Origin of the sequence: Cupriavidus sp. 30B13 (assembly GCF_049059565.2) — a bacterium.
GTDB lineage: Bacteria > Pseudomonadota > Gammaproteobacteria > Burkholderiales > Burkholderiaceae > Cupriavidus.
Window position 1 is genome coordinate 394,202 of record NZ_CP188223.1, and the last position, 53,182, is coordinate 447,383.

At 67.1% G+C, this 53,182-nt stretch carries 65 protein-coding genes and 1 tRNA gene (2 of these 66 cut by a window edge); 44 read left to right on the top strand and 22 right to left on the bottom strand.

Translation table 11 applies throughout. From position 1 onward, the window contains the following. Positions 1 to 492 carry the 5' portion of an aldehyde dehydrogenase (NADP(+)) gene (locus tag ACKI2N_RS01760; protein WP_420994074.1) on the bottom strand. Its footprint begins 1,101 nt before the window's first position, so only the first 492 of its 1,593 coding nucleotides appear in the window; its start codon is at positions 490 to 492; its stop codon lies beyond the left edge, outside the window. Between the two features lie 276 nt (positions 493 to 768). Between ACKI2N_RS01760 and ACKI2N_RS01765 the strand changes: the two genes are divergently transcribed. Next, positions 769 to 1,725, top strand: a complete 957-nt coding sequence (locus tag ACKI2N_RS01765; RefSeq protein WP_420994075.1) for a LysR family transcriptional regulator — start codon at positions 769 to 771, stop codon at positions 1,723 to 1,725. Here the strand turns inward: ACKI2N_RS01765 and ACKI2N_RS01770 are convergent. From ACKI2N_RS01770 to ACKI2N_RS01780, 3 genes are all read right to left on the bottom strand, one after another. Beyond that, a complete protein-coding gene (locus ACKI2N_RS01770; protein ID WP_420994076.1) occupies positions 1,718 to 2,686 on the bottom strand; it encodes a cyclase family protein in 969 nt (322 codons plus the stop codon). The genes ACKI2N_RS01765 and ACKI2N_RS01770 overlap by 8 nt on opposite strands. Before the next feature lie 72 nt (positions 2,687 to 2,758). Next, entirely contained in the window at positions 2,759 to 3,073 is a 315-nt protein-coding gene (locus tag ACKI2N_RS01775) for an NIPSNAP family protein (protein WP_420994077.1), read from the bottom strand. 62 nt (positions 3,074 to 3,135) lie between these two features. Further along, positions 3,136 to 4,299: an iron-containing alcohol dehydrogenase gene (locus ACKI2N_RS01780; RefSeq protein WP_420994078.1), complete on the bottom strand. Its 1,164-nt coding sequence runs from the start codon at positions 4,297 to 4,299 to the stop codon at positions 3,136 to 3,138. 515 nt (positions 4,300 to 4,814) lie between these two features. Between ACKI2N_RS01780 and ACKI2N_RS01785 the strand changes: the two genes are divergently transcribed. The 3 genes from ACKI2N_RS01785 (at position 4,815) to ACKI2N_RS01795 (ending at position 7,646) form a co-directional block, all read left to right on the top strand. Next, on the top strand, positions 4,815 to 6,095 hold the full coding sequence (locus tag ACKI2N_RS01785) for an MFS transporter (RefSeq protein ID WP_420994136.1): 1,281 nt from the start codon (positions 4,815 to 4,817) through the stop codon (positions 6,093 to 6,095). Positions 6,096 to 6,243: 148 nt separating this feature from the next. Continuing rightward, positions 6,244 to 6,319, top strand: a tRNA-Cys gene (locus tag ACKI2N_RS01790). A 208-nt stretch (positions 6,320 to 6,527) separates the two neighbouring features. After that, the gene (locus ACKI2N_RS01795; protein ID WP_420994079.1) at positions 6,528 to 7,646 is read left to right on the top strand and encodes a site-specific integrase; all 1,119 of its coding nucleotides are present in this window, start codon (positions 6,528 to 6,530) and stop codon (positions 7,644 to 7,646) included. A gap of 12 nt (positions 7,647 to 7,658) precedes the next feature. Here ACKI2N_RS01795 and ACKI2N_RS01800 read toward each other — a convergent pair whose 3' ends face one another. From ACKI2N_RS01800 to ACKI2N_RS01880, 17 genes are all read right to left on the bottom strand, one after another. Further along, positions 7,659 to 7,970, bottom strand: a complete 312-nt coding sequence (locus tag ACKI2N_RS01800) for a helix-turn-helix domain-containing protein (protein ID WP_420994080.1) — start codon at positions 7,968 to 7,970, stop codon at positions 7,659 to 7,661. Continuing rightward, complete coding sequence (locus ACKI2N_RS01805) at positions 7,958 to 8,386, bottom strand: hypothetical protein (RefSeq protein ID WP_420994081.1); 429 nt, start codon at positions 8,384 to 8,386, stop codon at positions 7,958 to 7,960. Before ACKI2N_RS01805 ends, ACKI2N_RS01800 begins: the two co-directional genes overlap by 13 nt. Then, positions 8,383 to 8,979, bottom strand: coding sequence for a hypothetical protein (locus tag ACKI2N_RS01810; protein WP_420994082.1), 597 nt, complete (start codon positions 8,977 to 8,979; stop codon positions 8,383 to 8,385). The genes ACKI2N_RS01805 and ACKI2N_RS01810 overlap by 4 nt, the downstream gene beginning before the upstream one ends. 2 nt (positions 8,980 to 8,981) lie before the next feature. Next, on the bottom strand, positions 8,982 to 10,007 hold the full coding sequence (locus tag ACKI2N_RS01815; RefSeq protein WP_420994083.1) for a phage Gp37/Gp68 family protein: 1,026 nt from the start codon (positions 10,005 to 10,007) through the stop codon (positions 8,982 to 8,984). After that, complete coding sequence (locus ACKI2N_RS01820; protein ID WP_420994084.1) at positions 10,004 to 11,458, bottom strand: hypothetical protein; 1,455 nt, start codon at positions 11,456 to 11,458, stop codon at positions 10,004 to 10,006. The genes ACKI2N_RS01815 and ACKI2N_RS01820 overlap by 4 nt, the downstream gene beginning before the upstream one ends. Continuing rightward, on the bottom strand, positions 11,455 to 12,033 hold the full coding sequence (locus ACKI2N_RS01825; RefSeq protein WP_420994085.1) for a hypothetical protein: 579 nt from the start codon (positions 12,031 to 12,033) through the stop codon (positions 11,455 to 11,457). Before ACKI2N_RS01825 ends, ACKI2N_RS01820 begins: the two co-directional genes overlap by 4 nt. Beyond that, positions 12,026 to 12,895, bottom strand: a complete 870-nt coding sequence (locus ACKI2N_RS01830) for a hypothetical protein (RefSeq protein ID WP_420994086.1) — start codon at positions 12,893 to 12,895, stop codon at positions 12,026 to 12,028. Before ACKI2N_RS01830 ends, ACKI2N_RS01825 begins: the two co-directional genes overlap by 8 nt. A gap of 1 nt (position 12,896) precedes the next feature. Then, complete coding sequence (locus ACKI2N_RS01835) at positions 12,897 to 15,035, bottom strand: H-NS family nucleoid-associated regulatory protein (RefSeq protein ID WP_420994087.1); 2,139 nt, start codon at positions 15,033 to 15,035, stop codon at positions 12,897 to 12,899. Positions 15,036 to 15,050: 15 nt separating this feature from the next. Continuing rightward, positions 15,051 to 15,470: a hypothetical protein gene (locus ACKI2N_RS01840; protein WP_420994088.1), complete on the bottom strand. Its 420-nt coding sequence runs from the start codon at positions 15,468 to 15,470 to the stop codon at positions 15,051 to 15,053. Then, positions 15,467 to 16,009, bottom strand: coding sequence for a deoxynucleotide monophosphate kinase (locus tag ACKI2N_RS01845; RefSeq protein ID WP_420994089.1), 543 nt, complete (start codon positions 16,007 to 16,009; stop codon positions 15,467 to 15,469). Before ACKI2N_RS01845 ends, ACKI2N_RS01840 begins: the two co-directional genes overlap by 4 nt. Before the next feature lie 9 nt (positions 16,010 to 16,018). Continuing rightward, the gene (locus ACKI2N_RS01850; protein WP_020201891.1) at positions 16,019 to 16,243 is read right to left on the bottom strand and encodes a hypothetical protein; all 225 of its coding nucleotides are present in this window, start codon (positions 16,241 to 16,243) and stop codon (positions 16,019 to 16,021) included. Continuing rightward, positions 16,240 to 16,365, bottom strand: a complete 126-nt coding sequence (locus ACKI2N_RS01855) for a hypothetical protein (protein WP_420994090.1) — start codon at positions 16,363 to 16,365, stop codon at positions 16,240 to 16,242. Before ACKI2N_RS01855 ends, ACKI2N_RS01850 begins: the two co-directional genes overlap by 4 nt. Further along, positions 16,362 to 16,583 (bottom strand): hypothetical protein, encoded by a 222-nt coding sequence (locus tag ACKI2N_RS01860; RefSeq protein ID WP_420994091.1) that lies wholly within the window; start codon positions 16,581 to 16,583, stop codon positions 16,362 to 16,364. The genes ACKI2N_RS01855 and ACKI2N_RS01860 overlap by 4 nt, the downstream gene beginning before the upstream one ends. After that, the gene (locus tag ACKI2N_RS01865) at positions 16,580 to 17,122 is read right to left on the bottom strand and encodes a hypothetical protein (protein ID WP_420994092.1); all 543 of its coding nucleotides are present in this window, start codon (positions 17,120 to 17,122) and stop codon (positions 16,580 to 16,582) included. Before ACKI2N_RS01865 ends, ACKI2N_RS01860 begins: the two co-directional genes overlap by 4 nt. An 8-nt stretch (positions 17,123 to 17,130) precedes the next feature. Further along, on the bottom strand, positions 17,131 to 17,277 hold the full coding sequence (locus ACKI2N_RS01870) for a hypothetical protein (protein WP_420994093.1): 147 nt from the start codon (positions 17,275 to 17,277) through the stop codon (positions 17,131 to 17,133). A 93-nt stretch (positions 17,278 to 17,370) separates the two neighbouring features. Then, complete coding sequence (locus ACKI2N_RS01875; RefSeq protein WP_420994094.1) at positions 17,371 to 17,604, bottom strand: hypothetical protein; 234 nt, start codon at positions 17,602 to 17,604, stop codon at positions 17,371 to 17,373. 1,395 nt (positions 17,605 to 18,999) lie between these two features. After that, positions 19,000 to 19,176 carry a hypothetical protein gene (locus ACKI2N_RS01880; protein ID WP_420994095.1) on the bottom strand — a complete coding sequence of 59 codons (177 nt, stop codon included), beginning with the start codon at positions 19,174 to 19,176 and terminating at the stop codon, positions 19,000 to 19,002. Positions 19,177 to 19,261: 85 nt separating this feature from the next. On the opposite strand from ACKI2N_RS01880, the gene ACKI2N_RS01885 reads away from it, so the two are divergent. From ACKI2N_RS01885 to ACKI2N_RS02080, 40 genes are all read left to right on the top strand, one after another. Then, positions 19,262 to 19,753: a phage regulatory CII family protein gene (locus ACKI2N_RS01885; protein WP_420994096.1), complete on the top strand. Its 492-nt coding sequence runs from the start codon at positions 19,262 to 19,264 to the stop codon at positions 19,751 to 19,753. A 242-nt stretch (positions 19,754 to 19,995) separates the two neighbouring features. Then, positions 19,996 to 20,391: a hypothetical protein gene (locus ACKI2N_RS01890; RefSeq protein ID WP_420994097.1), complete on the top strand. Its 396-nt coding sequence runs from the start codon at positions 19,996 to 19,998 to the stop codon at positions 20,389 to 20,391. Between the two features lie 59 nt (positions 20,392 to 20,450). Beyond that, positions 20,451 to 20,852 (top strand): hypothetical protein, encoded by a 402-nt coding sequence (locus ACKI2N_RS01895; RefSeq protein ID WP_426990308.1) that lies wholly within the window; start codon positions 20,451 to 20,453, stop codon positions 20,850 to 20,852. Positions 20,853 to 21,182: 330 nt separating this feature from the next. Further along, positions 21,183 to 21,539: a hypothetical protein gene (locus tag ACKI2N_RS01900; RefSeq protein ID WP_420994099.1), complete on the top strand. Its 357-nt coding sequence runs from the start codon at positions 21,183 to 21,185 to the stop codon at positions 21,537 to 21,539. Further along, positions 21,536 to 22,621 (top strand): hypothetical protein, encoded by a 1,086-nt coding sequence (locus ACKI2N_RS01905; RefSeq protein WP_420994100.1) that lies wholly within the window; start codon positions 21,536 to 21,538, stop codon positions 22,619 to 22,621. The genes ACKI2N_RS01900 and ACKI2N_RS01905 overlap by 4 nt, the downstream gene beginning before the upstream one ends. After that, entirely contained in the window at positions 22,618 to 22,926 is a 309-nt protein-coding gene (locus ACKI2N_RS01910) for a hypothetical protein (protein ID WP_420994101.1), read from the top strand. Before ACKI2N_RS01905 ends, ACKI2N_RS01910 begins: the two co-directional genes overlap by 4 nt. Positions 22,927 to 22,957: 31 nt before the next feature. Then, a complete protein-coding gene (locus tag ACKI2N_RS01915) occupies positions 22,958 to 23,710 on the top strand; it encodes a hypothetical protein (protein WP_420994102.1) in 753 nt (250 codons plus the stop codon). Between the two features lie 237 nt (positions 23,711 to 23,947). Continuing rightward, positions 23,948 to 24,268, top strand: coding sequence for a DUF7681 family protein (locus ACKI2N_RS01920; RefSeq protein ID WP_420994103.1), 321 nt, complete (start codon positions 23,948 to 23,950; stop codon positions 24,266 to 24,268). 98 nt (positions 24,269 to 24,366) lie between these two features. Further along, the gene (locus ACKI2N_RS01925) at positions 24,367 to 25,008 is read left to right on the top strand and encodes a hypothetical protein (protein ID WP_420994104.1); all 642 of its coding nucleotides are present in this window, start codon (positions 24,367 to 24,369) and stop codon (positions 25,006 to 25,008) included. 173 nt (positions 25,009 to 25,181) lie between these two features. Next, the gene (locus ACKI2N_RS01930) at positions 25,182 to 25,706 is read left to right on the top strand and encodes a terminase small subunit (RefSeq protein ID WP_420994105.1); all 525 of its coding nucleotides are present in this window, start codon (positions 25,182 to 25,184) and stop codon (positions 25,704 to 25,706) included. Further along, positions 25,636 to 27,804 (top strand): phage terminase large subunit family protein, encoded by a 2,169-nt coding sequence (locus ACKI2N_RS01935; protein ID WP_420994106.1) that lies wholly within the window; start codon positions 25,636 to 25,638, stop codon positions 27,802 to 27,804. Before ACKI2N_RS01930 ends, ACKI2N_RS01935 begins: the two co-directional genes overlap by 71 nt. A 3-nt stretch (positions 27,805 to 27,807) precedes the next feature. Further along, positions 27,808 to 28,023, top strand: coding sequence for a DUF6148 family protein (locus tag ACKI2N_RS01940; RefSeq protein WP_420994107.1), 216 nt, complete (start codon positions 27,808 to 27,810; stop codon positions 28,021 to 28,023). Further along, positions 28,020 to 29,639: a phage portal protein gene (locus tag ACKI2N_RS01945; RefSeq protein ID WP_059415588.1), complete on the top strand. Its 1,620-nt coding sequence runs from the start codon at positions 28,020 to 28,022 to the stop codon at positions 29,637 to 29,639. The genes ACKI2N_RS01940 and ACKI2N_RS01945 overlap by 4 nt, the downstream gene beginning before the upstream one ends. Positions 29,640 to 29,683: 44 nt before the next feature. Next, the gene (locus ACKI2N_RS01950; RefSeq protein ID WP_420994108.1) at positions 29,684 to 31,048 is read left to right on the top strand and encodes a S49 family peptidase; all 1,365 of its coding nucleotides are present in this window, start codon (positions 29,684 to 29,686) and stop codon (positions 31,046 to 31,048) included. Positions 31,049 to 31,085: 37 nt separating this feature from the next. Then, complete coding sequence (locus tag ACKI2N_RS01955; protein ID WP_420994109.1) at positions 31,086 to 31,460, top strand: DUF2190 domain-containing protein; 375 nt, start codon at positions 31,086 to 31,088, stop codon at positions 31,458 to 31,460. A gap of 46 nt (positions 31,461 to 31,506) precedes the next feature. Further along, positions 31,507 to 32,442, top strand: coding sequence for a hypothetical protein (locus ACKI2N_RS01960; RefSeq protein WP_420994110.1), 936 nt, complete (start codon positions 31,507 to 31,509; stop codon positions 32,440 to 32,442). 70 nt (positions 32,443 to 32,512) lie between these two features. Beyond that, positions 32,513 to 32,818 (top strand): hypothetical protein, encoded by a 306-nt coding sequence (locus tag ACKI2N_RS01965; RefSeq protein ID WP_420994111.1) that lies wholly within the window; start codon positions 32,513 to 32,515, stop codon positions 32,816 to 32,818. After that, a complete protein-coding gene (locus tag ACKI2N_RS01970) occupies positions 32,818 to 33,120 on the top strand; it encodes a hypothetical protein (protein ID WP_420994112.1) in 303 nt (100 codons plus the stop codon). The genes ACKI2N_RS01965 and ACKI2N_RS01970 overlap by 1 nt, the downstream gene beginning before the upstream one ends. After that, complete coding sequence (locus ACKI2N_RS01975; RefSeq protein WP_420994113.1) at positions 33,117 to 33,551, top strand: hypothetical protein; 435 nt, start codon at positions 33,117 to 33,119, stop codon at positions 33,549 to 33,551. Before ACKI2N_RS01970 ends, ACKI2N_RS01975 begins: the two co-directional genes overlap by 4 nt. Before the next feature lie 9 nt (positions 33,552 to 33,560). Continuing rightward, positions 33,561 to 33,764 carry a hypothetical protein gene (locus ACKI2N_RS01980; RefSeq protein WP_059415604.1) on the top strand — a complete coding sequence of 68 codons (204 nt, stop codon included), beginning with the start codon at positions 33,561 to 33,563 and terminating at the stop codon, positions 33,762 to 33,764. Continuing rightward, a complete protein-coding gene (locus ACKI2N_RS01985; protein WP_420994114.1) occupies positions 33,757 to 34,689 on the top strand; it encodes a phage tail tube protein in 933 nt (310 codons plus the stop codon). Before ACKI2N_RS01980 ends, ACKI2N_RS01985 begins: the two co-directional genes overlap by 8 nt. A gap of 80 nt (positions 34,690 to 34,769) precedes the next feature. Continuing rightward, on the top strand, positions 34,770 to 35,117 hold the full coding sequence (locus ACKI2N_RS01990; protein ID WP_059415609.1) for a hypothetical protein: 348 nt from the start codon (positions 34,770 to 34,772) through the stop codon (positions 35,115 to 35,117). 59 nt (positions 35,118 to 35,176) lie between these two features. Next, positions 35,177 to 35,500 (top strand): DUF1799 domain-containing protein, encoded by a 324-nt coding sequence (locus ACKI2N_RS01995; RefSeq protein WP_420994115.1) that lies wholly within the window; start codon positions 35,177 to 35,179, stop codon positions 35,498 to 35,500. A gap of 47 nt (positions 35,501 to 35,547) precedes the next feature. Then, the gene (locus tag ACKI2N_RS02000; protein ID WP_420994116.1) at positions 35,548 to 40,380 is read left to right on the top strand and encodes a tape measure protein; all 4,833 of its coding nucleotides are present in this window, start codon (positions 35,548 to 35,550) and stop codon (positions 40,378 to 40,380) included. Beyond that, the gene (locus ACKI2N_RS02005) at positions 40,377 to 41,861 is read left to right on the top strand and encodes a hypothetical protein (protein ID WP_156174041.1); all 1,485 of its coding nucleotides are present in this window, start codon (positions 40,377 to 40,379) and stop codon (positions 41,859 to 41,861) included. The genes ACKI2N_RS02000 and ACKI2N_RS02005 overlap by 4 nt, the downstream gene beginning before the upstream one ends. A gap of 1 nt (position 41,862) precedes the next feature. Continuing rightward, positions 41,863 to 42,792 (top strand): hypothetical protein, encoded by a 930-nt coding sequence (locus ACKI2N_RS02010; RefSeq protein ID WP_420994117.1) that lies wholly within the window; start codon positions 41,863 to 41,865, stop codon positions 42,790 to 42,792. Continuing rightward, positions 42,792 to 43,730 (top strand): tail fiber domain-containing protein, encoded by a 939-nt coding sequence (locus ACKI2N_RS02015; protein ID WP_420994118.1) that lies wholly within the window; start codon positions 42,792 to 42,794, stop codon positions 43,728 to 43,730. Before ACKI2N_RS02010 ends, ACKI2N_RS02015 begins: the two co-directional genes overlap by 1 nt. Then, positions 43,727 to 44,275, top strand: coding sequence for a hypothetical protein (locus ACKI2N_RS02020; protein ID WP_420994119.1), 549 nt, complete (start codon positions 43,727 to 43,729; stop codon positions 44,273 to 44,275). Before ACKI2N_RS02015 ends, ACKI2N_RS02020 begins: the two co-directional genes overlap by 4 nt. A gap of 67 nt (positions 44,276 to 44,342) precedes the next feature. After that, the gene (locus ACKI2N_RS02025; RefSeq protein WP_420994120.1) at positions 44,343 to 44,609 is read left to right on the top strand and encodes a spike base protein, RCAP_Rcc01079 family; all 267 of its coding nucleotides are present in this window, start codon (positions 44,343 to 44,345) and stop codon (positions 44,607 to 44,609) included. Next, a complete protein-coding gene (locus ACKI2N_RS02030) occupies positions 44,609 to 44,818 on the top strand; it encodes a hypothetical protein (RefSeq protein WP_420994121.1) in 210 nt (69 codons plus the stop codon). The genes ACKI2N_RS02025 and ACKI2N_RS02030 overlap by 1 nt, the downstream gene beginning before the upstream one ends. A 2-nt stretch (positions 44,819 to 44,820) precedes the next feature. Continuing rightward, a complete protein-coding gene (locus ACKI2N_RS02035) occupies positions 44,821 to 46,029 on the top strand; it encodes a phage head spike fiber domain-containing protein (RefSeq protein ID WP_420994122.1) in 1,209 nt (402 codons plus the stop codon). A 7-nt stretch (positions 46,030 to 46,036) separates the two neighbouring features. Then, a complete protein-coding gene (locus ACKI2N_RS02040) occupies positions 46,037 to 46,363 on the top strand; it encodes a hypothetical protein (RefSeq protein ID WP_420994123.1) in 327 nt (108 codons plus the stop codon). Beyond that, a complete protein-coding gene (locus ACKI2N_RS02045) occupies positions 46,360 to 46,710 on the top strand; it encodes a hypothetical protein (RefSeq protein ID WP_420994124.1) in 351 nt (116 codons plus the stop codon). Before ACKI2N_RS02040 ends, ACKI2N_RS02045 begins: the two co-directional genes overlap by 4 nt. A gap of 86 nt (positions 46,711 to 46,796) precedes the next feature. Continuing rightward, positions 46,797 to 47,066 (top strand): hypothetical protein, encoded by a 270-nt coding sequence (locus tag ACKI2N_RS02050; RefSeq protein WP_059415630.1) that lies wholly within the window; start codon positions 46,797 to 46,799, stop codon positions 47,064 to 47,066. A 3-nt stretch (positions 47,067 to 47,069) separates the two neighbouring features. Continuing rightward, a complete protein-coding gene (locus ACKI2N_RS02055; protein ID WP_420994125.1) occupies positions 47,070 to 47,405 on the top strand; it encodes an oligosaccharide flippase family protein in 336 nt (111 codons plus the stop codon). Beyond that, positions 47,381 to 48,094, top strand: a complete 714-nt coding sequence (locus tag ACKI2N_RS02060; protein ID WP_420994126.1) for a hypothetical protein — start codon at positions 47,381 to 47,383, stop codon at positions 48,092 to 48,094. Before ACKI2N_RS02055 ends, ACKI2N_RS02060 begins: the two co-directional genes overlap by 25 nt. After that, a complete protein-coding gene (locus ACKI2N_RS02065; RefSeq protein WP_420994127.1) occupies positions 48,091 to 48,492 on the top strand; it encodes a hypothetical protein in 402 nt (133 codons plus the stop codon). The genes ACKI2N_RS02060 and ACKI2N_RS02065 overlap by 4 nt, the downstream gene beginning before the upstream one ends. Beyond that, positions 48,489 to 48,779 (top strand): hypothetical protein, encoded by a 291-nt coding sequence (locus ACKI2N_RS02070; protein WP_420994128.1) that lies wholly within the window; start codon positions 48,489 to 48,491, stop codon positions 48,777 to 48,779. Before ACKI2N_RS02065 ends, ACKI2N_RS02070 begins: the two co-directional genes overlap by 4 nt. A 554-nt stretch (positions 48,780 to 49,333) precedes the next feature. Further along, a complete protein-coding gene (locus ACKI2N_RS02075) occupies positions 49,334 to 49,777 on the top strand; it encodes a GNAT family N-acetyltransferase (protein ID WP_420994129.1) in 444 nt (147 codons plus the stop codon). 37 nt (positions 49,778 to 49,814) lie between these two features. Then, positions 49,815 to 50,963, top strand: coding sequence for a bifunctional nicotinamide-nucleotide adenylyltransferase/Nudix hydroxylase (locus ACKI2N_RS02080; RefSeq protein ID WP_420994130.1), 1,149 nt, complete (start codon positions 49,815 to 49,817; stop codon positions 50,961 to 50,963). Here the strand turns inward: ACKI2N_RS02080 and ACKI2N_RS02085 are convergent. Beyond that, positions 50,957 to 53,182: the 3' portion of an ATP-binding cassette domain-containing protein gene (locus ACKI2N_RS02085; RefSeq protein ID WP_426990321.1), read on the bottom strand. It continues 363 nt past the right edge of the window; the window shows 2,226 of its 2,589 coding nt (coding positions 364–2,589); its start codon lies beyond the right edge, outside the window; it ends in the stop codon at positions 50,957 to 50,959. The two genes, ACKI2N_RS02080 and ACKI2N_RS02085, sit on opposite strands and share 7 nt — an antisense overlap.

Here is a 53,182-nt window from a genome sequence, read left to right on the forward strand (position 1 = left end):
CGCCAGCGGGAAGTTGCTGGCGCCGAACACCGCCACCGGGCCGATGCCGGTGCGGTACTGGCGCAGGTCCGGGCGCGGCTGGGGCTGGCGCGCGGGCTGGGCGCTGTCGATGCGCGCGCCGAGGAAGTCGCCGCGGCGCAGCACCTGCGCGAACAGGCGCATCTGGCCGCTGGTGCGGCCGCGCTCGCCGCGGATGCGCGCGGCGGGCAGCGCGGTTTCGCGGCAGACCAGCTCGACGAAATCCTCGCCGAGCGCGTCGATCTCGTCGGCGATGGCGTCGAGGAATTCGGCGCGGCGGCCCGGCGCGAGCGCGCGGAAGGCCGGGAAGGCCGCGGCCGCGGCCTGCGCGGCGGCGTCGATCTCCGCGGGCGTGGCCTCGACGAAGCGCGGCGGCAGGCGTTCGCCGCTGGCCGCGTCGACGCTGTAGAGGAAGGCCGAGCCTTCGGCGCGGCGCTCGCCGCCTATATAGTTGTAGCCCGACGTTTCCGGCATGGCGATGGTCTCCTGAGGGTGGGGGGATGGATCTGCGATCCGCGGCAAGGCGCGCGGCAGGGGCGAGCCGGCCGCGCGCCCCCGGCGGTCGACTGTAGCGGCCGCGGCCGCGCGCGGCCAATGACGTTTGGGCGTGGGGCGATAAGCAGCCGTTATCGGCCGGCTGCCGCCGGCGGGCCGATTCCTGCGCCCGGCGCAAGACTGTCTGGACGCCCCGGCAAGCCCGCCGGGCGCCGCAGCCGATATAGTGGCGCTTCCTCCCGCACCGCCCTTGCCATGAGCCACACCGTTCCGTCGCTGCACATCCTCGCCTCCCGCCTGCGCCTCAAGCAGCTGCGCCTGCTCATCGAGCTCGACCGCCACGGCTCGCTGCACAAGGCCGCCGACGAGATCGCCATCTCGCAGCCGGGCGCGACCAAGGTGCTGCGCGAGATCGAGAACCTGCTCGGCATGCCGCTGTTCGAGCGCCAGCCCAAGGGGCTGGTGGCCAACGACCTGGGCCGCTGCGTGATCCGCTACGCGCGCCTGATCTACAGCGACCTGGAACACCTGCGCGAAGAGATGACCGCCATCGCGCAGGGCCACGGCGGGCATCTCGCGGTGGGGGTCATCATGGGCGCCGTGCCGCTGCTCACGCGGGTGCTGGCGGCGCTGCGCCGCAAGCACCCGACGCTGTCGGTGGAGGTGGTGGAGGACACCAGCGCGCGCCTGCTCGGCCTCGTCGACGAAGGGCGCGTGGACGTGGCCATCTGCCGCAGCGGCGTGAGCCGCCGGCCCGGCGCCTACGCCTGCCTGCCGCTGGACGAGGAACCGCTGGCGGTGGTGGTGGCCCGCGCGCATCCGCTGGCCGGCGCGCCGTCGGTGGAACTGGAAGCGCTCAGCGGCTCGAGCTGGATCGCCTATCCGGCCGACATGCCGATGCGCGTGGCGCTGGAGCGCGAGCTGGCCAATGCCGGCATCAAGGCGCCGCGCTTCCCGCTGGAAACCGCCTCCACCTTCGCCACGCTCACCATGCTGCAGGAAGACCCCACGCTGGTGGCGGTCATGCCGCGCGAGGTGGCGCTGTTCGGCGAGCGCTTCGGCCTGGTGGCGCGCCTGCCGGTCACGCTGCCGGCGCTGGAAGAGCCGTTCGGCGTGATCAGCCGCGCCGGCTCGGCGCCGTCGCCGGGCGCGCGCCTGCTGATCGGCGAACTGTTCGCGGGGCGCCCCGGCGGCGTGCCGCAGCCTACTTGATGACCAGCGGGTTGACCGGCGCGCCGGTGCCGCCGACGATCTTCAGCGGCGCCGCGGTATAGAGGAACTGCCACTGGCCGTCGCGCGCGCAGTCCTCGGCCAGCGCGTCGAGCTGCGCGACTTCGGCGAAGGCCACGCCGAGGTTGCGCATCAGCGCCGCGTGCAGCGGGATCATGACGCCCGAGCGCGGGTCCACCGTGACCTCGTTGCCCATGGTGTCGGTCACCAGGTTGGGAATCTCCATGGCGTGGAACCACTCCACCAGCTCGCGGCTGAAGGTCAGGCCCGGCTCGACGAAGTCGCTGTAGAACTCGGCCGCCTCGCGCTCGTAGAACGAGCCGATCCAGCCGGTGCGGATGATGAGGATGTCGCGCGGCTCGATGGCGGTGCCCTGGGCCCGCGCCGCCGCCAGCAGGTCGTGGTGGGTGAAGGTCTCGCCCTTGTCCAGCACCGCCTTGCCGCGGTGGCGCGCCATGTCGACGAGCACCGCGCGGCCGGCCACGCCGCGCTCGGCGATGGGCACGATGCTGGCGCGCGCCATGCTGCCGATGGTGCTCATGGCGTCGTAGCCGTTCCACAGCTTGTCGTCGTACCAGACGTGGCCCAGCGCGTCGTACTGGGTGGAGCCCTGCACGTGCATGAAGATCACGTCGTCGGAGAACTCGACGTTGCCGTCGAAGTGCGCCTTGCCGGCCAGGTAGTGGCCCTTGTCCAGCACGTTCATGCGCATCGACGGCCGGCGGCCCGGGAACAGCGGCTCGCCCTTCTCGTGGCCGATCGGGATCTGCAGCGTGAAGGTGCGGCCCTGCCGCACCGCGGCGATGCCGCGCAGCACCTGCTCGGCCTGCAGGTAGTTGAGCGCGCCGACCTCGTCGTCGGGGCCCCACTTGCCCCAGTTGGTCGGCAGGCCTTCGAGCAGTTGCCCGATGTCCGGGTTGTTGTTGGAACCGTGTACGCACATGGCGATGTCTCCTGTTTTTCGTTGGCGGCCGCCCGCCGCTGGCGCACTGCCCGCGGCGGCGGCCTTGTGCTGTCAGCGGATGGGCGAGAACGCCGCGGGCCGGAGCAGCTGCGATTCCTGCTTGATCAGCATCGGGAAGGCCTTGGGCACGAAGCGCTCGAGCCAGTCCGGGTCGCGGTACAGCGCGGCGCGGCGCTCGATGCGCTCGTCCAGGCTCTGGTAGGCCCAGATGTGCACGACCTGGTTGAGTTCGCCGATCTCGGTGTACCACCAGCCCACCAGCGTGGCGTAGCGCGAGATCACCGGCAGGCCCTCCTTCTCGAAGTGCTGCAGGTATTCCTGCATCTTGCCGATCTGGATGGTGTAGGTGCGCATTTCGTAATGCATGGACAGCTTCCTTGTTGACGATGGAACGTGACGGTGGAGCGCAGGCGCGACGCGATGGCGGCCTACAGCACGCCGTGATAGGCGTTGGTGATGATGCGTTCGATGTCGGCGGCGGTGGTCAGCCGCGGGTTGACCAGCACGTTGCCGCTGCGCATCGAGTCGCTGACCATCTGCGGCAGGTAGGCCAGGTCCACGCCGAGCTCGCGGATGGTGGCGGGAATGCCCAGCGCCTGGTTCAGCTCGGCCACCTGCCCCACCACCGCGCGCGCCGCTTCGTCCACGGACATGGCGCGCGTGTCCACGCCCAGCGCGATGGCGACGTCGCGCAGCCGCTCGGGGCAGGCCGGCGCGTTGAAGGCCAGCACGTACGGCAGCAGCGCCGCGTTGGCGATGCCGTGGGCGATGTTGAACACGCCGCCGAAGGTGTGCGAGATGGCATGCACGTTGCCGAGCTTGGACTGCGAGAACGCCACGCCCGCCAGGAAGGAAGCCAGCAGCATGTGCTCGCGCGCGGCCACGTCGGAGCCCACGTAGAAGGCGCGGCGCAGGTTCTCGCCGATCATGCGCACCGCGCCGATGGCCAGCGCCTGGCTGACCGGGTTGGCCTGCTTAGACACGTACGATTCGATCGCGTGGGTGAGCGCGTCCATGCCGGTGGCGGCGGTGATCGACGGCGGCAGGCCAAGCGTGAGGCTGGCGTCGAGGATGGCCAGCCTGGGGAACAGCGCGGGGCTGATGATGACCGTCTTGAACAGCGTCTCCTGGTTGGTGAACACCGTGGACGCCGTGCACTCGCTGCCGGTGCCCGAGGTGGTGGGAATGGCGAACACCGGCAGCGGCGCGTGCTTCAGGCGGTCATAGCCTTCGTAGTCGAGGATGCTGCCCGGGTTGGTGGCCATGGCGGCCACGCCCTTGGCGGTGTCGATGCTGCTGCCGCCGCCCACGCCGATCACGGTGTCGCACTCGTGCGCCTTGAGGAAGGCCACCGCCTGGTCCAGCACGGCGGTGCTGGGATTGGGCTCCACGCCCGAGAACACCTCGTAGCCGATGTCCTCGGCGCGCAGCGAGGCGAAGAAGCCGTCGAGCAGGCCGCAGCCCGCCAGCCCGGCGTCGGTCACCACCAGCAGCCGGCGGCGCAGGTGCGGCTTGAGCAGGGCGCCGGCCTGCGCGGCCAGGCCGATGCCGGACTTCAGCATGGTCGGGAAGTAATAGTTGAATGCGTTCATGGCGGTCTCGTACGGGTTGGCCGCGGCGCGCCGGCGGCGCCGCGCGGCATGGGCAGGGCAAAGGCGGGCCTGGGGGTGTGGCGGTGTCCCGGTCTTGTCGTGAGGGGGAAGCCGGCGCTCTGGCGGCGCCGGACGTCATCCACGGCCGCTACCTTACAAACCGCGCCGCCGCGGCGGTAATGAAAAGACCTGATTGGCGGATAACCGCCGCTTATCCCCGCCCGCCGCGCGGCCATGCCCGGGCGGCCCCGGCATCCCCGGCATCCCCGGCATCCCCGGTTATCGGGCGATGACCAACTCTCACTAGGCAAGCCGGCGGCGCGGTCCTACATTGCCGCCATCGCGCCACCGCCGGCACGGCATGGCGCCGCAAGCGCCGCGGCCGCGGCCGCGGAAAAACACAATCACAAGGAAGAGACAGCATGAAATCCGCCGATGCCCTCAACGCCGGCACCGCCGCCGACGCCGGCGCGCCCGCCGCCGACGCCGGCGCGCCCGCCGGCACCGCGCCCGCCATGCGCGCGGCCACGCCGGCCCGCCCGAGCAACGTGCGCTGGCGCATCTTCCTCATCATGCTGCTGCTGACGGCGATCAACTACATCGACCGCGCCTCGCTCTCCGTGGCGCTGCCGCTGATCGCGCCCGAGTTCGGCCTCTCGCCCGCCGCCGAAGGCCTCGTGCTCAGCGCCTTCTTCTGGTCCTACGCGCTGATGCAGGTCCCGGTGGGCGCGCTGCTCGACCGCTATCGCACGCGCGGCATCATCGCCACGGCGACGGTGGCCTGGGGCGCCTTCCAGGCGCTCGGCGCGGGCGCCCACAACGGCGTCGTCCTGCTGCTCACGCGCGTGGGGCTGGGCGTGGCCGAATCGCCGATCATGCCCGCCGGCGCCAAGCTGACCGGCGCGTGGCTCACGCCCAACGAGCGCGGGCGCGGCGCGGTGCTGGTCGACGGCGGCGCGCCGCTGGGCAGCGCGCTCGGCGCCATCCTCATCGCGGGCCTGATCGCATGGCTGGGCTCGTGGCGCATCGCCTTCGTCGTCTCGGGCGCCGGCACCATGCTGGCGGGCTGGCTGGCGTGGCACTACATCCGCAACCATCCGGCCGAGCACCCCGGCGTCAACGCGGCCGAACTCGAACACATCACGCGCGCCAACGGCGCGCGCGAAGGCGCCCGCGCCGCCGCCGCGCCGCCGCTGCGCGAACTGCTGCGCGACCGTTCCATCCTCGCCATGTTCGGCGGCTACAGCTGCGTGCTCAGCGTGTTCTACGGCCTGCTGACCTGGATGCCGAGCTACCTGCACAAGACCCACGGGCTCGACATCTCGGCCATGGGCGGCGCCACCTTCGTGATCTTCATGTCGGGGTTCGTCGGCGAGCTGATCGGCGGCTACGTCGGCGACCGGTGGAAATCCTCGGGCGCCTCGCCCAACCTCGTGATGCGCAGCATGTTCAGCGGCTCCGCCCTGGTGGCGGCGGCCTGCATCCTGGCGGCGGCCTGCACGCCCGACGCCGCGCGCGTGGTCGTCCTGCTGTGCGTCGCCATGTTCTTCATCCGCTGGTGCGGCATGTACTGGTGCCTGCCCGCCATCATCGGCGGCAGCGAGCGCACCGGCGTGCTGGCCGGCATCATGAACTTCTGCGGCAACATGGCCGGCGTGGTGGTGCCGCTGCTGATCGGCGCGATCGTGCAATGGTCCGGCTCGTACTTCCTGGCGCTGCTGTTCTTCGTGGCGATGGCGGTGCTGCTGGCCGTGTGCTCGAGCCTGATCGACTACCGGCAGCGCCCGCTGGACTGAGCGCCGGCGCTGGCGGGCTGGCGTGCCGCCCGCATCACCGTGCCGGGCCTGCCGCAGCGGACCCGGCGCGCGCGCCGTGCAGAGTTTTCCGTTTCCGGATACACTGCGCCCCGCACTACGAGGACGCCGCCACGGCGTCCTTCGCAGCGGCGGGGTGGCAGAGTGGTTATGCGACGGTCTGCAAAGCCGTACACGGCGGTTCGATTCCGTTCCCCCCGCCTCCATAAGGCCCTGATTAGTCAGGGCTTTTTTTATTTCCTGCGGGAGCGTGTCGCGCCTGAAAGTGATGCGCAGTGGTATAAATCTGCCTGAAACCACTCCGAAAGAGTGGGGAACCACGCGTGTGATTGTCCATTTGGCAATACACGCCAGTGTAATTTCGGGCGGACGATGGCGACGAAAAGACAGAGATCAGCGGGCTCGTGGGAATACGTGGTGCGCCGTAAGGGCCTGCTACCCAAGCCGCTCTACTTTACCTTCTCCAGCGAGGCCGAGGGCGATGCCTATGTCGCCCGGCTCGAGCGGCTACTCGACGCCGGTGTCGTGCCGCAAGAGTTCGTCGATTCTCGATCCTCCATCGTGACAGGCCTGGACGCGATCAGGGAGTACGTCTCCCATCACGCCGTCTCGATCACTGACCGTCCGTTGTTGAATGCCCTCGCCAGCAAGGATGTCGTGGCGTCCGCCAGGCTGGCCAGCATCGACTATCGCTGGGTGCAGTCGTGGGTGACGGCGATGAAGCGAGAGGAGAATCTGTCGCCGTCGACGATTCGGCACTACGTGGGCGCTCTCGCGCGCTGCTTTGACTGGTGCGTGTTGCGCCCGGCGCCCGGCTTTCCTCTGAATCCCATTCGCCTGCTGCCGCGGCGGTATGCAACCTATAGCGAGATGGACCAGGCGGCCGTCTTGGCGCAGGACCTGGCGCCAAAGGCCGATGTGGAGAGAGATAGGCGCTTGCCGCCCCATGAGGAGAAGGAGATCAATCTCGTTCTCGCCGGCGCCCGGCCGAGGCGTCGCCAGCGCCCACTGACGTTGCCCTGGCAGGCCGCGCTCGAGCTGCTATTCGTTCTCGCTGTCGAGACTGCCATGCGGCTGCGCGAGATGTACACCCTGTCGATCGATCAGGTCGATTTGGCGGGGAGAACCGTGGCGCTCGAGAAGACCAAGAACGGCGACAAACGTCCGGTGCCGTTGTCGACGGTGGCGGTTGCGGCCATCAAGCGCTACCAGTCGCTGGTGGCCGCCGGCGAGCGCGGCATGGCCGGATTCTCGTTCGATGGTGGCTGGCTCTTTCCCTGGTGGGGTGGTGACAAGGCCGTGCTGGGCAAGGTGTCCAGAAAGCTATCGAACCAGTTCAGCAGGGTCTTCGACGCGGCCGGGTGCCCGGATCTCATCTTTCACGACCTGCGCCACGAGGCCACGTCGCGGCTCTATGAAAAGACGACGCTCACGGACCTGCAGATCGCCAAAATCACCGGCCACAAGACGCTGGCCGTCTTGCGCCGGTATGCAAATCTGAGGGGGAGTGATCTGGCTGCTCGCCTCTGGTGATGTGATGTCGGGCTACACCGAAGGGTGAGGCTGGGGAATCTCAGGCAGGGCGGGTGGAGCGCCGCGTCGGCGGCCGCGCCGGCGTATGGGGGCCACTGTCGGTTGAGGCGTCTGGAAGCTGGTCGCCACTTGCGTTTGGACCTGCCTCTCGCTGGTCTGCCGGCGAGATTCACGGCGCAGATATTCAACAAGGTCGTCCTCCATGAACACCCAGGCATGGCCGATGCGAGCGCCGAATATCTCGCCGTTCTGCGCCAGCCGCAGCACCGTTTCCCGGCAGACCTTGAGAAACTCGGCGCATTCGTTGGTGTCTAGCGTGCGCATTGAGCTTCCCCGCCCGTCGAAGTCTGTTCCGCCGTGCCCACTTCCTGGGCCGGAGCCATACCGATGGCGGTGCGCATCTCGATAACGGTCTCGGGGTTCTCCTCGCGCCATCGCTGCCAGCTTTCGTCCGTCAGCTTCCATTCGATCCATTCCTGGCAATCAGGCTTGGCGAGAAACGGTTTGCGGTGCTTGCTGCACCGCTCGCAGCGCTGCGGCCGACGGGCGGTGATCCACAGATGGGCGGCGCAAAAGTACAGGCCGCATCCGTGCTCTCCACCGTATGGCTCGCCGCCGCAGACGTAGGAAAGGCCGCGGTGGATCTCGGCGCTGCACCCAGGGTGATCGCACACGGCCGGTACGCTATAGCCAATGTCGCGGTTCCAGTTGTTGTCGTATCCGATGCTCCAGCTCATCATGCACCTCCTATGGGGGTGGCATGGAAAGGGCTCTCGATCTCGGCCAGCAGCACATCGCACACGACTTCCCACAGGCGCGAGGGCGGCCACTGGTAGCGGTCGAAATCGGCATCCGGGTGGATGCCAACGCGGCAGGTCGAGTGAGCGCCTTTGCGGAACTCCTCGGACTTGTACATCAGCGTGGCAACCTTGCCGTTCCCTGCGGGCTCCGTGCGGTGGTAGACATAGGCGCGAATGCGGTATTCATCGCCTGCCTCGATGGCACGACGATAGTCCTGGATCAGGTCGCAGCGCCCATCAGGTACCCAAGGGCGGCCACCCCTGGCTGTGCGAGCGCCTTCATGCAGATACATGACATATTCGCCTGACTCCTCCGCGGGATAGTGGCGATAGCCGATGTCGACCTGGGTACCGACCAGCACGCGCGAGCGGAAGCTGAAACGATGGTCGTGAATCGATGAGTGCTCGAAGCAGCGTCGGCGCGGGAGCTCCGGGTGCCAGACATGCAGGCGTTGGTTGTTGGGCAGTTGGACCTGGACAAAGCCGAGGCCGTGCAGGGTGATCTTGTCGGTCATTACATCGTCGACGATCATGGTCAGCTCCTCGGGAATCCATCGTGCTGCACGCCGTCGAGCAGGCGGCCGGCGGCCTTCTTGCCGACGCGCCCCATGCATTGCATGTCGTCGATCTGGCCATCGGTAGAGTCGCACCACATGGGGTACCCGGCATCCTCCCAGTGGTCTCGCTGCCATTCCACTGTCGGGAATCGAGTCTGCTCTGGCGGGTCATCGATCCGTGCATCGTTGAAGTCGGCCCAGGGCAGATATTCTCCCCACTGCTTGAACAAGAACGGTACTCCGGCGGCCGCGCACTGGTCGCGCAGGCTGCGAGCCCAGTCGGGATGCATCGGCCGCGCGCCGGGGCCGCTCTCGCCGCCGACGATCACCCACGACACACCGCAATAGCGCTCGCACAGGATGTGCTCACCAGCGTCGTTCCGACTGATCCCGTGCTTGTCAGTACGCTCGCAATACCCGATCCACTTGGCCAGATCCACCGGCCCCAGCAGCGGCTCCATGCTCAGAAAGCGCACGCGCGCTGGCGTGGCCAGCAGCTTCGGGATGTCGCGGTCGGCTTCGGCCTGGTTGACGACCGTGGCGCCGAGCCAGACGTTCGGCCAGGGCGCATCCGCCCATTTTGTGAGGCCGTGTGACAGCTCGCTGAGCGCGTCATCCAACATGGCATGAGCGTTGCCGATTCGCTTCGTCAACAGAAGCCAGTCGAGGTTCGGGGTGTCGGCGACGAGCTGCAGCAGGTCGGCGCGCCATGTCGGGTCGACGGCGTTGTCGAACACGTCAGCCAGGCTCGCGCAGAACACCCGCTGCCGGCGACCGTGCTCGGCGAAAAACTCCTTGTGCCGCGCGTTCCATGCCAGCGGCTTGCGCCAGTTGGCGGGCGACGTGCGCATGCGTTCCCCCTTCGGTCCCCACGTGACCCGGCCCAGCCGCGTGTCCATCTGCGCCTCGGCGTAGCAGTGGTCACAGCCCGGCGACACCTTCGTGCATCCAATCCACGGATTGAACGTGTGGTCGGTCCACTCGATCTTGCTGTTCTCGCTCACGCTGTCTCCCCGCTGTTGGTGTGGAGGGCGGCATCGATGCGGTCGCGAATGACCTGCAGCGTGAGCGGGGCAGCTTCCCGAACCTCGAACGCCGCCTGAACGCGGCGCTGCTCGGCGGTCATCGCGGAGCCGTTCATATGGGCCAACATCGAGCCGAGCAGCGCGACGAACCGGGCTGCGTCCTGCGGATCGTTGGCGCCGGCGGCGCGCGCCTCGCTGGGCTGCTCTGCGGCCAGGATGGCGCGAATCCCCTCTGCGACCTCGTAAAGTTCCGCGCTGTATTCCTCATGGGGCACGGAGCGAAACTCGAACGCGCCCGTATCTGGATCAGCTGCGCCAAACTCCGAATCGTGGTCCTCTCGGCGCTTGTCCACCCACTTCGCAGCAGCTTCGATGCCGGCCGCGAACGTCAGCGCCTTGGCGCTCGGTTGCGGGGCGGCAGGTGGGGCGGCGAGTACCTTCAGGTCTTGCGGGTGTGAGTACGACCAGCCAAGTGCCAGCATTGCGGAATCGAATGCCTTCCCGCATTCAGCAGGAATACCGTCTTCTTGTGCGCCCCACCAACGCATCGCCTTGACCATCTCCGCCAGCGCTAGCGTCTTGGAATCCGTCAGCGCGGCAGGCGATGCGCTCGGCGCAGGGGCGGCGGCAAGCATGTCCTGATATACGACGGTGATGCTGTTGGCAGACCACCTTCGCGCTTGCTGACCGGCCCATGTCATCGCGTCGGTCGGCCTGACCGGCACCAACTGCCATCCCTCCGGCGCCGCTTGTTGCGCGCCGGCGCTCGGCGCGCTCTGCTTGACGGTCCCTTGGATGGTGAGCGCAGCTCGACCCTTGTCCGTCACCGTGAAGCGCGTGCACTCCAGCAGACCCTGGGCGGCCCAGGCCATGAGCATGGTGTGAGGCACCTCGGCGTCCACGCCATCATCGAAGTTCTCGACGGCGCGGCGCAATGCCTCCACGTCGAGCGGCGCGGCGCGCTGGCCGAACCACGCGCGAATCGAATCTGCAACCTGTTGCGGATCACAGACCGAGCCGCCGGGAACGGTGTCGCGCAGCAATTGCTCGACATCGAGGGCGAGCGTATCGGAGGGCCGTCTTGCGACCGCGATTTCTGTCTGCAGTTCAGCAAGGAGCGCCTTCCCGCGCTTGATGCGCTCGGCCTCCTTTTCCGGCGTGTTCGTGTAGGCGTGGTGGCGCTGCGCAGTCTCGATCACGAAGCGATGGGGAATGCCCTTGCCGAACCGCGCGTTGCCGACTTGAGCGGGGGCGTCCAGGCGGGGCTCCACCGCCGGGCTTGGCAATGTTGCAGCTGCGGGCGGGTACACCTTCAACATGTCGGCGAGCGCGGCCTGCAGGCCTTCCTCCGTGATCGTCTGGCCCTCGCAGTGGTCGATCAGCCAGCTCGGGAACTTGTCCCACGCGATGATGATGGTAGGGCTGGTCATTGGATGCCTCCGAGCTGGGGCAGCAGGGCGTGGAAGGCCTGCAGGAGATGGACTTGCTTCGGCGTGAGGTCGACGGCCTGGCCATCGACCGAGATCAGGACCGAGCCGTCCGCGCGTGCGATCACGGCCACGTCGGTGGGCAGGATCTGCACGGCGGGAGTGGGGTCAAAAAACTCAGTGGTCGGCGCCAGCGCTGCGGCAAGGGCTGGCCAGGGCTCCTCCGGCAGCTCGGCCGGCGGCTGCTCTGCCGCTTCTGGCTGCGGCAGCGGGGCCAGGTGGTAGCGGCCTTCACGCACGGCAAGCCGCCCATCCCGAACGGCGATGGAGAGGTAGGCGCCCGGGTGCGCGCCGGCCTTGAGGCCCATCGCCTCGACCAGCTCGGCATTCGTCGCCGGGCCGTGCTCGGTGATGTGCTCGATCGCGAGCTGGACGCGGGTCTTTTCTTTCGGCTTGCTCGCTTCAGCCTTGGCGGCCGGCGCGAGGTTGAAGGCGCTGGCGGGGAATGCCGGCGGCCGCGGCGCGCCGGCGGCTGGCACTGTTGCTTGCGAGGGGGGCTCGATGTCGCGGTCAAGCATGGGTGCCTCCCGCAGGGTGGTCGCTGGGGAAATCGGCGGCGGTCAGCACATAGGGGCGCGAATTCGTCACCGTGAAGAATCTCGGCGCGCAGTGCGTGCGCAGCCAGGCCTGCAGGAAGCGATCGAGCTGCGATGTGGCCTCCTCGTCGAGGTCGTCAGGGTAGCCGTCGGCAAACTCGCCACCTTCGTCGGCACCACGGTCCCCGACCATCTCAAGTACGTCGTCGGCATCGAAGAAAGCCGCCGGGTCCGGGTAAGTAGCCTGGCCGAGGTAGACGGTATCGCCGACCTTGAGCAGGTCGTTTTCCTCGAGCAGCTCCTCGAGCGAGTGGTGCCGGAACTCCTCGTCGTCGGTGCTCCAGGCCTCTACTTCTTCCGTGTTCCAGCCGGGATCGGCCAGCGGCAGGCCTGCGGCATAGCAGTGCGTGATGAGCGCCTGCGTCAGAACGTGGGGCGCGGCCCCGCGCTGATGCAGCATCATGGCGAAATTGGCCACGTCGATGGGCTTGCCCTTGACGACGGCGCCGACCAGCAGCGCGGCAATGTATTCGACGGTGCTTTCCTCGGGGTCGTGCCAGCCGCCGCGGCCCTCGGCGCGCTTCTCGGCCAGGCGCTGTTTCATCGCCTCGGCCGTGCCGTCGACGGCGATGTCGTCGAGGTGTTGCTGCTCCTTGTGAGCGATGACCACGTGCAGAGCATCCTCGACATCCTGGGCTGCGTTGCGCTCCTGGATCTGCAGGTCGCCCTTGAGGTCGTGGTGTGTGCGGCGCATGTTGAGCGCGGCGAGCCAGCTGCGGCCGGCACTGACCAGGTTGGCCAGTGCTTCACGCATGGTGCCGACGGCGGTATCGTTCTGTGCCATGTCAGGCCTCCTCGGTGGCGGTGGGGTGGACCAGCAGGTCGTGCAGCTCGACGCCGCTCTCCAGCGCCTGGACGACCCATGCAGGCCGCTTGCCGCGCCCGGTCCAGGTGCTGCCGGTCCTCGCGTCGCGGTAGCGCACGCCGGCGAGCGTGACGATGGGGCCGAGCGGATCGGCCGGGTCGGCGGGAGTCGACGCTGCGTCGGCCGCCGGCAGATCCTGTTCCGGCTCGGTCTGCGGCGTTTCGTCGGGGGTGGTGGCAGGCGCGCCGGGGCGGCGCAGAATGGCGGGCAGCCAGCGGCGGCCGTCGAGGTATTCCTCGGCCGCGCCGATCATCGCTTCCTTCTTCATGCCGGCGATGGCGTTGGCCGCCTCCTCGCCGACGGCTTCACGAACCGCCTCCATGCGTCGCGTCTTGGGCACGCTGGCCAGGTAGGAGCCGGCAGTGGCACACCACCAGTCGGCCATGTCCAGGTCGACCGCCTTGGCGAGCTGGTGGGCGTGCTCGTGCACCGCCGAGTCCTCGCGCGCGGCCCGGGTGTCGACGGTGTGCGCCACGCAGACGGCCAGCAGGTCGAGCTGGTCGGCCTGGCTGAGCGTCTGCAGCCAGGCGAACAGATCTTCGTCTTCGCCGGGCAGGCGCTCCTCCCAGCGGGCGACGCTTTCCTCCATGCTCTGCCAGGCGCGCGAGTTCTCCATGTCGTCGGCCGCACTTTGGAGGATGGGGCGCTGATCGCCGGCCGAGATCTTGGCCAGACCGTGGCGAAGGCAGCGGTAGTCGAGGCGGCTGGTAAAGATCTGCGGCACCAGCGCGCGCAGCAGTAGTGCCAGTGCGATGCCCGGCGAGCCGGCCACCAGCGCCTGCAAGGCGGCGGTGCGGTGCGCGGTCAGCTTGTTGACCAGGCTGTCGGACAGGCCGCGTTCAGCGGGTGCTTCGGGGGCGCCCGACTGGCCGGCGTCCGGTGCGCCGTCATCGTCCGCAGCGTTCTTGGCCTTGTTGCCCTTCTCCGGCTTGATGAGGCCGCGGTGGATCTGCAGCGTGCCGTCATTGGCGACGGTCACGACGGCGCCGGCCTTGCCCTTCTGGCGGTCGGAGAAGGTCTCGATGCACGCCTCGATCGCTTCGATCTTCGCCTCGACCTGGCCGAGTTCTTCCAGCAGCGCATCGTCTTCAATGCCCGCATGCGCATTCAGCTTGTCGATCTCGTCGGCGCGCCGGCGCAAGGTGTCCAGCTCCGCCTCCTCGTCGTCCGACAGCGCGCGCTTTTTCGGCTGGCTCTTGCCGTACTTGGTGTCGTCCGAGTAGGTCCAGCTGTCCGCCGTCTCCACCCAGCTCCAGCCCTCGGCCTGCAGGTCCTCGGCGGCGCTGGCCAGCTTCTCGTCGGCGAGCTTCTGCAGCAGCTTCACATCGCCGATGAAGCCGCCGCCATCGCTGAACAGGTCGCGCACGACAGGGCCGCCGGCGGCCTCGTAGGCGTCCAGGCCGACGAAGCGTGCGAGCTTGTTGTCGCGGACATCGATCGAGTCGGCTTTGACCAGCGCCGCGCGGATGCGGCCGGGCAGACGCTCATACGGTACGGCGTCCTTGATCTTTTTCCAGACCCGCAGCTGGGCATCGTGGTCGTCGGTGATGGCGAAGGCCATCAGATGGTCGAGCGCGATTTCTTCGGCGCGGTAGGCGTCGATCAGCATCGGCGCCACGTTGGCCAGCTTGAGGCGGCGCTGCACCGTCAGTGGCGTGGTGCCGAAATGCGCGGCGACCTCCTCGACCGAGCTGCCGTCATCGATCATGTCGCGGAAGGCCTCGAACTCGTCGGCCGGGTGCATCGCCTCGTGCATGTTCGCGGCCGCGCTGGCTTCCTTGGGCGCGTTGCCCTTGTAGACCGAGCACAGCACGCGGTGGTCTTCGGTAATGTCGCCGTTGTCGAGCAGCCACAGCAGGGCCAGGCGCCGGCGGCGGCCATCGAGCACCCCATAAGGGGCAGACGGCGTGTCCTCGATAATCAGCGGCTCAAGCAGGCCGTGATGCTTGATCGATGCGGCAAGTTCGCGGATGGTCTGCGACGGGCGCTTGCGGACGTTGTTGGACGAGACGACCAGATCGCGCACGCGAACGGTCACAAGCTCTTGGTCTTGGCTCATGAGGTGGCTCCGGGGTTAGTCGATGGTGGCCACGCCTTCCAGCTGCATCTTGTGCTGGACGATGGCGTTGGCGAAGGAAAAGGCGTCGAGGCGGGAGCGGCCGATGGCCTGCTCGATGAATGGGGCGGCGGTCCGCAGGGTCTGCGCGTCGAGCGTGGAAACGGCGAGAACGCCAGTGCGCTCGCGACGGGCCAGGACGGCCACCATTGCGCGGCGCGCCGACTGGATCTGCGGGCGGAATTCCGCCAGGCCTTGAACCGTGCTGATGATGGCCAGGATGTCCAGCGTGCGCAGCAGGCGGTTGTAGGAGAGCGGCGTCGGGTCGCTGATGAAGGCCACCAGGTCAGCATGGAAGGTGAGCTTCAGGTGCAGCGTATTGCCCGGCATCATGGGGATATGCACGGCACGCGGCTTGCGGGTGGGGCGCGTGCTCATGACAGGCTCCCGACGAACGATTCCTCGCCGATGATCGCGTCGAGCTGGTCGTAGAGCTGGAACAGCGTGCCGTCGTTGTGGATCTCGCGATCGTTCATCTGCAGCTTGAAGCCGGCCTCGCTGACGTGCGAGTTCACCGGCCGCGCGGCGTGCCGCACCAGGCGGACGATGATGCCGCCGCGCTCGCGGATCATGGCGGCTTCGTTCTCGAAGCGCACATCGGTGAAAACCACGTCCAGGCCGGCGAGCTTGTCGAGCTCGCGCGTGGCCACGTCCACCCAAATCTTCGGGCCGATATGGGCACGCGCCCATTCGGTGCCCAGCGTCTGCATCAGCTGGCGCGGCGAGCGGTTGAGCCAGTCGATTGGCTCGTTTTTCTCCGCGGTAGTGAAGTGTTCCTCGGTCAGACCGAGCCCGGCCTGGAGCATGCGGCGCAGTGGCGTGGCGAACGCCAGGGGCATGAAACGATGGGCCTGCGCCATGTAGGCGGCAGCAGTGTCCTTGCCGGCGCCTGCGCGGCCGGTGAGTCCTATCAGCATGGGTTCTCCTCAGTCGAGGTCGTTTGCCTGGCGGCGTTTGTGGTCGATGACGGTGGGGTCGAAGCGAGGCCGCGCCGGCTTGCGGCGGGCCTGGGCCTTCAGGAAGGCACGGCGGGAACGGGCCAACTGCTTGCGGATGGCCGGAATCTCGATCTGCTCCTCGGCGCGGCCGCTGCCGCGCACGCGGTGGAACTCCTCAATGAGCTCCGCGCGGGAGATCCGGCGCGCAGTCATGCCGGCACCGCCGACACCGTGCGCGCGCCGCGGTCCAGGGCATCAAGGATCGCGTCGCAGGTGGAACGGAACAGGCCGGTGTAGGTGTGGCGGCCGTCGATGGTGATGCGGAAGCGCTTCATCGGGCGGCCTCCCGCGACTCGCGCTTTTCGGCCGCCGCGAGCTCCTGCGTGGCGTAACTCAACACTGTGGCTTTGTCGATGTCGCCCCAGGTGTTGCGCGTGGGCGCCGCCGCGATGTAGTTGCGCAGGAGCGTGGGCCGCGTGTGCTCATTGCCCAGCGTGCGCAGGAACGCCAGCTCGTGCACGGTGCTGTAGCTTTTCTTCGGAGCGGCGGTCATCGCGATGACCTCCTGGCCTGGGCGTCCGCGGCGCGGCGCATTTCCTTGGCTTGCTCGCGGGCGCGCTCCAGCTCGATGTACTGCCAGCAGAATTCCTCGAGTTCGGCCGCAGCCAGGATGATCGGGCACGTCGAGTCATAGCCGCCGATCGAGACGCTTTGCTCTAGGAGTTCCAGGCGGGCGCCGCGGTCGCGTTCGTAGTAGGCATCGCCAACCTGCTCATCCCAATGCGGATTGACCTGAAAGCTGATGCGTAGGTACCCCTCGATGCTCAGCCCGATGGGGGTAGAGAACGCAGTCGCTTCGTCGATGCGGTACCAGCGCGGGGTGCACGTGCTGGCATGGAAGAAATCCGGGTCCTGGTGGTCCGCGTACAGCAAGGCGGCGCGCTTGGGGTACTGCCGTTGGTGGTACGGCACATCGAGGTTGCCCAAGTCATCGTGCTCGGTACCATAGTCGTCGACGACAACCCAAGGATTCGGCGTGGATTCGTAGTGGAAGCCGGCTGCGCCATAGACGCGGAAGTGTTCGAGATGCATGGCCGACCTCACGCAGTCCGATGGCTGGTGCTGGTGGTGGTCGGGGTGGCCGGCGCGGCCTGGTCACGCTCGAGCGCGATCGAGTGCACGACGTAGACGACCGCCACGGCTGCGACGTAGGCGATCCAGACTTTGATACGTTGGGTTTTGTTCACTTCGCTCTCCATCAGATGAGCGCCGGGCGGCGCGTCGATGGAACGAATAATAGTCGGACTTTTATTTGTTGTAAATAGTCCGACTATTTTTTTTCAGATGGCCCGGGTTACGCGGGCAGCGATGGCTAGTGTCTGGATGATGTCGGCCAGCGCCTCGACGGCGAGAGAGGGGGTGTCCGCGTAGGCGCCAGTGATCGTGACCCTGTAGGAGCCGTCTGCCTGTAGGCGGACAACCATCTTGTCATCGGCCGAGCCCGCCTGACCGTCATCGGCCGCCGCTCCTGCCTGTCGTTTGCGATATGCAGCTAGATCGAAAACCTTCGTCATGGACGCATCTCCTGTGAGGTTGGAGAGGGTCCAACCTTTCAATTGGGTAACGGCACGTAGGAGCGATGCGGTTTCCCCTATGACGGGGGAGGCAAAAGCATCTGCCTGAATGGCAGAGAGCAGGGCAACAAAAAGCCCGCCTCCTGGGCGGGCCAATCGATGGGCCAGGCGAGGCCGCGAGGTGGTCAGCTAGATTTGCGACGACCACCACCGGGTCGTGGGTGTAGGCCCGTGAATTCGATGACGGTCGGCTTTGTCTTGGGCGCTGTCGACAGCAGAAGCTCGATTGCCTGAGCGATTCGTTCCAGCTCGTCCTCATCTCGCTCGGCGAGCAAGCGGAGCAGCCTGGTCAAGGCCGGACTCTTACGAGGAGTGGGGGCTGGCGGCGTCGATGGCTTCTCGCTTCCGCCCTCTGGCAGTTGTCTTGCCAGTGCTGGGCTGATTGCGCTCGGACTAACCCCGAGGGCGCCAGCGAACTTTAGCAACGCTGGCAGATTCAATGGAATTCGGCCGAGCAGGTACTGGCTCACTGCGGCTTGGGTCTTCCAACCGCACTGATCGGCGAGCCACTCCTGCGTGACGCTGGTGTTGCTGCGTCGGAATACATCCCATGCCGAGCGCAGTCGTGTTGCGTCGGCTAGTTGCTCGGGGGTGAGGGGCTTGGCGGGCATGCGATCAATCTATTAGTGATACTTATAATCGTCAAACAGTCCGACTATTGATCTTTCTGAATAGTCGGACTATTATTGGGCCGCGTTCATAACACCTTCTCCCTCGCCCATGCACCTTGCCGAATTCCTCAAGACAGAAGGCCTCACGCAAGCCGCGTTTGGTCGGATGTTTGATCCGCCCGTCTCGCAAGGTCTGGTGAGCCAGTGGCTCCTCGGGCGGGTTCGCATGACCCTTGAGCAGGCGCTTAGGACGAAACAGGTATCAGATGGCCATGTAACGCCGGAGGACTGCGCGGCTCTCTACGGCTCGTCTGTTGACGCTGGTGGAGTCTCGTAGTGGCTCGGCGCCAGCTCAGTGCTCGTCGAGTGCGCGTGCCAAGCGCTCAAGCTCGGCCAGCAGTCGGTGGGCGGCAAGTATGCAATCGGCGATCGCGTCGCGCTGAGCAGTCCGCCCTGATGCCTTCTTTCGCGGGGAGCCGGCGCCCGTGGCCAACCATTCCGATGACACCCCGAGTACGCGCGCGATTGCTGGTGTGTGCCGGCTTCCCTTTGCATTCCGATTTGGGTCGCAGAGGTACTGAATTGACTGATACCGAACGCCGATGTGTCGGGCCAGGCCGTGCCGCGTCGTCGGCGGCTCGGTTTGGTCCATCGCCCATCGAAGGCGTTCTGCGTAGGTGTACATGCGCCGAAGTTTGGCACTGGGGCTGAGCAGATGTGTTTGTCATTTGCCGACAGAAATTTCTGCCTGCTGCAACGAGATCTCGCGGCCGCTGGCCTCGCCGGCGCGGGCAGCGAACGTGCTCTGCAACTGGCTGTGCGGCGGCCATGTCGGCTGTCGGTTCTGCTTGTACATCCGCGCCGCCCTCATTGCGCGCGTCGCTCTCTCAATCCGGCTCATTCCAGTGCTCCTCGTGATGGCTTGCATCGTAGAGGTGGCGCCGGTGCGTAAACAGGATGAAAAACCAAAATTCCAAAGGTGACGCATGACGTGCTGGTACAGCGAAACGAACTGGCTCGACGTTCTCTACACGTCGGTGCGAAACACCCCGGGCCGCGTCGAAGCGGCCGCGGCCTATCTCACGAACCGACGTGGCACGCGCATTTCGGTCGAGGCGCTGCGCCTGCGCCTGCGCGGCGAGGCCGACACGAAGCTCTCGGTGGAGATGCTGGACCTGCTGGTCGAATGGATGCAGGAGCTCCGCCAGCCCCATGCCCTCGACGTGATCCACGCGCGCGCCGCGGCGCACGGCCTGGTCGTCGAGGCAGCGCCCACGGCGACGGGTGTTGACGGAGTTCTGCAGCAGTTCCTGCGGGTTGGCCTGGAGCATGGCGACGTGGCCACGGCCATCCAGGACGCCCTGGCCGACGGCAAGATCACGCACAAGGAAGCGGACCGGGTTGCCCGCTCAATACGCGAGGCACAGCAGGCATTGCAGGGGTTGCTCATCACCGCGCGCGCGGCCGCGTCGGAATGATCGACCGTCTCATTGGACTACATGCCGCCGAGGGGCGGCACATAAGAGGGGAGTCATGAACACAATCCAACTTGATGCTCGCTGGCTGCGTGCTGTTGGTCGCCGAGTGAACATGCGAAGTGCGGCCGGCTGTGCTCGTTTCCGGCGCCGCGGTATGGCTTGCGTGTCGCCGAAGCGCGCCGGCCCCAAGGTGTCGGCAACCGAATGGGGGGGGGGCACTCAGATGATGGGAGGGCCGCTCCATGACCAATAGTCTGTACGCCCGCCTGGTGCTGCATCTGATCGCGCCTGCTTTGCGAAAGTGGCAGCCTTGGGGGATGAGTCGCCCGTCAAGGCCGGTGACGATTCGCGAAGCTCAACTGCTCATGAATTATCTGCGCAGCTCGCGTGAGTGCCGCGGCGTAGATGTCTCGAACCGAGTCTTGCTCTCCGATTTTCACGTAGATGACGACACTCTCGTCAGTGCCTCCTCGGCTCACGGTGGTGCTAACAGCAAGCTGGCCATCTTCGGCGGCTTCCAGTTTCAAGCTGTCGTAGTCAACGGTAGAAAACGTCATTTCGGTTCCTTGTGCAACGTCTGGAAATGGGTGGCGCCAATTTTGCTCAAGCGCTTGGGCAAATGCCAATTCCCCACATGAGGGGTAATTCTCCCGAATCTGTGCACGGGGAATGCGAGGGGCGGAGCTTTGCGCCCGACATGCAATGCTGCAAGATGGAGCGCGCTGCAGCGGGCTTAGCTTGCGAGCGGCGCTATCAGCTCGCCTGTGCCTGGCGCAACGTCGAGCGCATCGCGGACGCTGCGCCAGCCGAGCGCGCCTGGCGCGCGCTGCAGGCCTTCGCCTCGCATCTGCTGGGCGAGTGTGCCTGGCCGCTGGCGCATGTGTTCTGGTCGTTCCAGGCTGCTGGCCAGCTCTCTGCCCTCGCGCAGGTCTGCGCCGAGCGCTGGCGCGCCATTCCAACGAAAGAGGGCAGGGCCGCCTACGCGGCCGAGGTGGCGGCCGCGGCGGTCGCCTACCGCGTCGAGACCGGCGCCTACATGGCGGCGGCATTCCTATCCACGTTCCACGTTCTCTGTGAGGCCACCACCGCGCGGCCGTGACCATTTCAGCTATGGACCTACCTATCCAATCTATCGAATCGCTGCGCGCCGAGGGCAGGGTGCGCGGTCAGGCCGGCGCGCCGGCCAGTGCGAATCCGTTCTTGCTTGGCACTGAGCATCACCGCCAGTGGGACCTCGGCCACATTGACGGCGAGTTTGCGCGGGTGGCGCAGACGCGATCCAGGAGCGTTGCCGTTTCGCTAGTTGCTGGCCGGCTGACGCGGTTTTAGGAGGGTTGTGACTAGGCGGCGATAGGTAGCGAGACATCCAATCAAGCTAGTTCGTAATAGAGGAAAATAGCACTCCCTAAATCCGATCTAGGAGTAAAAAATGTGCGCAATATCAACTGGTATTTACCTAAATTCGGCGGAATTGCAGGCCCTTCACGAAAGGGAGTCTGAGCTGTTCCATCTCTATGTCGCTGGTTTGCGCAAACACATGAATTTGGCGACCGGCATCGTCGATTGCTGCAGCTACTACTCCTTGGCAGAGGATATCAGGAGTGCCGGAAGACCGGGGGTGGCTGCTAAGAGCTACAGCAAAGAACAGATCCGCCGGATGTTGGCGCAGCTGATTGATATCGGATTGTTGAAGAAGTGCGGCAGTTCTCAGCAGCTCGCTTTTGCGTGCCTCCTGGCCGACCGCTCGAATGAATCACCACCTGAATTTGGGAGCTGTAAAGCATGACGGCATTTGTTCTCAATGACGATGAGTGGGAGGCTATGCGCAAAGTTGGTTTCTTGGCTCGAGATCTCTATGGTGTCCTGCGTCGCAGGATGAATTTCAAGACCGGTGTTGTTGGAGACTTGGCAGATTGCGCGATCTCATGGTTCGCGCTGCGCGAGGACTTGGAGGTGCAGGGTCGGCCGGGCGTTAAGCGCGACCTACCGTCTGAAGGTCGCGTGCGTCGTGCGATGGCACAACTCGTCAAGGTGGGGCTCGTGGAGTCGATCGGAAGCCGTCTCTTGCTTCGATTTCGGCTGCTGCGCGCCAAGGTTGATTCGCTTGTCCCGAATAAACCCGTAGGGGGCGTGATAGGGGATGGTGCAGGCCGTAAGACTAAGCCACGTAAGGTATCGCGGGGTTATTCACAAGGTAATTTGTTGTCGAAAGTCGGCACACATCAGGCAACCGATAAAACCTTAAAACCTACTCCCCCTACCCCCTCAGGCCTGCGGCCCGATGGGGATGGAACAGCGATCGACCCTCCCACGCCTGCGGCGCGCGAGGATCACAACCCCAACGGCGACGAAACACCGGGCGGTGCAGAAGCGCAGCGGCTCTCAGAGGAACGCCGCGAGCCCGCTGTGCGCGGTGGGGGATGGCCTGCGGCCGGCTGTTCAGATGAGGAGCCGAAGGCTGGGTTGACGTGGGAGGCGCATCTCGACTGGCCGAGGGGCATAGAGCAGCGCCAGCGGGCCTACATGGTCCGATCGCGAGGGAGCCTGACGCCGATGATGTTCCAGCTCGTTTTGGACGAATGGCACGGCGCTACGTTGGCCGGCGTCGTCGCCAAGCCCTGGCCGTACTTCAATTCGCTGCTCAAGGCGGCGAAGGAGCAGGGGCCTGCCTGGGAGACGCGGTACGCGGAAGGCGTCCAGATCGCGCGCGAGGAGGAGCGCACAAGGCTGGCAAACCTTGCGGCGCAGGAGGCCGCCTACCAGGCGAGCCTTGGGCAGCCCGGGCCGATGCCGGCCGGCACGCTGGGGCAATTCGCACGGTCGGATGCTGCTGCGGCGATTGAGCGGCGAGCTGGGCGCCGGCAATGAAGGCGGACGAGCTCGATGCCGAGGTCGGCTTTCGCGAAGCGCGTGAGCAGTGGCCGCGCCGCCGGGCCGGCGCCGATCGCTGGACCTCGCGTGCGGCGTTCTGGACCGCCGTCAGATTCGGGCCGGCGCTGGAGGCGCTGGCGGTGGGCGAGGCGAGGGAGCGATGGGCGGCGCTGTGGGCGATCGCAGTGCGTGAACACCTAGCGCCCATTCCCGGCGCGCCGGACGTTGGGGCGCCGCCGTCGGTTGCGGCGGCGGAACGGGGCTTGGCGCATATGCGTGCCATTGTGGGCAGTCGGAAATGATGCAATGCCATGAGAGTCGGGGGGGAGGGGAATGGATGATCTGAGGGAGCAGGTCGCCGCGGCGATGAATCCGAAAGGGCAGTTGGGCGACGCCGTGGCCCAACCGGAGATGAAGCTCGGGGCGCTGGCCTTCGCCGACGACCTGGGCCGCATGCTCTGGCGCCTCAAGTACGGCCAGGACACCACGCCGCAGACGTTCCATCGCGCTGTGCTGCTCCTGGCGCGGCGCGCGCGCGGCCTGAAACGCTTGCGCCGCGGTCATCGAGTCAGCCGCAAGGCGATGCAAGCGGATGGCGGCGATGGGGATTTGCTCGAACGCCTGGCGGCTCGTGCCGTCGGCGAGTGGGTCAAGGATAGATGCCATGTCTGCGCCGGTCGTGGGCGCCTCGGCGGCGGCAGCATCCTCCGTAGGCGTGTGACATGCCCGGAATGCAGCGGCGCGCGGTGGGTCTCGTGGGAGGAACGCATTCCGTTCGCGGCGCCAGGCCTGGTGCTACTCTGGCGCGACCCATGTGGGACATGCAACGGGCTGGGCGGCGTCGGGGCGCGCGGCGAGCTGCAGCGCATGGCGGTCTGCGGTGCGTGTGGCGGCTCTGGCCGCGCCCGGTATGCCGATGCGGACCGTGCCCACGCGCTCCGCCTTCCGCTGGAAACCTACCGGCGGCGGTGGTCCGACGTGCTGCTGGGCATGCTGGCCGTGCTGGATGCCTTCGACGGTGATACGGAGAACGTGGTGTCGCGGCAGCTTCGCGTGCGCCTTGCATCCCCCCAGGACATCGACTAGACTTTGCTCCAATCGGTTTTACCGATCCCTTTCGCTGGCACTCGCGTTAGTCGTGCAGCCCTCCCAGGACAGAATAAAAATTAGGGGCGCCTGGTTGGTTCGTTGGGATCTGGCCGTCCATACAAAACGCAAGTCACTGAAGCCCGGAGCGCGCAAGCCTCCGGGCTTTTTCCTTTGCGCCTCGGCGCATACCCGCATGGCTCGCCTTAACGCGAGCCATTTTCCTTTGAGACAGGCATGGACAACCAACACCGCCGGATTGCCGGCTACAGAGAACTCACGCAGGACGAGATCGACTTGATGAACCGCATCAAGCTGAAGGGCGCCGAGCTGCTGGCTCTGCATGGCGAGCTGGCCAAGCTGCTGAACGGTCAGTCGGCCGACCTGGTGCGGCGGCTGAACGAGGCGGGCACGTCCGACGCGGCCGATGCGATTCAATCGGAACTGGAGCGCCGCGCCGCGGCCGAGCCGCACCGCTGGGCCAGCATCGGCAAGACGGACATCGAGACTGGTGTCATGGCGCTCGTGCGGGCAGTTGCCCAGCCTGCGGCGCTGTAGCGACAGATCGCTGTGGTGTCTCCTCCTGCCCTTGATAGGGCGGGCTTTTGGCGGGCCGGTGCGGTGGGGCGTCGGCCCGCATCTTTTTGGAGGGAGGCATGGCAACCGTCAGCGTTGACATCAGCTCGGTGCTGCGCGCGTTCAACGATGCGCAAGAGCGGCAGATGCCGTTCGCGGCGGCGCGGGGGCTCACGCGCCTGGCCGGGCTGGTGCGCGATGCCGAGACCGCCGAGATTGTGCGGGCCTTCGATAACCCCGTGCCTTTCACGCGCGCAGCGATTGGCACCAGCTCGGCGACGAAGGCGTTGCTGGAGGCCTCGGTCTTCGTCAAGGATCGCCAGGCGGTGTACCTGCGAACGGAGGTGGAGGGCGGCCAGCGCGAGCAGAAGACATTCGAGCGCCTGTTCGGCGCCCGCATCGCCGTGCCGAGCGTTGGGGCTCGGCTGAACCAGTACGGGAACATCACGCGCGCCACGATCAAGCGCATCGCTGACGAACTGCGCACGCACGGTGGATCGGGGCGCTACTTCCTCGGCCAGCCGCGTGGCACCAGCCTGCCCGCTGGGATCTACGACCGCGGGTCGCGTGGGCGCGAGCTGCTGCCTGTGCTGGTCTTCACCACGCGCGCGCGGTATGAACCGCGGCTGCGCTTTCTCGAGGTGGCCGAGGCCACGATGCTGACGAACTTCGAGCGCGAGATGCTCGATGCCTGGCGCCAGGCGCTGGCCACGGCGCGCTGATCGGCGGCGTCGACCGGCTGGGCCGCCCGGCGGCCGGCCCCCCCCAGGGGGGGGGCGGGGGCGCCCGCCGGGGGCCCGCGGGTCCTTCCGACCTCCCAGCTCACACGGGTCATTCACGCCCCGATTCATTTCCAGATGAAAGGGCGCCAAGGGTTAGTTAGTTTGGGGATGGGATGGGCAAGACCGTGAACCTGCTGGAGCTGGCCGAGATTACCGGATTCGCCGTGCAGACGCTGATTCGGTGGCAAAAGGACGAAGACATGCCGTTTCTCCTCGCCGGCCAGCGCGGCCGCGGCAACGAGTACGACACCGCCGCGGTCATTTCTTGGCTGGCGCGGCGCGAGGTCCATCGCGCTGGCCTGTCCAGCCCGAAAGACGAGCTTGATCGCGTGCGCAAGGTCGAAGTCGAGATCCGCATCGGCGAAAAGCTCGATCTGCTGGCGCCGGCCGCCACGTTCGAATCGCTCTGGAGCAACCACATCGAGGCGGCCAAGACCGAGTTGCTCCTGTTGCCCGGGAAGTTGGCTGACGCCGTGTTCGAGGCGCATGGCATCGAAGTCGACGAGCAACTGACCCTGCCGCTCATTGAGGAGTGCCTGGGCAAACTCCAACACCTGGACGAAGACGATGACGCTGACCCCGACTCTGAGCATCCTGACGATGCTGGAGACCTCGAGGAGGATGACGAAGACGGCTAGGCGCGCGCTGCGCGCGGCCGTGTCGCGCTGGGCGTTGCCGCCACGCATGAACGCGCTGGAATGGTCGCGCCGGCACCGCTATCTGTCGAGCATCGAGGCCGACCGCGCCGGCAAGTATGACCCGGAGGTGACGCCGTACCTGTGCTGGCCAGGCAATCCGCTCGAGGCGATCGACGATCCGAACGTGATCGAGGTGTGCTGCCAGAAGTCGGCGCAGATCGCGTGGACCTCCGGTGTGCTCGGCAACATCCTGGGCAAGTGGATCGACCTCGACCCGTCGCCCATCCTTGGCCTGTTCCCGAAAGAGGGCGCGGCCAAGGAATACATGGCCGAGAAGTTCGAGCCGATGGTGGGCGCCACGCCGCGGCTTCGCGCCGCGGTGAATCTGCGCAGCCGCAAGGCGCAGCAGCGCATGCTGTTCAAGCGCTTTCGCGGCGGCTTCCTCAAGCTGGTCGGGTCGAATTCGCCGTCGAGCGTGAAGTCCAGCCCGATCCCGCGCGTCTTCATCGAGGAGCCGGACGACTGCAACCTCAACCTGCGCGGCCAGGGCGATTCGATCAAGCTGGCCAAGGAGCGCACGAAGACGTACCGGCGATCGCGCGTCAAGATCGTCATCGGCGGCACGCCGACCGTGGAGGGCACCTCGACCATCGCGGCCGAGATGGATCTCTCGGACAAGCGGGTGGGCATGATTCCATGCCATCACTGCGGCGCGGAGCATGCGCTGAGTTTCGCCAACCTGCATTGCCCCGAAGATCCTGACGCGGCGCATCCGATCTACGGCAAGAAGGTGCCGGACGAAGCCTACTACGTGTGCCCGCACTGTGAAGGCCGATGGAACGATGCGGAGAAACGCCGCAATGTGAAGCAAGGCCGCTGGATGGCGACCGCGCCGTTCAACGGCATTGCCGGCTACTACATCAACGAGTTGTACAGCCCGTTCGCCGGCTCGACGATGCCTATCCTGATGGCAAATCGCCTCACGGCGATGCACCACCTGGAGATGGGCGACGAAAGCAAGCTCGTCGCCTTCGTCAACAGCTCGATGGGCTTGCCCTATTCGTTCAAGGGCGACCAGCCCGAGGCCAGCGTGCTGGCGGAGCGGGCGGAGCCATATGCCGCCGGCGTTGTGCCTGCCGGCGGCCTCGTGCTCGTCATGGGCGTCGACGTGCAGCCCGACCGCCTGGAGGTGGTTTTGCGCGCCTACGGCCGCGGGGAGGAATCCTGGTTGGTGCGGTATGACCGGCTCTATGGCCAGCCGGGCCTGATTACGGATGATGTCTGGAACCAGCTCGACAAGCTGGTCTTCGGCAAGTACCGGCATGAGCGCGGCTTCGCCCTGAGCCTCTCGGCGGTGTCGATCGACAGCTCGGACGGCAACACATCCGATGCGGTTTACAAATACGTGCGATCGCGCCAGGGCCGCGGCGTTCCGCATGTCATGGCGATCAAGGGCGCGCGCAGTCCCGATGCGGAGATCTTCCGTAAGCCCGGGCCGGTGATCGAGACCAACAAGAAGAACACGAAGGCGGCGCGCTACGGCGTGTCGGTCTTCATGGTCGGCGTTGGCCGCGCCAAGGACCTGTTGATCGGCGAACGCGGTCGCGTCGGATTGGAGGGCAAGGGGCCGGGCCGCTTTCACGTCTACAAGGACGTGATCGCCGACTACTTCGACCAGTTGCTGGCGGAGGTCAAGGCGCCGGTGCGCCAGAAAAACGGGCACGTGGTGCGCGTCTGGCAGAAGAAGGTCGGCAAACGCAATGAGGCGCTCGACTGCGAGGTCTACGCATTGCACGCCACGCGCGCGGCCAAGGTCCACCTGATGCAGGAGCGGGACTGGTCCACGCTCGAGGCGCGGCTGTCGCAAGGCGGCCTGTTCGACGACATGCCGCCACCACCGGCGCCACTTCAAGCTGCCGACGCGCCATCACCTGTACCCGCCGTGCCGGCGTCGGAAGATGAGGACCCGGACGAGGACGCGCTGCAGGCCCGGCCACAGCGAGCCGCAGAGCCGGCTGCCGCCGACACATCACCCAACTTGCCACCGCGGGCGCGGCGCCGAAGATACGGCACCGTCTCGCGCGGCGTGGAGATCTGACCCATGATTACTGCAGAACAAGCACAGGCGCAGCTCGACGCATGGCTCGCCGCCAGCCTCGCGGTGGCACGCAACCAGTCTTACGAGATCGAGGGGCGCAAGCTCACGCGCGCCGACGCGGCCGAGATCCGCCGGCAGATCAATTTCTGGGAGGGCAAGCGCGCGGCCGCGCGCAACGGTGGCCGCCGCATGCGCATCGGCTACGGGGTCGCCGAATGAAAGTCGGCAAACCAGACCTGAAGCTCACGCTGACGGACCGGATCGTCAACTACTTCGATCCGGTCGCCGGCAACCGCCGGGCCCAGGCGCGCACCGCGCAGGCCTACTCCGGCGCATACGAGGGTGCCTCGCGTTCCAAGCGCTCGTTGCGTAACTGGTTTGCGTTCGGCGGCTCGGCCGATGCCGACCTGCTGCCGGCGCTGGCCGAGCTGCGCAATCGTAGCCGCGACCTGGCGCGAAACAATCCCCTGGCGCTGGGCGCCATCAACACGGCGGTGACGAATGTGGTCGGCACCGGGCTTGCGCCGCAGCCGACCATCGACGCGGAGGTGCTGGGCTTGACGGAGGAGCAGGCGTCCACCTGGCAGCAGCAGGCGCAGCGGGAATTTTCCCTGTTCGCTGACACGAAGGAATGCGACATCTCGCTAGCGCAGACGTTCTACGAGATGCAGCAGCTGGCGTTCCGTTCCACGCTGGAAAATGGCGACCTGTTCGTAGTCACGCCCCTCCTGACGCGCCACCGCACTGCATATCGCCTCCGCCTGCAGCTGATCGAGGGCGATCGCTGCTGCAACCCGAACTACGCCGCCGACACGGAGAATCTTGCCGGTGGTATTGAGATGGACGACTACGGCGCCCCGGTTGCCTGTCACTTCCTGCGCAAGCACCCGGGCGGTATCGGTGCCCGCGCAGGCAAGCGCATCTGGGATCGGCGCGAGGTATTCGGCAACGGCACCGGCCGCCGCAACGTGCTGCACCTGTTCGAGCGGCGGCGGGTTGGCCAGACACGCGGCCAGCCGTACCTGGCGCCCGTGATTGAGCCGCTGCGGCAGCTCGGTATCTACACGGAGGCCGAGCTGGCCGCTGCGGTTGTATCGGGCATGTTCACGGTCTTCATCAAGACCGAGGACGGGCAGGGCGTTTTGCCCGAGGACGAAGGGAAGGAATCGCAGCCGGACTACCGGCTTGGCAAAGGCGCAGTTATCCAGGGTGCGCCCGGCGACAGCGTTGAGGTCATCAACCCAGGCCGCCCGAATGCGTTGTTCGATCCCTTCGTGCAGTCGATCCTGCGCCAGATCGGCGTGGCGCTCGAGTTGCCGTTCGAAGTGCTCATCAAGCACTACACCTCGAGTTACACCGCGGCGCGCGCGGCCATCCTGGACGCATGGCGCTTCTTCAAGCTGCGTCGCTTCTGGCTCTCGACAAACTTTTGCCAGCCGGTCTACGAGCTGGTGATGGACGAAGCGGTCGCCAACGGCCGCCTGTCGGCGCCGGGTTATTTCACTGATCCCCTCATCCGGCGCGCCTGGTTGGGCTGCCAGTGGGTGGGTGACGCGCCGGGCGCGGTCGATCCACTCAAGGAAGCGCTGGCGTCGGAGAAGAATCTGGCGATCGGGCGCACTACCCTGGCAAAGGAAACAATGGCCTATGACGGGAGCAATTGGGTCGACAACCACGCGCAGCAGGCACGGGAGATGGAGGCCCGCCGCCGCGATGGGCTCCTGGTGCCGGCCACGGCCAGCGGCGCAGAAATGGAGCCCGGGCTCGATGACCCCTCGGCGCCGCCCGACCCCAGCGACCCCAAGCCTTTGCCGGATCTGCCGGCCAACAAGTAACGCGGACCCGCCCATGTGGCGGGTTTTGTTTTTCAGGAGCAGTGATGAATCGACTACTCGATGTGGTGACGGCGCCCTGGGCGATCCTGCCAGCCAAGCTCTCGGAGATCGTCGCAGCTTACGACGCGCGCATGCTGGGCGAGCAGATCGACCTGCAGGCGGTAGCCGCCAGCCTGGGCCGGCCGCTCGGCAGCGAGCCGCAGGACTACGAGATCGTCGACGGTGTGGCGATCATTCCGATGATGGGCACGATCGCGCGCCGCGCGAATCTGTTCAGCGACATCTCCGGCGGCGCTTCCAGCGACCTGGTGATGCGCGATCTGCGCTCGGCTGCGGCGAACAGCCGGGTGAATTCGATCCTGCTGCATGCCGACACACCCGGCGGCACCGTCGCCGGCACGCAGCAGACCGCCAACGTGATGCGTGAGGTAGGCGCGGTCAAGCCCGTCGTCACCCTGGGCGATGGTCTGATCGCCTCGGCCGGCTACTGGATCGGCGCCGCCGCACAGGCGGTGTTTATCGCCGACGGCACCACGCAGGTCGGCTCCATCGGCGTCGTGAGCAGCCACCGCGACGTGTCGCGCTCCGAGGAAATGCGCGGCGTCAAGACCACCGAAATCTATGCCGGCAAGTACAAGCGCATCGCCGGCAGCTACGCGCCGCTGTCCGAGGAGGGCAGGGCTTCGGTGCAGGACTACGTGGATTACCTGTATGGCCAGTTCGTGCAGGCCGTTGCGGAATACCGCGGCGTCAGCACTGAGAAGGTCCTGGCCGACATGGCCGACGGGCGCATTTTCGTCGGCCAGCAGGCCGTCGATGCTGGGCTGGTTGACGGCATTGCCACGCTCGACCAGCTGGTCGGCCGGCTTGCCGCTGGCGAGTTCAAAACCCCCGGGGCCGCAGTGCCCCGTCCCAAGACCCGGGCGGATATGCCCACTTCTCCGAAAGGAAACTCCATGAGCATCACGACCCGCGACGAGCTGGCGGCAGAATCGCCCGCACTGCTGCAGGAAATCGAATCCGCCGCCCGCGCCGCCGGCGAAGCTGCCGGCGCCACCGCCGAGCGCGCACGCATCCTCGGCATCGAGGCGCACGCGATGGTCGGCCACGAGGCGCTCATTGCCTCGCTGAAGGCCGACGGCAAGACGACGCCGGACCAGGCCGCCGCCCAAGTCCTGGGCGCGCATCGCGCGGCGCTGGCCAAGCAGGCCAGCGGCCAGGCTGCCGAGGCTCCGCCGCCGCTGCCGGCGTCGGTCGATGCCAGCGCTGGCGGCAAGAAGGATGCGCCGACCAAAGCGCAGATCGCCGCGCGCGCGGCCGAGCTGCGCCGTGAGGCCGAGGCCAATGGCGGGAGCCTGTCCTACGCCGCGGCGGCCACGCAGGCCGCCAAGGAACTGGCGCACGACTGACCGCACCGCGTCTCTCATCACTTCACAGGAAATCACCATGAGCAATCCCGGACTCCTCAAGGCCCATATCGCCGAGGGCCCGCTGGCCAAGAATCGCATCGTCACCCACGGTGCGACCGACGGCAGCGTCAAGCAGGCCACCGCGGCCACCGATCCCCTGCTGGGCGCCACCGAGGGCTTCGCTTACGTCGCCGGCGACCGCCCGACCATCGTGCGCAGCGGTATCGCCGACATCGAGTACGGCGGCAACGTCACGCGCGGTCAGCCGCTCACTGCGGATGCGGTCGGCCGTGCCGTCGCGGCGGCGCCGGCCGCTGGCAGCAACGTTCGCATCATCGGCTTCGCCGACGTGTCGGGCGTCCAGGGCGACATCTGCCCGGTGTCCTTGGCGCTCGGCGTGATGCAGGGCTAGACGCCCGGTCCCGCCTTCCTTCTTCCCATTCTTCTAGGAGTCATCCATGACGACTGCTGTCGCTCCGTACCCGATCAATCAGCAGCTTATCGCGGCGATCGTGATTGCCTACGCCAACGGCGAGATGATCGCCGACCAGGTGATGCCGCGCGTGCCGGTTTCCCAGGCCGAGTTCAAGTATCTGGTGCAGACGGTCGCTGACCACTTCACCGTGCCCGACACCCGCGTGGGCCGCAAGGCGAAGCCCAACCAGGTCGAAAGCTCCGGCACCATGCAGACCGGCGCCGTGTTCGACTACGGCCTGGACGAGATCGTCCCGGTCGAGGACGTGAAGAACGCCCCGGAGGGTGTCGACCCGTTGGCGCTCGCCGCCGAATTCGTGATGAAGCTGGTCACGCTCGACCGAGAGGTGCGCGTGGCCAACACCGTCTTCGGTGCGGCGAATCACACCAACAAGCTCACCTTGGCGGGCGCGGCGCAGTGGTCCGACTACACCAGCTCGGACCCGATCACGGCCATCCTGACCGCGTTGGACGCGCCGATCATGCGACCGAATGTGGCGATCTTCGGTCGCACCGTGTGGACCAAGCTGATCCTCCACCCGAAGGTGATCGACTACGTGAACGGCAAGGGTGGTACGTCCGGCGGCGTGACGCGCCAGCAACTGGCCGGCGCAATTGAGGTCGATGAGATCCTGGTCGGCAGCGCTTTCGTCAACACGGCGCGCAAAGGCCAGGCGATGTCGCTGCAGCGTTGCTGGGGCAAGCATGCGGCATTCATCTACCGCGAGAAGCCGGCGGAGACCACGCGCTCCACCACCTGGGGCTTCACCGCGCAGCAGGGCGAACGCATCTCCGATGCCGATTTCGGCAAGCAGTATGGCGGCCTCGAAGGCAGCTACATGGTGCGCGCCGGCGAGCGCGTCAACGAGCTGGTGACTGCACCGGATCTGTCGTACTTCTTCCAGAACGCTATCGCCTGAGCGCGCTAGCGCCAGGTCTTGCCAGAGCGGCCCGCCATGTGCGGGCCGTTTCCTTTTCGAGAGGAACAGCATGAGAGTCAAAGCAATCTGGCCGGTGGACACCGGCAGGAAGGAGCCGCACGCCGCCGGCGCCGAGTTCGATGTCTCGCCGGAGCTTGCCTCCGAGCTCAAGGCGGCGGGCGCGGTGGAAATCGTGGAGCGCAAGCGCGGTGGCGAGCCGAAGAACCCGGCCGGCACGCAGCTGGAGTCGCCGCCGCCCCCCGATCCCGGCGCGCCTGGCGCGCCCGGTGGTAGCGGCGCCGGCGAAACGGATGCCGGCGCCGACCAGACCGGCGACCAGGGCGGCCAGGGCAGTAACCCCGGCTCGCAGGCCTGATGGACGCCGAGGATCTGGACGATTTTGTCGAGGATTTCGGCGAGCTCGTCAACGTGCCCAGCCGGGGCATTTCCCACATGGCGCTCATCAACCATCTGCCCGGCGACACGCTCAACGGTCTCTCGCGGGGCAATGGCGTGCAACTGCTGGGCCGTGCGGATCTGTTCGGTGTCCTGGCGGCCGGTGATGTGGTGACGGTGAGCGCCGGCCCCGCGGCCGGGGACTACAACCCGGTCGGCGAGCCCGCGAAGCGCAGTGACGGCGCGTTCGTGCTGATCGATCTCAACCCGGTATCGACATGACCACTACCAAGCGCGAGGAAATGGCCCAGCGCCTCTACGAGCGCTTGCAGGCCGTGCCCGATCTGCAAGCGCTGGGACTGGCGTTCTCCCGGTCCCTCTTTGCCGCATTGGACATGCGCGGAAAGAAGCGTGTTCTGGTGGTGCACCACGGCAAAGAGCAGCTCGGCGCCGAGTCGACTGCGGAGATCGACCGGCATGCCGTGCTGATCGTGACCATCGTGACGCGCGACCCGGACCCGGACAGCCTGTCCGAAGCTGCGTTCGCGCTGGTGCATCCCGCCGTCATGACGTTCACGGACCCCGCGCTGATCGACATCAGTGAGCTGGGCACGGACGCACCCAGCTACGACAACCTCGGCGGCATCGTCGGCGCGCGCGCAGTCCACTACGACTTCTTTTACCGCACGGGGCGTGACAGCCTCAGTGCATAGGAGATCCAGATGAAGCAAAACACGGAGGCCGGGCCGCCGGCGGACGCGGCTACCACCGCGGCCACGCCGGCACCGTCCGATTCGGCCAGCGTGCTGGCCACCGACCATTTCGCCGGCGTGGCGGGCTCGTTCGAGTTCGATCCGGTCAGCGGCACGCGCCGTCCGGTAGCCGGGCCGGCCATCAACCAACCCGAGGAGAATCAGCATGGCTAAGCTCAATCGAAAGACGGTGCTGCTGGTAAAGATCGAGACGACGCCGGGCACCGATGCCGTTCCAACCGGCGCCGCCAATGCCATCCTGGCGCGCTCGTGCACCGTGCAACCGCTGGTGGCGGAGAACGTGCCGCGCAACCTCATCCGCGCCTATTTCGGCAACAGCGAGCAGATCCCGGTGGGCATTCACAGCGAGCTCGACTGTGAGGTCGAACTGGCCGGCGCCGGCGCGGCCGGTACGGCACCGGCCTGGGGGCCGCTCATGCGTGCGTGCGGCATGTCCGAAACCGTCACAGCGGCCACGGATGTCAAATACGCGCCCGTGACTGGCACCAACGAGACGGTGAGCATCTACGCCTACATCGACGGCCTGCTGCACAAGCTGGTCGGCTGTAAGGGTACGGTGGCCTTCGACATCACCGCCAAGCAGATCCCGGTGATGCGTTACAAATTCATCGGCACGTTCGCGCCGGTGACGGATGCGGGTAATCCGGCGGGCGTGGACTACTCGAAATTCCAGCGGCCGGCCGCGGTCAACAAGACCAATACGGCAACCTGGTCCATCTCCGGCTATACGGGCCCGTTGCAGGCGCTGCAGATCGATCTGGCGAATACCCTGGTCTGGCGCTCGTTGGTCGCCTACGAGGGCGTCGAGCAGACCGATCGCCAGCCGACCGGCAGCATCAACATGGAGCTCACCACGGTGGCCAGCAAGGACTGGTGGTCGACCGTGCGCGACGTGGTGCTGGGCGCGCTGTCGATCACGCACGGTACGGTGGCCGGCAACATCGTCAAGATCGACGCTCCCAAGGTGCAGATGTCGAACCTGGCATACGCCGACCAGGACGGCGTTGCGATGATGACCTCCAACCTCACCATCAACCCGAACGTGGGCAACGACGAGCTGCTGATTACGGTCAAGTAGCCGGCTGCGGCCTTGCCGCTGCACAACCCGTGAGGCCCGCCGTCGAGCGGGCCTCCGTCATTTCCAGGAGAACCACCCCAATGGCATTCAAGCTCACCACCACACCGACCTTCGGCGCGCGCGTCACCGTCGAGACCCTCAACGAGAGGGGCGTCATCGAGAAATCGCAATTCCTGGCGATTTTCACCCGCTACACCGTGACCCAGCTCGAGGAGCTCAAAGCACGTTGGCTGTCCGAGGGCAAGGATGATCCCTGCTGGCTCGCGCGTCAGGTCCTGGTCGGCTGGAAAGAGCTGGTAGCCGACGACGGCACTGTGGCCGAGTTCAACGAAGAGAACAAGGCCGTGCTGCTGCAGATCCCGCCGGCCGTCGCCGCGTTGCAGGCGGCGTTCTGGGACAACGTCATCACCTCGCGCGCAAAAAACTAATCGAGGCCGCGCGGCATTGGGCCGGCGCGCGCGAAACCGACTTCGAGGCGGACGCCGATGTGGCCGACGCGCTGGAGGCGATGGGTGCGCCGGCGGAAGTGGTGGCAGCAGCGCGGGCCCGGGGCAGTGGCGAGGATTTTTTCTACCACGACGACACCCGGGAGGCGGTGCTGTTTTTCCTCGACCTGTGGAGCCAGTGGAACCACGTTGGCACGATGGCCGGTGTGGTGCGCACCGGCCTCAACTACCCGGCCGTGGAGAGTGCCATGCGCCTCAGCGGCATCGCTGGAAAGAGCCGCGCGGCCTTGTTCGCAGATCTCCAGTTGATGGAGAGTGCGGCGCTCAAAGTCTTCCTGGAGGAAGCCGAGAGACGCCGCCGATGACCACAACACCCGCTTCGGCGGGTGTTTTCATTTGAAGGGAGGGGCCTGTGTCCGATCTCGGGAACATGGTTGTCCGGTTGCGTGCTGACCTGGCCGAATACAAACAGGATATGGCCGGTGGCGCCGCCGTCGCGGTGCAAACCGGGGCCAAGATCGAGGGCGCCATGCAGGGCGCCGCGACACGAGCGGAGCAGAGCGCCGCGATCGTGGCGCGCAACTCGGAGCGCCTGGCCGGCTCGATGAACCGGGCCGTGGAATCCACCGGCGCGCTGAACCGCCAGTTTGATGGTCTTCTGCGCACGCTCGGCGGCATCGGGCTCGGTCTCACCATCAGCGAGATGGTCAGCCTGTCGGATGCCTCCACCAATCTGGCGGCGCGCATCGGCCTGGTGTCGTCCTCGGCCGCGGCGGCGACGCAAACGCAGGCTGCGCTGTACGACATCGCGCAGCGCACGCGCCAGCAGTGGGAAGGGGTGGCGCAGACCTACTCCTACCTCGCCAAGGCGGGCCAGGAGCTGGGCGTCAGCCAGGAAAAAATCTTGCGCGTGACCGAGAATACCTCCAAGGCCATTGCGCTCAGCGGCGGGGCTGCGGAAGCGACCCAGGCTGCCCTGGTCCAGTTTTCGCAGGGCCTTGCCAGCGGCACGCTCCGTGGCGAAGAACTCAATTCGGTGCTCGAGCAGGCGCCGCGCCTGGCGCAGGCATTGGCTGACGGCCTGGGCGTCTCCATCGGGGAGCTGCGCAAGCTGGGCGAAGAGGGCAAGCTGGTACCGGCGCAACTGCTGGATGCGCTCGACAAGGCCGGCAAGCAACTGAGCGCGGAGTTCGCCTCGATGCCGCTGACGGTCGAGCAGTCGTTCACCCAACTGCAGAACGCGCTCATGAAGCGCATCTCGGACATGAACGAGGCCTCAGGCGTGTTCCGCAAGCTGGCGGATGGCGTTTCCTTCCTGGCCATGAATCTGGACTACGTGACGGCGGCGCTCACCGGCCTTACCGCCGCCAAGGCGGCAGATTGGGCGCTGAACGCGGCGTCTTCGTTTGCACGCAAGGCCGATGCGGCCATGCTGTCGGCAGCAGCGACCCGGCAGGAGACCACCGCCACGCTGCTGGCGATCGAGGCCGAGGTTGCCCGCACCGCGGCGCGCACGGCGGACATGACGGCGACCTCGGCGGCTATCGGTGTGGCGCGTACTGAGCAGACGGCCCGGCTGGCCAGTGCCAATGCGTCACTGCAAGCCGCTGAGGCGACCCTTGCCGCGGCCACGGCCGCCGGCGCGCTGTCCGGTGCCCTGCGGCTAGTGCGCGAGGCCGACCTACAGGCGACGGCGGCAACGGCGGCGCGCTCGGCGGCGCTGGCGGAGCTGGCCGTCCTGGGTCAGCAGCAAGTGCGCGTGAACCTTGAGGTAGCCGCCGCCACCGAGGCCAATGCAGCGGCCCAGCGCTCGCTGGCAACAGCCCAGGCGGCGGGCGCTGGTGGTGCCGGCATCGCCGCTCGGGCCCTGGGCCTGCTGGGTGGCCCGCTCGGTGCGGTGGTGACTGTGCTGGGCCTCGGTGTCACGGCGTGGGAGATTTACTCGGCCAGGCAGCGCGATGCCGCGCGCGAAGCGGCGGATTCGTCGGGCAAGCAGGCGGCCGTCAGCGTTCAGACGACGCAGCAGATCATTGACGATCTGAACAAGCAGATTGCCAAGTACCGGGAGCGCAACGAAGTGCGCGACGGCACGCCGGCGGCCGATACGGCGAGGCTGGTTGACCAGAAGCAGCGCCTGGCGGACCTGCACACGCGGAACGCTGCCATCACGCCGGAGCAACGCGCTGCCAACCCCTATAACCCGGATCTGCTGGATGAAGCGCGGCTCGAGAACGCCATCGTCGAGGCGGAGACGGCCATGCGCGCGGAGCGCGTGCGAAAGCTCCAGGCGGAAAACGAAAAGTTCGATCAGCAACTCAAGGGCATCAACGAGAACTACGAGAAATACATCACCACGCAGAAGGGCTTGCTGGCCGAGGGTGCCATCAGCCTCTCTACCTACGTCGATCGTGTCAAGGTGGCCTATGACAAGTGGGCCGGCGGCTCCAAGGACGCGGAGACTGCCAATAAGGCCTTCCAGAACATGCTGGGCGGCCAGATGGCGTCGATCGAGCAGCAAAGCAAGCTGCGCGAAGACACGCTCAAGCGCGAGCTGGCCAACATCGACCGCCTGCGCAAGACCGGGCAGATCACGGAGAGCGAGGCGCTGCAGAGTAGCTACGATGCACGCGAGACGGCCCTGCAGGGCGAGATTGCGCAGGCCAAGCAGCTAGAGGACCTGGCCGCCGGCAAGAAAGAGCTGGCGGCACGCGAGAAGTACCACGGCGAGCGCGTGCGCCTCGAGGCGGAGCTCGCGGCGTTGGACCAGGAGCGCGTCAACGCCCTCAAGGACCAGACCGAGCAGCTCTACCGTGCCCAGGCGGACAGCGACCAGAAGACGCTGATGGGCATCGAGCAGCGCATCGTGGCCGTGAAGGACGAAACGCTGCTGTACGGGCGCTTGCCGTCGGTGATCGAGTCGGTGACGGTCGCTCGCCTGCAGGAGCGGCGTGAGGCCATTGCCATGCTCGACCCCATGAGCGACCAGCTCAAGGCGCTCGATGCGGAGATCGACGCGCGCAAGCGCCTGCAGCAGGCGCTGTCGGCCAAAGAGACCACCGAGGCCCGCTATGACCTGGCCAAGAAAACCGAGGAGGAATGGAAGCGGCTTTCCAACGAGCTGGGACAGGGCCTGACCGATTCCCTGTTCCGCGCCTTTGAATCGGGCAAGGATTTCGGCCGCACCTTCCTGGACGGCCTCAAGAACCTGGCCAAGACCACCCTGCTGCGCATTCCTATCCAGTACGTGCAGAACGGCATCCTGAGTGCCTTTGGCCTGGGTGGGGGCAGCGGTGGCGCCGGCGGGGCCATTCAAAGCGCGGCGGACCTCTACGGCATGGTCGACAAGATCAAGACGGGCTACGGCCTGGTGTCGGCCTGGCTGGGCGGTGGCGGTAGCGCGGCAACCGGCGCCACGTTCGGCGGCACCGGCTTCCTGGCTGGTGGCCTGTTCGGGGCCGGCACCGGCGCTTCGATCTATGGCGCTGGTGCCGCCGGCGTGGCCTATGGTGCGAATGCCGGCCTGTCGCTGTACGGAGCGGGTACCGCCCTGTCGCTGTCGGGCAGCACGGCCGGCCTCGGCGCAATGGCCGGCTCCGCTGGCGCCAGCGCCGGCGGCATCGGTGCCGGCATCAGCGGTGCGATGGCCGCGGTGCCGGTGGCCGGCTGGGTGGCGGCGGGGATGGCGGCGGCAGATGCCTTGTTCGCCAAAGGGTGGGACTACAAGAAAGTGGACATGAACACCCTCGGCAAGGTCTACGGGGCAGCCACGTTCGGCGCGGACAGCCTGCTGCGCAGTGTCGGCGTCAGCGATCGCTTGGCCAACGTGCTTTCCGGTGCCTCGACCATCACGGCGCTGTTCGGCCGCAAGAAGCCGGAAGTGCAGGCCGCCGGCATCGTGGGCGACTTCACCGCCGACGGGTTCAGCGGTCAGCAGTTCGTGGACTGGAAGGCCAAGGGTGGCTTGTTCCGCAGCGACAAGAAATGGACCGACTACTCGGCGCTGGACGACCAGCAATCTGCTGTGTTTGGTGGCGCCGCCAAGGGTTCGCTGGCGTTCTATGAGAACCTGGATAAGCTCGCGGGCGGTGCAGGCCTGCAAGACCGGCTCGGCTCGTTCCGCTACAGCGTGCGAGCGGATCTGCGCTCGCAGGACCAGGTGGACCAGTTGCTCAAGGACATGTCGAACTCGATGGGGAGCCAGCTGCTGCCGCAGCTCGAGGCGCTCCGTCAGGGCGAGGAATCGGTGTCCGACGCGGCGCAGCGCTTGACCGATGTCTACACTTCCACCAATACGGTGGCGTCCGTCCTTGGCAAGACCACCGAACAGGCCTTTGGTGGGGTGGGCCTGGCCACGGCCAAGCTGCGGCAGAACCTGGTCGACCTGGGCGGCGGGCTGGACACGTTCAACGCCAAGGTGGCCGACTACTACGCCGGCTATTTCTCCGACGAGGAGAAGATCACCAGGTTGCGCAGCCAGCTCTCCGACAGCTTCAAGGATCTTGGGCTCGCCATGCCGGAGACCCGCGCGGGCTTCCGGGCCTTGGTCGAATCGCTGGACCTGAGCACGGACAACGGCCAGCAGCTGTTCGTGGCGATGATGAACCTGGCGCCGTCCTTCGGCCAGGTGGCGGATGCCGCGGCGGCGGCGGAGGCCGCCACCAAGGCATTCGGCGACCAGGTGAAGCAGTTTCAGGACCAGTTGCTGCTGGGCAACCTCTCGACGCTCACGCCCGAGCAGCAGTATGCGGAGGCGAAGCGCCGCTATGACGAAACCTCGGCCAAGGCGATGGGTGGCGATGCTGATGCGCGGTCGCAATGGTCGCAGATCGCACAGGCCTTCCTGGAAGCCTCGCGGGCCTACTACGCCAGCGGCGGCCAGTACACCGACGACTTCAACAAGGTCCAGGGTTTCAGGCCGGACGGCTCGCACGCGAACGGCCTGGCCTACGTGCCTTTCGACGGGTACATGGCGGAGCTGCACAAGGGCGAGCGGGTGCTGACCCGGGAGGAAAACGCGCGGTTCAGCAAGCCGGCGGACTGGTCCGGTTTCGGTCGGGGCGGCGCGCCGGCGATGACGGCGGAAATCAAAGCGCTGCGTGCTGAGGTTCAGGCGCTGCGCGAAGACAACCGCCAGCTCGCCGCCGCGCGCATGCAGCAGGCCCAGGACAACCACCAGGAGGCCGTCACGGTGGCCGGCCGCCAAAGCCGGCGGCTGGACGATATTTCCAACAACATCAAGCCATGACCATTGCAATTGAGGTGACTGCCTGGCGGATCTCGGCCGCGGCGGTGGAGACCTTGCGCTTTGCAAGCGAGGGCTTCACCACGCGGCCGACTGATACGCCGGCCAATGCGTACTTCGACGGCCGCCTGCAGGAGCAGCCGCGGCTGGGCCGGTCGCTGTTCGACCGCGCCACCACCTACGGCGCGTCGCGCGCCTCGGTCGGGCAGATTCGCCTTCTGAATCCCGATGGCGCGCTCGATCTGCTGGCCACCGACTACGCCGTCGACGGCCGGCCCTTCGTCGTGAAGGTCGGGCAGCTCGGCACGCCGGTGGCCACCTGGTCGACGGTGATGTCCGGTCTGCTCGATGACGTCGCCGCGGAGGACGGCGTTGTCAATCTGAAGGTGCGCGACCGCCTGGCCTTCCTGGGCAAGCCGCTGGACCGGCCCAAATACGCGGGCAGCAACGTGCTGCCCGACGGTGTGGAGGGCACGAAAGACGACCTCAAGGACCAGTACAAGCCGCGCATCTACGGCGCGGTGCTGAACGTTCCCACGAAGGCGGTCAACACGTCCAAGCTCGTCTATCAAGTCTCCGACCAGGCCTGCGCCGTGAGCGCGGTCTATGACAACGGCGTGGGGCTGGCTCGCGGCGCCGACTACGCCGACCAGACGGCGCTGCTGGCTACCGCGCCGGCGGCCGGCACGTTTCGCTGCTGGCAGGGCCTGTTCCGGCTCGGCTCCGCGCCGGCGGGCCAGGTGACAGCGGATGCGGCCACGGTCGAGCAGCGCGCGGGTGCGCTGCTCCAGCAGGTCGCGCTCGACGCGGGCATCCCCGCCGCCGACATCGAGGGCGCAGACGTGGCGGCGCTGAACGCGGCCAACGCGGCGGCGGTCGGGGTGTGGGTGGACGGCGAGACGAATGGGCAGGCGGTGATGGATACGCTCGCCAATGCCATCGGCGCCTGGTACGGCTTCGACCGGCTCAACCGCCTGCGCATGGGGCGCCTCACGCAGCCGGCGGGCGTGCCGGTTGCACGCTGGCCAGCGGATGCCGTGACCAGCCTGGTGTTGCGCGAGGCGGGCGTGCCCAACTGGCGCACCGTGGTGCGGTACGCACGGAACTACACCGTCCAGGCCCAGCCCGCCGGCAGCGTGTCGCAGGCACGCAAGGCCTTCCTTGCCGAGGAATACCGGCAGGCGGCCGTCGAGGTGCCCGCAGTCAAAACGCCGTGGCCCTCCTCGGAGGAGCTGTCGTTCGATACGGCCTTGATCGCGGAGGCCGATGCGGTGGCGGAGGCCAACAGGCGCAGCGCGCTGTATAGCGTGCGGCGCATGCTGGTTGACGCCGACGTGCCGCTGTCGGAGCTGGCCGCCGTCGACCTGGGTGCGGTCGTGATGCTGGACGGCGCCAGATACGTGGCGCCCGGGCGGCTGCTGTGCGTGATCGCGCTGGATGCCGGTGTCGATAACGACACCGTGAAACTGACATTGTGGGGGTAGGGTGGCCAACGTTCTTCTTGCGCATCCCAACATCGCCGATACCGGCACGCTGAGCGGCGGGGCCTGGCAGGTCAGCCGTGACAACCTGAAAGACCGGCGCCTGTCGCGCGTGGCGCGCACGGCAACGGCCGCCAAGGCCGACACGCAATTCACGCTGGACCTCGGTCGCAGTCGACTGATGACGGTGATTGCCATCGTTCGGCACAACGTCTCGACCTCCGGTAAGTGGCGTGTGCGTCTGGCCACCGATCCGGGCTTTGCCGCGCCGGTCTACGACAACGCGGTGACGGTGCCGCTGGACGGGTCGCCTTCACTGCAGATGGATTTCCTCACACAGACGTTTATGGCGTGGGAGCCAGACTGGCAGCTGGCATGGCCGACGCTGTTCCCGACCAGCGTGCTCGAGTGGGAGGATGACAATTTCTGGACCGGCAGCATCACCGAGGAGGAGCGCAGGGAATATCCCTCGTTGCTGCTGGCCATTCTGCCGAAGCCGACCGCGGGCCGGTATGTCCGGGTGGAGATCGATGACGAAACGAACCCGGACGGCTATGTCGAGTTCGGCCGCATCTTCGTCGGCAGCGCCTGGCAGCCTATTTACAACGCCAACTATGGCGCGTCGATCGCCTGGGAGACCGACACCGGGATGCAGCGCGCGTTGTCCGGCACGCCGTACTTTGACCACAAGGCAGGCCGGCGCGTGACGCGCTTCGATCTTGGCTTCCTTACTCGGGATGAGGCCCTCGGGCGACTCTTCGAGATCCAGCGCAAGGCGGGCATCGATGGCGAGGTCCTCCTGGTGTGGGACAAGGACGACGCGATCAACCTGATGCGGCAGTCGTATCTCGGCCGCCATCGCCAGCTCGCGCCTATCGCGCGGGCGTTCGTCGGCAATTTCAGCAACGCATTTGAAATCGAGGAGCTCACCTGATGACCAGCGTAACTTTCACGCCGGACGTTGGCGGCGATAGCGTCACCATCGACGACAGCGATAACCCGTCAACCGGCCTGGCTAACGGCGGGCACCGTACGCGGTTCCTGATCGCGCTGCAGCAGTTCCTGAAGGTCACTGGCTGGGTCAAAACCACCGCGCAAACGGTGCTGGGTTATCGAGATGCCGCCGCGGTATCGGCTGCCAGCGCGCAGACCTTTGCCGCTGCAGCGCAGGCCGCGGTCGGCGCGCCGTCATATGCCGGAAAGCCCGGCTACGTTTTCACCGTGAACGCAGGCGCCTCCGGTGTTCAGTGGTCGCAGGACCTCGGCTTGCGTGACCTCGTGGTGAATCGGAATGCCACTTTTGCGGGCGGCCTGGAGGTTGTCGGCAGCTACCCGGGGCTGGCATTCAGGGAGACCGATCAATCTGGCGCTGCCGGGCTGTTCCGGCTCCTAGCCGACGCGGGTGCCTGGCGCCTTGATCGCAACACAGCGGCAGCCAAGGACTACTCCTCCCTGGTCACTGAATATCAGGTGAACGCTGCAGGCCGGCACTTGTTCGGTGGCGTGGCGGACGATGGGCTGTCGAAGTATCAGTTTGGGGGGAATGTCTGGGTCGCCGGCTCTCTCTTCGCCACCGTGAACGTGGGCTGGACTTCGGATGCGCGGCTCAAGGCCGACTTGGCGCCGATCGAGACGGCGCTGGAGAAGGTCACTCGCATGCGCGGTCTGACCTACGTGCGGAGCGACATCGAGAATAGCCGGCGCTATGTCGGCGTGCTGGCTCAGGAGCTGCAGGAGATCCTGCCCGAAGCAGTATATGAGGGTGCCAATGGTTATCTCGCGGTTGACTATGGCGCGCTGACGCCGGTGCTAATCGAGGCCGTCAAGGCGTTGCTGACGCGAGTGGAGCAGCTCGAGCGGGGGGGCGCATGACACTGCCGGCCTCCCCGCCCATTTCAATGGTTGATCTGGCCAACGAGACGCGGCACACCATCGGCGGCTTTGGGATTCCTCACGATGATGTCAAACGCTTGCTCGGGTTGCCCCGAAGCCATCCGGGGCCGATCTCGCTCATGGACTGCCTGGGCAAGACGCGGCCGTGGTGGGGGCTGGTGCCGGTCAAGAAAGTCACCCTTGGTAGCCCCGTGACGACCACGTGGTACACGTGGCTCCAGGCAGACGGCGGTCTTGCGGATGCAGTCGATCCCTACTTCGGTAACGTGCCGATCATTGCGATCCAGTCGACGATCTCGGCAGCCGAGTCGGGTTCCATACTGTCCTTCGATGGCGATCCTGGTTTTCGCAACAACATCAAGGCGCAACTGCTGAACAATGATTTCAGCGTAGTTCGGGAGGTTGTCTATACCTTCGATTCGGTGGGCGTCTATTGGCGCTCGGCGCAGCTACCCGGCGGCGATACCAGTACGTGCTTATTCCTCTCCGAGGGCAACCAATTCGTGAACCTCATCAAGCTGTAGCACCGCGCGCGACGCATATCCCATTTCTCTTGCCACCTTCGGGTGGCTTTTTCTTTTGGAGGGCCGTATGCCGGCAGAAGACAAGTTCAAGTTCCACCAGCAGCAGCTCAGCTCGCCATCGCGCGATTTCGTGGTGGCGAACAAGGACGACAACACGGACCTGCCGCAGGTGTCGCGCGCGATCTATGTGGGCACCGGCGGCGATGTCAACGCCGTGCGCGAGGACGGCACCGCGGTGCTGTTCAAGAACGTGCCGGCGGGTTCCATCCTGCCGATTCGATGCTTTCGCATCAAGGCGACCGGCACCACGGCCAGCGACCTGGTGGTGCTGTGATGCAGTTGGGCATCGGGCTTTCGATTTCCGGTGTCGGGGCGCGTCGCTATGACGCCGACGATCTGGTCAGCGGCACGCTCAGCCTGAATTTCGTCGCCACCAACGACGTAACGCTGGTAGTCGATTTCGTTGCGGGGACCTACCGTGCGTGGATCGATGACCCGTCCTGGCCATATGGCGTGACGGGTGTTTTCAAGGGGAAGGCATAGCCATGCTGGTAAGCAAGAATTTCGGTGACATAGTGACCTTCATGCGTGCGTCCGTGGGATGGAGCTACAGCCCGGCCGGCGTGCTGGTGCCGAGCGCAGCCAATGGCCCACGGCTCGATTACGATCCCATCGCGCAGCTCGCGCGTGGGCTGCTGGTGGAGGAGCAGCGGACGAACCTGGTTAGCTACTCCGAGAATTTCGCCAATGCGTATTGGTCGAAGGTCTCGATAGCCGTGGCCGCCTCGGCGTCCCCGGGGGCGGACGGGGCATTGTCGGCCTTCGACATCACGGAGGCCAATGGGGCTAGTGGTAGCAAGGAACTTACGGCACCTTCGGTTTCGTACACCGCTGGTCAGACCTACACGATCTCGGCGTTCTTTCGCACCAAGGCGGTCGGCGTGGTGCGTCGTTTGCGCATGGCAGTGTCGTCAGGATCGGTTATCGCTGGAAGCCTCGCGGTGGCGTTTGATCCATCGGATGGTGGCTCGGTGGCACAGGTGGTGAATGCAAGCAATGCGAGGCTCGACGTTCTGCCTAACGGCTTGCTGAGAGGGCAGTGGTCTTTCACTGCGGCAAATACTGTTTCCGCAAATTTGTATCTCACGCTGGCTGACAGCAGCAATCTGACAACCTACGTTGGCGACGGAGTTTCGGGTATCACGCTCTTTGGCGTCATGATTGAGCAAAGCGGCGGATTCGCCGGATCGTATGTCAAGACCGGCGGCGCCCAGGTAACGCGTGCACCGGACGCCGCCGTTATTGCTGACTTGAGCAAGATCGGTTTCAACGCCACAGAGGGCACGATCTACGCCGAGGTGGAGGCGCCCAATCCATCCATCGCCACGGCAAAAGGCATTGTCAGCATCGACGATGGCACCGAGAACAATCGCCTTACGCTGACGAAGGAGATCAACGGGAGGCTTGGTTTCGCGTCCGTCATCGGTGGCGCGGGCTCCGTCATCCTGGCATCGGCCGCCAACATGCCGGCGGGGCCGGTGAAAGTTGCGGCCGCATACAAGGCCGGCGACTTCGCCATGTGCATGGGCGGAGCGGCTCCTGTCATCTCGGCCGCCGGCGTGCTGCCGGCCGGCCTGAACGCCATGCGGCTCGGCGTGCGGTCGAACGGCGGGGCGATCAACGGCTGGCTGCGCAACGTCCGCTATATCCCCCGCCGCATTACGAATGCCGAGCTCCAAGCGCTGACCACCTGAGGCCACCATGTTCTATGACTACTACCTGCGCGGCGCTGACCGCGACACCACGCGCGCGGCATTGCTGGCCGCGGGCTTGACGGTTGACGTTGACATGGACGGCGAGACGCGGCGCGTTCCTGCCGCAGGCGCCAGCCTTTCGACCATCGGCACGATTTACACGGGTGGCGAGTGGGATGCCGACGGCAACCTGGTGACGGAGCCGGTGGCCGTGCCGGGCTGGCACGTCAACCTGCGGCTGTCGCGTCCCCTTGAGGCCTCCGAGGTTGCCGCGCTGGCCGGCATGGAGATCTCGCCGGCGCCGGCGACTCCCTACAGGGTGTGGGCCGAATGAAAATCTACCTTCACCCCCTCTGCCTGGTGTTCGTCACCAGCCGCCTTCTGCCGGCCCGCTTCGACGGCTATTCCTTTGGCCCCGTGGTCCTGGTGCGGCCGGACAGCAGCGCGGCGCTCCTCGTGCACGAGCAGACCCACGTGCGGCAGTTCTGGCGCTACCTGGGCCTCAACGGCCTGCTGTACGAGTTCAGCCCCAACTGGCGGCTTCGGCTCGAGCTCGAGGCCTACCGCGCGCAGTTGGCGGTGGCCGGCCCGGCCGCGGCGCAGGGCATGGCGTTGTCGCTGGCCAGTAACTACGGGCTGGACATCACGCAGGAGGAAGCCTATCGCCTGCTCACGACCTAGCGCGCCGATTGCTTCACCAGTCAGCCACCCCTCGGGGTGGTTTTTTTGTTCCCGCCGCGTGCGGGTTTTTTATGCCGGGGAGGCACATGGGGGAAGACGACCCGACGCAGTTGCAGGCCGTGCTGCGTGCCATAGCAGAGCTGACGGAGGAGGTGCGGCGCTTGCGGACGGGATTTCCAGAGGGCGATTCGGATGGGCACCGGCGCTACCACGAGGAAATCATGCAGGCGATGGCGGACCGCCGGAAGCTGCGCCAGGAGCTCATCACGCACCTGCTCAAGACGAGCTCATGGGCCGCCCTGGCGGGCGTCCTGTGGGCGCTGTGGGAACACTTCATATCCAAGATCAAGGGGTAACACATGAAAAACGTTTTGCGGCGCTTGGGTTGGCGCCTGTTCTGGTCGGCGCTGGCCACCGTGCTTGCCTTCGCCATGTTCCAGCCGCTGGCCTTGGCCACCGGCGTGCCGGAGGTGGCGGCCGTGCTGCCGGCGCTTGCGGTGGTCTACTGGGTGGAGATGTCCGTGCTGGTCATGCGCGTGGCGCTCCACCCGCGGTTGGACTTCCAGGACATCGCGCGCGATGCCGTGGCCAGCTCGACGGCGGGCGTTGGTGCAGCGATCGTGTTCGCAGTGCTCTCGATGGGCGTATTGGCGCGTATGGGGGTGATCCTATGGATCGTCTACGGCGCGCGCTGATCGAGGGCCTCGCCGCGTGCGAGGTCTTCCTGTTGCTGGCGCTCACGCTCCTGCTCCTGTGGCTGGCCGGGCCGGCCGCGGCGCAGCTACCTGGTGACGCGCCGCGCTACCTGCCCCAGCTGCAGCACGAGCTGGCCGCGGCCTGGCCGGATGTCGCGCCGCGCGCCTGGGTGCCGGCGCTGATCGAGCAGGAAAGCCTTTGGCGCGTCAATGCCACGCTGCGGACGGCGCGCGAGCACGGTTGCGGCTTCGGGCAATTCACGCGCGCCTACGATGCCGGCGGCCGCATCCGATTCGATGCGCTGGCCGAGATGCGGGCACTCGATCCCGGGCTCGCTGGTTGGTCGTGGGCTGACTGTGCGCGCCCGGAATATCAGTTGCGTGCGGTGGTGGTGAAGCTGCGCATGCACGATCGGCAGTGCCAGCCGCTCATGCACGAGAACCGCCAGGTGAAGGCCTGCGCGGCCGCTATGTACAACGGCGGCGCGGGATCGGTAGCCAAGCGCGTGCGTAGCTGCAGCCTGGTCGCTGGGTGCGACCCGGGTACCTGGTTTGGTCATCTCGATCACCAGTGCCCGCAGTCGCGCGAGCGAGCGGCCGGCTATGCCGAGTCGTTCTGCGAGATCAACAGCAAGTATCCCGCGCGCGTCGAGGCGCGCATGCCCAAGTACATGGAGACGATGCGATGAAGGCAATCAACTGGAGCGCCGCCGGCGTTGCGGCGCTGCTCGGCGGCGTGCTGGCGTTGGTGCTGGCCAACTGGCTTTACTTCACCCCGCGCGCGGAGGCCGCCGGCCAGGCGTTGAAGGCGGCAAACCAGCTTGCCGGCCGGGTGCAGGACGCGAACGAGCGCTGCGCTGCTGACGTGGGCACGGCCAACGCGGCCGTCGCGGCGCTGAAACAGGCGGCAGAGACGCGCGCCGCCAGCGCGGCCGCGGCGCTGGCCGAGGCGCAGGGGCGGGCCACCGAGGCGGAGAAGAAGGCCGACTACCTGGCGCGCCGGCCGCCGTCGAAACCTGCCGACCTATGCGGCTCGCTCGACGAGCTGCTGACCGAAGCGATCAAGGAACGGAGGACCGCGCAATGAAATTCCAGTTTTCGAAAAATCGAAATTTCGTGGTGCTCGCGGGGCTTGGCACGCTGCTGGCCGGCTGCGGCAGTGCGCCGCCGCAGGTAATCAACCAGACGAAGACCGTTGAGGTGCCGGTGGCCGTGCCGTGCAAGGTGAAGGCGGTGGAGAAGCCGGCTTGGGCGCTGGGCCAAGTTGATCCGCGGGCCGACGTGTACGTGAAGGGGCGGGCGGCGCTGGTGGAGGTGCGCCAGCGCGCAGCGTACGAGATCCTGCTCGAGGCGGCCGCCGCGGCGTGCCGGTAGCCAGCGGCCGGCATGCCGCGCAACTGGCCAGCCTTGACGCGCGGCGGTAACGGCGCCGGCTCGGCGGCCATTCCCTCGGATGGGGAGAGCCGTAGGAAGGTGCGTGGCTTTTCGGCGTGGTTTTGTTTGTAAGCAGTTGAATAAATTAAATAATTAACGCCCTGCAAAGCCGTACACGGCGGTTCGATTCCGTTCCCCCGCCTCCAGCACCTGGCTGGTCCCGGCAAGCCGCAGCGCAGCGCGGAGCGCGCCGCAAGGCACGCCGGCCGCGCCGCGCGCCATGTGTGGCCGTTGCGGCATCCCGCCCGCATTCCGCCCGCATCCCGTCGGCTTTGCGCCGCGGTCCCGGCGTCTCCCGTCTCTCTTTTGCCCTGCCTGGTCTGCCCTCGCGTCCCCCAAATGCGTGATGCGGTTCGCCGTCCGCGGCGCAAGCGCACAGAGGGTTTCCTGCCGTATTCCCGGCTGGAACAACGCGGCCGAATCATGTAGTGTGAAGTCAGCGCAGTCCATCCATGACAAGCTCCGTCGTCGTGCGTGACGGGGAGATAATTGCAATGACAAGAGATCTGCGTGTCCGCGCCGCACAACCGGCCGACTGGCCGGCAATCGCGGAAATACTTCAGTCCTGCGGCCTCGCCTGCGACGACCTCGATCCGTCGCTCGCGTCGTTCCACGTTGCCGTGCTCGACGGCATCCTGGTCGGCTGCACCGGTACCGAGGCGTACGGCGACACCGTGGTGGTGCGCTCGGTGGCGGTGCTGGCGCCGTACCGCGACCACGGCATCGCCACCCACATGGTGTCGGCCGCGCTGATGCGCGCGCGCGCCAACGGCTGCGCGCGCGCGGTGCTGCTCACCGCCAACTGTCCCAACTACTTCGCCCGCTACGGCTTTTCACTGATCTCGGCTGACCGCCTGCCGCCGGCGGTACGCGCCTCGCGCGAGTTCCAGCGGCAGGAAGGCGCGCTGCCGCTGTGCATGTGCTGCGAGCTGAAGTAAGCCGGCCAGCGCCGGATGACACAGAGATGAAACACCGATGACCTTGCCCACGCCGGTAGCGGCACCCACGCAGCCGGAGCCGGCGCCGTTCGGCTACCTGGTCTACATCGGCCGCTTCGAGCCGTTCCACGACGGGCACTTCGCCATGCTGCGCCAGGCGCTGTCGCAGGCGCGCACGGTGGTGATCGTGCTCGGCTCGGCCGGCGGCGTGCGCACCGTGAAGAACCCGTTTACCGAGGCCGAGCGCCGCCGCATGATCGAAGCCGCGGTGGCGGCCCGCGATGCCGGCCGCGTGGCGGACCTGCGCTTCGTGGCCGTGCGCGACTATTACCAGGGCCCGCGCTGGGCCGCCGCGGTGCGCGCGGCCGTGGGCGCCGTGCTTGGCGCGGAGGCGGATGGGCACTCGCGCGAGCACGCCGATGCGCGCGTCGGCCTGTTCGGCCATTTCAAGGACGCGTCCTCGGGTTATCTCAACGATTTTCCGGATTGGCCGCTGGTGCCGCAGCCCAGCTTCGGCCAGCTCAACGCCGCCGACGTGCGCCGCCGGTGGTTCGCCCAGGCCGGCGCGCTCGATGGCGTGGAACAGGTGCTGCCCGCCCCGGTCGCCGCCTTCCTGCGCGAGTTCGCCGGCAGCGAGGCCTTCGCCGCGCTGCTGGCGGAATACCGCTTCCTCGAGGAGCATCGCCGCCGCTGGGCCGCCGCGCCGTATCCGCCGGTCTTCGTCACGGTGGACGCGGTGGTGCGCTGCCGCGGCCACGTGCTGCTGATCCGCCGCGGCGGGCAGCCCGGGCGCGGCGCGTGGGCGCTGCCGGGCGGCTTCCTCGACCAGCACGAGCGCGTGGCCGACGCGGTCCTGCGCGAGCTGGACGAGGAAACCCGCTTCAACCTGCCCAAGGCGGCATTGCAGCAGGCGTGCCGCGCCCAGGCGCTGTTCGATCATCCCGAGCGCAGCCAGCGCGGGCGCACGCTGACCCACGCCTTCTTCTTCGACCTCGCGCTCGACGCGCTGCCCGGAGTGGACGCCGCCGACGACGCCGCGGCGGTGCGCTGGGTGCCGCAGCGGGAGCTGCTGGCACTGGAAGCGCAGATGTTCGAGGACCACCTGCTGATCCTCGACCACTTCCTGCACCTGTTCGACGGGGCCGGCCTGCCGGAAGCGTCCGGCGGCGAGCCGGCTGCTCAGTGACCGCCGAGGTAGGCCTGCGCCAGCGCCGGATCGCGCGCTAGCTGGTCGGCCGGGCCGCTCGCCACCACGCGGCCTTCATCCATCACGTAGCCGCGGTCGGCCAGCGCCAGCGCCAGCGCCGCCATCTGGTCCACCAGCAGGATGCTGATCGACGCCTCGCGCAACTGGTCCAGCGAATCGAACAGCTCGGCGATGACCTTGGGCGCCAGGCCCAGCGACGGTTCGTCCAGCAGCAGCACGCGCGGGCGCGACATCAGCGCGCGCGCGATCGCCAGCATCTGCTGCTCGCCGCCGGACAGCAGGCCGGCGCGCTGGTGCTGGCGCTCGCGCAGGCGCGGGAAGCGGGCCATCATGGCCTCCACGCGCCTGACCATCTCCATGTGCGGCAGCGGGCCGGACGGAAACGCGCCCAGGCGCAGGTTGTCCAGCACTGACAGTTCCGGGAACACCTGCCGGCCTTCCGGCACCAGCACCACGCCCATCGCCGCGATCTGCTCGGCGTCGAGCCGGGCCAGGTCGGTGCCGTCGAAGGTGATGCCGCCCTGCACCGGCCGGTGCAGGCCCGACAGCGCGCGCATCAGCGTGGACTTGCCGGCGCCGTTGGCGCCGAGCAGCGCCACCATCTCGCCTTCGCGCACCTGCAGCGCCACGTCGTGCAGCACCGGCGCGGCGCCGTAGCCCGCGCATAGCGCGGACACGCCCAGCACTTCCGGCAACGCTTCGGAAGACGCCTTGCGCGCTCGCGTGCTGTCCTGCCCGGCCAGCGCGCCGGCCTCGCCCAGGTAGGCGCGCCGCACCTGCGGGTCGCCGCGGATGGCGGCCGGCGCGCCCGCCGCCAGGTGCTGGCCGGCGTCGATCACCACGATGCCGTCGGACACCTCCATCACCAGCGACATGTCGTGTTCCACCAGCCCCACCGCGATGCCGCTGGCGGCGATGCCGCGCAGCAGCGTGCCCAGGCGCGCCTTGTCCTCGCGCGACAGGCCGGCGGCCGGCTCGTCGAGCAGCAGCACCGCGGGACGCGTGGCCAGCGCGCGGGCGATCTCCACCAGGCGCCGGTCCACGTGGGCGAGGTCGGCCGCGCTGGCGTCCGGGTCGCCGGCGTAGCCGCACGCGGCCAGCAGTTCCAGCGCCTGGCGCCGCACCGCCGGCGCGTTGAAGCCGGCGATGCCCAGCAGCGGCCCGAGGCGGCCGCGCCGCAGCGCGATGGCGACGTTGTCCACCGCGCTCATGCCGGCGAACAGCTGCGAGGTCTGGTAGGTGCGCGCGATGCCGTTGCGCGCGCTGTGGCAGGCGCCGCGCGCGGGCAGGGCGGCGTCACCCAGGCTGCGGCCGCCGGCGCGCGGCCGGTAGTAGCCGGACAGCATGTTGAGCACGGTCGACTTGCCCGCGCCGTTGGGGCCGATCAGGCTGGTCACCGCGCCGGCCGGCATGTCGAAGGACAGGTCGTCGACCGCGCGCACGCCGCCGAACACCATCGACAGGCCGCGCGCCGCCAGCCCGCGCCGCGCCGCGGCCGGCACCGGCGGCAGCCCGCCGGCCGCGCTCTCGCGCGGCGCCGCGCGCGGCCCGCGCGCGCGTTGCCACAGCCGCGCCAGCAGGCCGGCCATGCCGCCCGGCGCCACCCACAGCACCAGCAACAGCAGGCCGCCGAAGAACAGCAGGCGCAGGTTTTCCAGGCTCGACAGCAGCTCGGGCAGCACGCCCACCACCACCGCGCCCAGCACCGGCCCGGCCACCGTGCCGGCGCCGCCGATCATCACCACCAGCACGAACAGGATCGACTGCAGGAACGAGAACATGCCCGGCGTGACCATGCCCTGCAGCGGCGCGAACAGGCCGCCGGCCAGGCCCGCCAGCGCGGCCGAGAAGGCGAACGCCACGGTCTTGACCACCAGCGGGTCGATGCCGACCGAGGCCGCCGCGGTTTCGCTGTCGCGCACCGCGCGCATGGCCGCGCCCCAGGGGCCGCGCGAGATGCGCGCATAGGCCGCCAGCGCGAGCGCCAGCACCACCAGCGCGATCAGCGCCAGCGCGCGCTCGCCGCCGTCCACGCCGGGCAGCGCCGGCTGGGCGATGCCCATCAGGCCGTTCTGCCCGCCGGTCAGCGCCCGCCATTCCACCGCGCCGTGCTCGACGATGAAGCCGAAGGCGATGGTCACCATGGCCAGGCCCGGCCCCTTGACGCGCAGCGCCGGCAGCGCCAGCAGCGCGCCGGT

Coding starts and splice junctions, on each gene's coding strand:
- ACKI2N_RS01925 (WP_420994104.1), top strand. CDS start 24,367: ATGGCAACCGTCAGCGTTGACATCAGCTCGGTGCTGCGCGCGTTCAAC.
- ACKI2N_RS01985 (WP_420994114.1), top strand. CDS start 33,757: ATGGCTAAGCTCAATCGAAAGACGGTGCTGCTGGTAAAGATCGAGACG.
- ACKI2N_RS02040 (WP_420994123.1), top strand. CDS start 46,037: ATGTTCTATGACTACTACCTGCGCGGCGCTGACCGCGACACCACGCGC.
- ACKI2N_RS02070 (WP_420994128.1), top strand. CDS start 48,489: ATGAAATTCCAGTTTTCGAAAAATCGAAATTTCGTGGTGCTCGCGGGG.
- ACKI2N_RS02065 (WP_420994127.1), top strand. CDS start 48,091: ATGAAGGCAATCAACTGGAGCGCCGCCGGCGTTGCGGCGCTGCTCGGC.
- ACKI2N_RS01845 (WP_420994089.1), bottom strand. CDS start 16,009: ATGCTGATAGGACTCACCGGCCGCGCAGGCGCCGGCAAGGACACTGCT.
- ACKI2N_RS02030 (WP_420994121.1), top strand. CDS start 44,609: ATGCAGTTGGGCATCGGGCTTTCGATTTCCGGTGTCGGGGCGCGTCGC.
- ACKI2N_RS01875 (WP_420994094.1), bottom strand. CDS start 17,604: ATGACGAAGGTTTTCGATCTAGCTGCATATCGCAAACGACAGGCAGGA.
- ACKI2N_RS01890 (WP_420994097.1), top strand. CDS start 19,996: ATGACCAATAGTCTGTACGCCCGCCTGGTGCTGCATCTGATCGCGCCT.
- ACKI2N_RS01980 (WP_059415604.1), top strand. CDS start 33,561: ATGAAGCAAAACACGGAGGCCGGGCCGCCGGCGGACGCGGCTACCACC.
- ACKI2N_RS01820 (WP_420994084.1), bottom strand. CDS start 11,458: ATGACCAGCCCTACCATCATCATCGCGTGGGACAAGTTCCCGAGCTGG.
- ACKI2N_RS01860 (WP_420994091.1), bottom strand. CDS start 16,583: ATGACCGCCGCTCCGAAGAAAAGCTACAGCACCGTGCACGAGCTGGCG.
- ACKI2N_RS01975 (WP_420994113.1), top strand. CDS start 33,117: ATGACCACTACCAAGCGCGAGGAAATGGCCCAGCGCCTCTACGAGCGC.
- ACKI2N_RS02025 (WP_420994120.1), top strand. CDS start 44,343: ATGCCGGCAGAAGACAAGTTCAAGTTCCACCAGCAGCAGCTCAGCTCG.
- ACKI2N_RS01840 (WP_420994088.1), bottom strand. CDS start 15,470: ATGAGCACGCGCCCCACCCGCAAGCCGCGTGCCGTGCATATCCCCATG.
- ACKI2N_RS02055 (WP_420994125.1), top strand. CDS start 47,070: ATGAAAAACGTTTTGCGGCGCTTGGGTTGGCGCCTGTTCTGGTCGGCG.
- ACKI2N_RS01915 (WP_420994102.1), top strand. CDS start 22,958: ATGGATGATCTGAGGGAGCAGGTCGCCGCGGCGATGAATCCGAAAGGG.
- ACKI2N_RS01930 (WP_420994105.1), top strand. CDS start 25,182: ATGGGCAAGACCGTGAACCTGCTGGAGCTGGCCGAGATTACCGGATTC.
- ACKI2N_RS01800 (WP_420994080.1), bottom strand. CDS start 7,970: ATGCGCACGCTAGACACCAACGAATGCGCCGAGTTTCTCAAGGTCTGC.
- ACKI2N_RS01910 (WP_420994101.1), top strand. CDS start 22,618: ATGAAGGCGGACGAGCTCGATGCCGAGGTCGGCTTTCGCGAAGCGCGT.
- ACKI2N_RS01785 (WP_420994136.1), top strand. CDS start 4,815: ATGCGCGCGGCCACGCCGGCCCGCCCGAGCAACGTGCGCTGGCGCATC.
- ACKI2N_RS01935 (WP_420994106.1), top strand. CDS start 25,636: ATGACGCTGACCCCGACTCTGAGCATCCTGACGATGCTGGAGACCTCG.
- ACKI2N_RS02075 (WP_420994129.1), top strand. CDS start 49,334: ATGACAAGAGATCTGCGTGTCCGCGCCGCACAACCGGCCGACTGGCCG.
- ACKI2N_RS02035 (WP_420994122.1), top strand. CDS start 44,821: ATGCTGGTAAGCAAGAATTTCGGTGACATAGTGACCTTCATGCGTGCG.
- ACKI2N_RS01950 (WP_420994108.1), top strand. CDS start 29,684: ATGAATCGACTACTCGATGTGGTGACGGCGCCCTGGGCGATCCTGCCA.
- ACKI2N_RS01965 (WP_420994111.1), top strand. CDS start 32,513: ATGAGAGTCAAAGCAATCTGGCCGGTGGACACCGGCAGGAAGGAGCCG.
- ACKI2N_RS01830 (WP_420994086.1), bottom strand. CDS start 12,895: ATGGCACAGAACGATACCGCCGTCGGCACCATGCGTGAAGCACTGGCC.
- ACKI2N_RS02005 (WP_156174041.1), top strand. CDS start 40,377: ATGACCATTGCAATTGAGGTGACTGCCTGGCGGATCTCGGCCGCGGCG.
- ACKI2N_RS01885 (WP_420994096.1), top strand. CDS start 19,262: ATGACGTGCTGGTACAGCGAAACGAACTGGCTCGACGTTCTCTACACG.
- ACKI2N_RS01895 (WP_426990308.1), top strand. CDS start 20,451: ATGCAATGCTGCAAGATGGAGCGCGCTGCAGCGGGCTTAGCTTGCGAG.
- ACKI2N_RS01780 (WP_420994078.1), bottom strand. CDS start 4,299: ATGAACGCATTCAACTATTACTTCCCGACCATGCTGAAGTCCGGCATC.
- ACKI2N_RS02015 (WP_420994118.1), top strand. CDS start 42,792: ATGACCAGCGTAACTTTCACGCCGGACGTTGGCGGCGATAGCGTCACC.
- ACKI2N_RS01850 (WP_020201891.1), bottom strand. CDS start 16,243: ATGACTGCGCGCCGGATCTCCCGCGCGGAGCTCATTGAGGAGTTCCAC.
- ACKI2N_RS01945 (WP_059415588.1), top strand. CDS start 28,020: ATGAAAGTCGGCAAACCAGACCTGAAGCTCACGCTGACGGACCGGATC.
- ACKI2N_RS01940 (WP_420994107.1), top strand. CDS start 27,808: ATGATTACTGCAGAACAAGCACAGGCGCAGCTCGACGCATGGCTCGCC.
- ACKI2N_RS01865 (WP_420994092.1), bottom strand. CDS start 17,122: ATGCATCTCGAACACTTCCGCGTCTATGGCGCAGCCGGCTTCCACTAC.
- ACKI2N_RS01970 (WP_420994112.1), top strand. CDS start 32,818: ATGGACGCCGAGGATCTGGACGATTTTGTCGAGGATTTCGGCGAGCTC.
- ACKI2N_RS01955 (WP_420994109.1), top strand. CDS start 31,086: ATGAGCAATCCCGGACTCCTCAAGGCCCATATCGCCGAGGGCCCGCTG.
- ACKI2N_RS01775 (WP_420994077.1), bottom strand. CDS start 3,073: ATGCATTACGAAATGCGCACCTACACCATCCAGATCGGCAAGATGCAG.
- ACKI2N_RS01905 (WP_420994100.1), top strand. CDS start 21,536: ATGACGGCATTTGTTCTCAATGACGATGAGTGGGAGGCTATGCGCAAA.
- ACKI2N_RS01990 (WP_059415609.1), top strand. CDS start 34,770: ATGGCATTCAAGCTCACCACCACACCGACCTTCGGCGCGCGCGTCACC.
- ACKI2N_RS02080 (WP_420994130.1), top strand. CDS start 49,815: ATGACCTTGCCCACGCCGGTAGCGGCACCCACGCAGCCGGAGCCGGCG.
- ACKI2N_RS01810 (WP_420994082.1), bottom strand. CDS start 8,979: ATGATCGTCGACGATGTAATGACCGACAAGATCACCCTGCACGGCCTC.
- ACKI2N_RS01920 (WP_420994103.1), top strand. CDS start 23,948: ATGGACAACCAACACCGCCGGATTGCCGGCTACAGAGAACTCACGCAG.
- ACKI2N_RS01770 (WP_420994076.1), bottom strand. CDS start 2,686: ATGTGCGTACACGGTTCCAACAACAACCCGGACATCGGGCAACTGCTC.
- ACKI2N_RS02045 (WP_420994124.1), top strand. CDS start 46,360: ATGAAAATCTACCTTCACCCCCTCTGCCTGGTGTTCGTCACCAGCCGC.
- ACKI2N_RS01835 (WP_420994087.1), bottom strand. CDS start 15,035: ATGAGCCAAGACCAAGAGCTTGTGACCGTTCGCGTGCGCGATCTGGTC.
- ACKI2N_RS02060 (WP_420994126.1), top strand. CDS start 47,381: ATGGATCGTCTACGGCGCGCGCTGATCGAGGGCCTCGCCGCGTGCGAG.
- ACKI2N_RS01900 (WP_420994099.1), top strand. CDS start 21,183: ATGTGCGCAATATCAACTGGTATTTACCTAAATTCGGCGGAATTGCAG.
- ACKI2N_RS01960 (WP_420994110.1), top strand. CDS start 31,507: ATGACGACTGCTGTCGCTCCGTACCCGATCAATCAGCAGCTTATCGCG.
- ACKI2N_RS01880 (WP_420994095.1), bottom strand. CDS start 19,176: ATGAGCCGGATTGAGAGAGCGACGCGCGCAATGAGGGCGGCGCGGATG.
- ACKI2N_RS02050 (WP_059415630.1), top strand. CDS start 46,797: ATGGGGGAAGACGACCCGACGCAGTTGCAGGCCGTGCTGCGTGCCATA.
- ACKI2N_RS01805 (WP_420994081.1), bottom strand. CDS start 8,386: ATGATGAGCTGGAGCATCGGATACGACAACAACTGGAACCGCGACATT.
- ACKI2N_RS01825 (WP_420994085.1), bottom strand. CDS start 12,033: ATGCTTGACCGCGACATCGAGCCCCCCTCGCAAGCAACAGTGCCAGCC.
- ACKI2N_RS01765 (WP_420994075.1), top strand. CDS start 769: ATGAGCCACACCGTTCCGTCGCTGCACATCCTCGCCTCCCGCCTGCGC.
- ACKI2N_RS02020 (WP_420994119.1), top strand. CDS start 43,727: ATGACACTGCCGGCCTCCCCGCCCATTTCAATGGTTGATCTGGCCAAC.
- ACKI2N_RS01855 (WP_420994090.1), bottom strand. CDS start 16,365: ATGAAGCGCTTCCGCATCACCATCGACGGCCGCCACACCTACACCGGC.